The organism is uncultured Haliea sp. (assembly GCF_963973825.1).
Taxonomy (GTDB): Bacteria; Pseudomonadota; Gammaproteobacteria; order Pseudomonadales; family Halieaceae; genus Haliea.
Map to the genome: position 1 here is coordinate 115,344 of NZ_CAXBAE010000005.1, position 57,521 is coordinate 172,864.

A 57,521-nucleotide genomic window follows, 5' to 3' on the forward strand; every position below is an offset into this window, starting at 1 on the left:
CTCGGCCACGGTCTCCGCCAGGCTGCCACGCTGCAGGATTGCGAGGATTTTGTCGGCGTAGGCTGGGTCTGTCGCATAGCCCGCCGCCTGCAGTTCGCGCAGGTAGGCCTCGGGCTCGGCGGCGCTGGCCAGTGCCTCCTGATAGCGCGGGGCACCGCGAATGAGGTCGACATAGTCGGCAAATGACTCCGCCGTGCTGCCGTACACGCGGAAAGACGCGCGCTCCAGCCGCGCCGCTGCGCCGTCGTACTCCACGGTTTGCACCGTGGTGGTGGGGCCCTGCCAGCCGCGCCCGGCCTTGATATTGAACAGGTTGTGGCTGCTGCCGGCAGCCGCGGGCAGCGCGCGCTGGCCCCAGCCGGTTTCCAGCGCCGCCTGCGCAATCAGCACCGCCGGGTCCACGCCGAGCTCGGCAGCGGCGGGCACCGCCTGCGGCCACAGTTCGCGGACGAAGTCCTCGGGGGCGGTGGGCGGTGCCGGCGGCCGGCCGGCGGCGGCCAGCGGCGGCTGTGCGGCGGGCGCTGTGGTGCCAGCCTCCAGCGTTGGGGCACCGGCTGCTGCGGGGGCCCGGCTGTAGCGTGCCGGGGGCAGCAGCGTTGACGCCTGCCCGCCCTGTGGCGGCAGTAGGGGCTGGGCCGTCTCCGCGGGCGCAGCGTCGCTCACCGCGCCCGCCGCCTGCAGCTGCTCCACCAGCACCTGCGCCAGGCCCAGTCCGCCGTGGTCCGCAAGGTCCACGGACAACTGCTGGTCAAACATCTGCTGCCAGTTTTTCAGCTGATTGCTGTTGAACAGACCGCCCTCCGGCGTGGCATCGCGCATGGCTTTCAGCATCTGCTGCACGAAAATCGCTTCAAACTGCGCGGCAACCGGCTCCGCTGCGGCGGCCGCATCCTGCCGGGCATCGCGCCGCAGTGCGGCGAGGCCGCTGAAGTCGTGGTAAAGAGATGCCTGTGCCGCCTGCATGACTCGCCCCTAGATCACAATCAACTGGGCGCGCAGGGCGCCCGCCTGCTGCAGCGCCTCGAGGATCGCTATCAGGTCCCCGGGGGCGGCGCCCACGCCGTTTACCGCCGCCACCAGCTCCTGCAGGGTGATGCCCGCATCCAGCAGGAACATGCGCGCGTTTTCCTGCTCCGCCACCACTTCGGAATCGGGGGTGACCACGGTCTCGCCGCCCGCGAAGGCACCGGGCTGGCTCACGTTGATGTCTTCGGAGACGGTCACCACCAGGTTGCCGTGTGCCACCGCCGCGGTTTCCACGCGCACGTCGCTGCCGATGACGATGGTGCCGCTGCGCGAGTTGACCACCACCCGCGCCGGTGCCGACGCCGGGTCGACCTGCAGGTTTTCGACGATGGAGACAAAGGCAACGCGGTCCGCCAGGTCGGCCGGCGCCTGCACCTCGATGGACACGGCGTCAATCGGCTGCGCCGTGCCCACGCCGAGTGCGGCGTTGATGGAACCCGCGACCCGCTGTGCGGTGGTGAAGTCCGGCGCATTGAGGTTCATGATCAGGGTCGGCGCGGTGGCGAAGGGACTGTCCACCGTGCGCTCCACCGTCGCGCCGTTGGGAATGCGACCGGAGCTGGTGGCGTTGACCGTCACCCGGGAGCCGTCCGCGCCCTCGGCGCCAAAGCCACTGACCAGCAGCGAACCCTGTGCCAGGGCGTAGGTTTCACCGTTGGCGGCTTTCAGCGGCGTCATCAACAGGGTACCGCCGCGCAGGCTCTTGGCGTTGCCCAGCGAGGAGACCGTCACGTCGATGGTCTGCCCCGGCTTGGCGAAGGCCGGCAGGTCCGCGTGCACCATGACCGCGGCGACGTTGGTCAGCTGCGGGTTGACGTTGGCGGGGATGTTCACCCCCAGCTGTGCCAGCATGCTCTTCAGGCTCTGGATGGTGAACGGCGCCTGAATGGTCTGGTCACCGCTGCCGTCGAGGCCCACCACCAGGCCGTAGCCGATCAACTGGTTGCTGCGCACGCCGTTGACGCTGGCGATATCCTTGATGCGTTCGGCGCTGGCCTGTGAGGACAGCAGCAACACCAGCAACAGCGGGCAGAGACGGGACCAGAGTAGGGTTAGCATCAGCGTGCCTCAGAAGGGAACCAGGGGGCTCATGAAGAACCGGGTCAACCACCCGGGCGTGTTGGCTTCCTGACCGACGCCGGTGCCGCTGTAGGAAATGCGCGCGTCGGCAATCAGGGTGGAGGAAATGGTGTTGGTGGGGCTTAAGTCCTCCGGGCGGATAATACCGCGCAGGCGGATGTACTCATCCCCCTGGTTGATATTGATCCACTTCTCGCCCTGGATATACAGATTGCCGTTGGGCAGCACCTGCGCTACCTGCACCGCGATGGAGCCGCGCAGGCTGTTGCTCTGGCCCAGGGCAGCCTCACCGGAGAAGGCGCTGGCACCGTTGATATCCACCCCGAGGTTGTAGCGGCCGTTGACGGTGACCGGCTGGCCGAACACGGTGGGGCTGGTCAGGTTGATCTCGCTGCTCTTGTCCAGCTCGGTGTCGCTGCTCTTGCTGCCGGTGGTGGCCTCCACCAGTACCACGCTGACAATATCGCCCACCTGCACCGCGCGCGTGTCGCTGAACAGCGACATCGCCTGCGAGGACACGTACACACCGCCATTGGTGGGCGGTTTCGGCAACAGGGAATAATCGATGGGATCCACCGGCCCGTACAGCTCGTGGCTCTTCTCGGGCACACCGCCGCAGCCCGACAGAAGAACCAGGCCGGCCGCGAGCATCACAGGTTTCAGGGAAGCGCGCACGATCACTCCTTACAGGTTGTTGGAGACGAACTGGAGCATCTGGTCAGCGGTGGAGATGGCCTTGGAGTTCATCTCGTAGGCGCGCTGGGTTTCGATCATGTTCACCAGCTCCTCCACCACATTCACGTTGGAGCTTTCCACGTAGCCCTGCACCACCGTGCCCAGGCCGTTGATCCCCGGGTTGCCCGGCTGCGGCGCACCGCTGGCGCCGGATTCCACCAACAGGTTCTCGCCGCGCGCCTGCAGGCCGGCCGGGTTGATGAAGTCGGTGAGCTGGATATTGCCCACCTGGCTCACCGCGGCGCTGCCCGGCACCGTGACCGATACCGTGCCATCGCCACCGATGCTGATGGAAGTCGCGTTCTGGGGGATGGTGATGGGCGGCTGCAGCTGGTAGCCGGCAGAGGTCACCACAATGCCCTGGTCGTTGATCTGCAGGGAGCCGTCACGGGTGTACGCCTGGGTGCCGTCCGGCAGCAGGATCTCGAAGAAGCCGCGGCCCTGGATGGCGAGGTCCAGCGAGTTGTCGGTCTTGGTCAGGTTGCCCTGGGTAAACAGCTTTTCGGTCGCCACCACCCGGGTGCCGGTGCCGATCTGCAGGCCCGAGGGCAGCAGCGTGTCCTGGGAGGACTGGGCGCCCACCTGACGCACATTCTGGTACACCAGGTCTTCAAAAATCGCGCGACTGCGCTTGAAGCCCGTCGTGCCGACGTTGGCCAGGTTGTTGGCAATGGTCGACATGCGCGTCTGCTGCGCGTCGAGGCCGGTCTTGGAAATCCACAGTGACTGTGACATGGCCTGAATTCCTTATTCGAGTCGCATTAATTGGGTTGACGCCGTATCCAGCTCCTGGGCGGTGGACATCATGCGCACGTGCATTTCGTACTGTCGTGCCAGCTCGATCATGTGCACCATCGCGGACACCGGATTGACATTGCTGGATTCCAGCATGCCCGAGGCCAGCCGCACTTCGGCGGCGGGGGCCGAGGCCAGGCCGTCTCCAGCGCGCAGCAAACCGTCCGGGCCCTTGTCGATCTGATCGGCCGGCGGGTTGACCAGCTTGATGCGGTCCAGCACCGCCACGGCATTGATCTGTTCGCCCAGCGGCACGATCGACACGGTACCGTCGGAGCCCACGGTGAGCGAGCTGAACGGCGGCAGGGCAATCGGCCCGCGTTCACCGAGTACCGGCTGTCCGCCACCGTTGACCAGCTGGCCGAACTCATCCACCCGCAGGTCGCCGCGCCGCGTGAGGGCTTCCGTGCCGTCCGGCGCCTGCACCGCGATCCAGCCCTCGCCGACCAGCGCGACATCGAGATCGCGACCGGTCTGCTCCAGGCTGCCGGGCGCCAGGTCGGTGCCCTTGTGCTTCTCGATCGTGTACACGCGGCTGGCAGCACCCACGCCGTCGAGGTAGCGGCTTTCCGCGCTCACCAGGTCCGCCTTGAACCCGGGCGTCGCGGCGTTGGCCAGGTTGTGGCTGTTGGCGGCCTGCGCCAGCATCATTTCCTGGGCGCCGGAGGCGGCGATGTAGACGAAGTGATCCATCAGCTACGCTCGGCGCCGATCAACGCAGGTTGATCACGGTCTGGGTGACCGCGTCTTCCGCCTGAATCACCTGCGCATTGGCCTGGAAGTTGCGCTGGGCAATGATCAGGTCAACGAGCTGCGCGGTAATCTCCACGTTGGACTCCTCCAGTGCCGCCGACTGGATAACCCCGAGCCCCGAGGTGCCGGGGGCGCCGACGTTGGAGGGACCGGAAGCAAAGGTCTCCACCCAGTTGGTGTCGCCGATGGGCTGCAGGCCATTGGGGTTGTTGAAGTTGGCCAGCGCAATCTGCGCCAGGGCGCGCGACTCACCGTTGGTGAAGCGGGCGAAGGCGATACCGGTGGAGTCAATCTCCAGCCCGCGCAGCTGGCCCGCGGCAAAGCCGTCCTGGATCACGCTGCTCACGGCAAAGGGTGTGCCGAACTGCGTGGTATCAGAGAGGGACACGGTGATGTCCTGCGGGTCGGCGCCGGTGCCCACACCCGCCGCGTTCAGGGGCTGCCAACCGGTGATGTTCACTTCCACCGGCAGCGTCAGCGGGTCGAACTGGCCGTTGGACTGGAAGGTCAGCGTGTCCGGCCCGGAAGTGGTCACGCCGTCTACCAGTGAGTGTACTTCCCACTGGTTAGGTGTGGCGGTCTTGACGAAATACAGGCTCAACACGTGGGGGTTCCCGAGGCCGTCATACACCGTGGTCGAGGTGGTGGCGTTGAAGGAGCTGGGGTCCGGCGAGGTGGGCGGCAGGGCGAAGGCGTCGAAGGGGCCACCAAACGGTACGTTGGGCGGCACTTCGCGCGAGTCGAGGTTGGAGGTCAGGTCAACAAGGCCCGTGGGGTTGGGGTCCAGCAGCGAGGTGTCGATCTGGATGTCGCCCAGCTGGCCGGTCACGTCACCCACCGAGTTCACCTGGAAACCCTGCAGGCGGGAACCCGCGTTGCTGACGACGAAGCCCTCGCGATCCACCTTGAAGTTGCCCGCGCGGGTGTATTGCAGCGCGCCGTCGACGCTGAGCTGGAAGAAACCGCCGCCGCTGATGGCGAGGTCCAGGGCGTTGTCGGTGAAGCTGATGTTGCCCTGGCCGAACTCCTGCGTCACCGCCGACAGGCTCACCCCCTTGCCGATGGCATTGCCCCCGGCACCGAGCAGGCTGGTGGCGAAGACATCGGCGAACTCTGCGCGCGACGTCTTGTAGCCCACCGTGGAGGCGTTGGCGATATTGTTACTGATGACATTGAGGTCTGCACTTGCAGCGTTAATGCCCGAAATTGCGGTATCAAAGGCCATTGTCTCTCTCCTGGCTCAACAAACGGTGTCGCGCGGTCCCGGCGGGCCCGACGCTGTTACAAAATACTCTTGATCGTATTCATGCCCACGGTCTGGCCATTGGCCAGGTTGAGGGCCACATCACCGGTGCCGGCAGCGATGGCCACCGACTCCACGCGCTGGTGGGCGTAAACCGGCACCGTGGTGGACACGCCGCCGACCAGGGCTTCCACCGAGACGCGATACTGGCCGGCCTCCAGCTGTGCCCCGCTGCCATCACGGCCGTCCCACTGCACGCGGAAATCCGAGCTCACACCGGGCGGCAGCGCCGCGCTGTAGACCAGGCGCCCACTCATATCCTGGATGAACAGGGTTGCCGAGGTGGCGTTGCCGGTGAAGGCCACCGTGGCATCCAGCGCCAGCGCGGGGTCGTCGCCCTCCTCCGCAGTGCCTTCCACGGGCCGCAACAGGCCGACGTTGCCTTCGGTGACCACATCGCGGCCCACCAGGTTGGCCGCCTGCAGGGCCTGGCTACCGGTCAGCGCCGAGGCCAGGCCACCGAAACCGGTGTTCAGCTCCTGAATACCCGACACCGTGCCAAACTGTGCGAGCTGGCCCATGAAATCCATGTTGTCCAGCGGCTTGGTGGGATCCTGGTTTTTCAGCTGGGCGACCATGAGGGTCAGGAACGCTTCGGAGCCCATGTCCTCAACGGAATTGGCCTGTCGCGGTGCCGCTTCCGGTTGCGGAAACAGCTCATTGATGCCGGCGAGCGTGGTCATCGGTGTTGTCCTCGTTGATTATCGGCCCAGCGTGATGGTGCGCTGGATAAGCTGTTTGGCGGTGTTCATGGCCTCGATGCTGCTCTGGTAGGAGCGCGAAGCCGATATCATGTTGGCCATTTCATCCACCGGATTGATATTGGAACGGTAGATGTAGCCCTCCTCATTGGCCAGCGGGTGGGATGGCGAAAACTCCTGCCGCGGGGGCAGCTGCGACTCAACGATCTCCGCAACGCGTACGCCGGCGGCACCCTCGGCGTCACCGAGGCCGTCCTGCAGCAGGGTTTCAAACACGGGATAGCGCGCTTGATACGCCCCCTCCGGCGTGCTGCTGACCACCTGTGAATTGGCCAGATTGCTGGAAATCGTGTTGAGGCGCACGCTCTGCGCTTCCAGGGCCGAGGCCGATACCGCCATGATGTTGAACAGGCTCATGCTCATTCGCCCCGTATCGCGCGCTGGGTGGACTTGATGCGGCTGTCCAGAATCGTCAGGCTGGCCTGGTAGCGAATGGCGTTGTCCATGAACTCCGCATGCTCGCGCTGGGCCTCTACGGTATTGCCGTCCAGCGCTGGCTGGCTGGGTACGCGGTACAGCAGGGGCTGTTCATTCGCCGCCCCCATGCCGCCGTTGGCATCCAGATGACTGGCATGCGTGCGCCGCAGCCCGCCAGCGGTCGCCGCCTGCATGGCGGCGGCAAAGTCGATGTCACGGGCCTTGTAGCCGGGGGTGTCCTGGTTCGCCAGGTTTGCCGCTATCAACTCCAGGCGCTGGGCACGCAGCGCCATCGCCTGTCCACTCGTTCCAAAAACCCGGTCAGTAAAACTCATGTCGGTCGCTCCTTCTCGCTGCCTACTCACAGCACGCACGGGAAACCTAATCAGGAACCGTGCCAACCGTAAAATAGTGTTTTATTACAATGGGTTAAGGAATTTCTGAGCGGATTTCAGGGGGCGACCGGAAGCCCGATTGCCGCTCCGGCGGCAAGAATTGCCGCCCCACCACACGGCGGCCGCGTTATCCGCGACTGGCATGGTTCCTGCTTCGAAACACCTTGACGACCTGTTTGGGAGGCTTCATGTCAATTTTCCGGCGCACCGGGTTGCGCCTGCTGCTCCTGGCCCTGCACCTGCCGGCGATCTTCGCCGCGGGCGCGCGGGCCGAGATACTCCATCCGCTGGAGGACGTGGTGGCGGCCGCCAGCGCCGAGGCAACCGCGGCGGCACGGGCGCAGGGCTACACTGACCTTGAGGTGAGTGCACGCCCCCTGGACTCCCGGCTGCGCCTGCAGGCCTGCGGTGAACCGCTGGAGACATTCAGCAACGCCAACGCGAGCGTACTGGGACCGGTGAGTGTCGGGGTGCGCTGTGCGCAGCCCAGTGCCTGGACGCTGTATGTGCGCCTGGACGTCAGCACCCGCGGCACTCTCCCCGTACTGACTGACAACCTGCCCCGCGGCAGCATCATCAGCGAACGTGACCTCACCCTGGTGGAACGCACCATAACCAGTGCCACCGATGCGGTGATCATGGACCCGCAGCAGGCCATCGGCATGGAGCTTATCCGGCCGGCCAGCGCGGGTTCCCCGCTGCGGCATAGCCAGCTGCGCCCACCGCAGCTGATCTCCCGCGGCCAGACCGTCACCCTGATCGCCGGGGGCGAGGGCCTGCAGGTCACCATGCAGGGACGCGCCATGGCCAACGCCGCGGCGGGTGACCGCCTGCTGGTCACCAACCTTGCCTCCGGGCGCCGGGTCGAGGGCATCGTCAACGCCGACGGCAGTGTGCGCATACCATGAACACGGCGCGGCGATGCTTGTGCTAAACTTTTCCGTCCGGCTGCCGCTAACCTGCTTGAGGCACCCTTACGTGCCAGCCATTCACTGACTGCGTGAACCGACATGGACCCAATTGACAACAATGCCAACATCAAACCGTCGCGTACCGGCGGGGATGCACGCACCAGCACGGTGGACCAGGCCGGACGCAGTAGCCAGGCCAGTGCCGGCAAGCCGGTGGTGGAGGCAGATGCGGTCACCATCACGCGCATGGCGGAAGACATGCTGCAACTGGAAACACAGTTGGCCAGCGTGCCCGATGCCAATATGGAGCGCGTGGAGCAGCTGCGCGCTGCGATCAGCGATGGCAGCTACCGGGTCGACCTGGAGCGGATTGTGAGCAACCTGCTGCAGGCCGAACAGGATCTGTCCTGAACGTGACGCCCGGTGAACAACTGGCGCTGGCCCTGCGCGCCGAAATCACCGCCCTGGAAACCGTACTCGCCCAACTCGACGCTGAACAGCAGGCACTGCGTGCCGGTGATGCCCAACGCATTGAAGCCTGCACCCGCGCCAAAGACGCCGCCTTGAAGCAGCTCGCCGGCCTGCAGCAACAGCGCCCAACCGCCGCAGCTGATGCCACATTGTCCAGCCAGATCAGCGTGCTCGACAATGCCATCGAAAACCGCGAGTTGCAGGCCCGGTTGATTGCGCTGGGTGAACGCTGCGCCGAGCTCAACGCCAGCAATGGCGTACTCATCGGGCGCCTGACCGAACACACCCGCAGCGCGCTGCGTGTGCTGCGCCAGCAGGACGGCGACCCCCGGCTATACTCGGGTACCGGAGCCGCCGACAGCGCGAGTGACAGCCAGAGCCTCGGCAAGGCCTGAAGCAGCGGGCCTGCAAACGTCAAATTATTGACTCCGGGCCGGCGGTGTTTTGCCGCTCCCCGAGTGATCCGTGGTTTTTTGCCCTGCATCGTGCAAATATTGTCGCCTAACTTCGCAAATTTTCGCCTATCTACACCTAATTTCCATTTAAACTGGTTGGCACGCCCTTTGCTTTAACAAGCTCGATGGACCTTCACTCGAGCATCGATGCCATGACCGACAGATCACCCTTCACCCTCGTCAGTGACCGCGCTGCCAACCTGGCGCCGTCCGTTGCCGCAACCGTGGCATCACCGCTGGGTGAACGCGATGCAGCCGACCAGCTGCTGGGACTGTTTGATCTGCTGCTCGGTGAAGCTGACCAGAACGTACTGCTGGAGCGATTCCACAACTGGGCAAATCGCTGCGGGCTGGCCGACAGCGTCGGCTTCACTGACGCCGATGACGAGCTGGCGGTTGTCCTGGGTGAACAACGCCATCATCGCGCGCTTTATCAACTGGATATCGATGGCAGCACACTGGGAGCGGTGACCCTGTCCCGCCGCCAGCGCTACAGCGAGCCTGAGCTGACGCTGCTGGAACGGGCCCTGGGCGGCCTGGCGCGTGCCCTGCGACTCGCCCGGCAACTGGCCAGGGCGCAGACTACCGCCATGCACGACGGGCTCACCGGCCTGCTCAACCGCCGCGCCATGGATGAGCGCCTGACCCAGGAGCTGCTGCTGTCCAAACGCCACAGCAGCGCGCTGTCGCTGATGATCATCGACATCGACCACTTCAAGGACATCAATGACCAGTTGGGTCACCTGGTGGGGGATGAGGTGCTGCGTCGCCTGGCCCAGGCCTTCCGCGCCTGCGTGCGCGAGTCGGACCTGCTGTTTCGCCTCGGCGGCGACGAATTCGCCATCCTGCTGCCCCGCACCGGACTCAGCGGCGCGGCAGATGTGGCGCGCAAGATCCGCGAAACCGTCGAGCACGTCACCGTGGAACTGGCCGCCAAGGCGGGTGGGGTATTGCCTCGCGTGAGCATCGGCGTGGCCGACCTGCTTCCCGGCGATGATGACAAGGCGCTGCTGCAGCGCGCGGACACCCACCTCTACCACGCCAAGGCACAGGGCCGGGGGCGCGTGTGCATCAGCGTCTGAGCGGACGTCGGCGCAGTCGCCGGGCCACGGCCGGCTCCGGCAACCTCTGGCTGCGCAGTGATCTGCGCGCCCCCGCCGCACCGCAGCCGCAGGGGCGGCGCGAGCCCGGTAGATTCACGCGCCCCCCCGTACGCAGCTGGATGACCTGGACGCTGTTTGGTGCCCTGCTGGTCACCACCGCCGCCGCGGGCCACGGCTTCCTGGCGACAGAACCGGTGGTGCCGTCGGTGGCGCGCACCGTGGCGCCCATCGGCGAGACAGCGCAGGTCCCGTTACCGCAGTCGATCGCCAACACGGCAAGTACACTACCTGCGCTGTACGCGCTTGAGGACACCCAGCAGCAGTTGATTACACAAGTCGAGGAGATCCAGGCAGCAAACCGCGCGCTGCTCAGCCGACTCGAATCACTGCAGGCGGCGCTGGCACCGGAAAACCCCGATACCGCTGCCCGCTAGTTCGGGTCACTGCGCCCCACCCAGAGACGCCCGAGACCATAGCGGTCCTCCAATACTGCGGCTAGGGCCCGCGCCTGCTGCTGGGACTCCAGCCCCACAATCCGCACCCGGAAGAGATCCTGACCGGAGACGGTTGCCGCCTGGATCACGACCGAGCCCTGATCGACCTGCAACCGCCCTGCCCAGCGCTCGGCAATACTGCGCTGCACGTAGGATCCGAAATTCACGAACCAGTCACCGTTCACCGCAGGTGTGGCGGACTCTGGAGATGCATCCTGTGGGGGTGCCGCGCTCTCCGGCACCGGCGGGGGCACCGCGGCCGGGGCAGGTGCCGCGGCCGCACCCTCCGCCTCCGCCAGAGGCTGTGCCAGGCCAGCCTCCAGCTGCTCAATCATTGCCGACAGCTCGCGGTTTTCAGCCCGCAGCTGGCTGAGGTCGCGCTCCAGCCGGGCGTTGCCCTCTGCCACATCACGGGCGAGACGCTCCTGCAGCAGCAGGTCCTCCCGCGACACCACGTCCGCGCGCCGCTGCTCAAGCGCCATGAATTCGGCCCTCAGCGCCTCGCGCTCCTGCACCAGATAGCCGTAGACGACGGCGCCGATCACGAGCGTGGCGGCAAACAGCGCCCAGGACAGTGTCCGCGGACTCGGTACGCGGCGCGGCGCGGCCACGAAGGGCTCGGGTTCCGGCTCGGGTTCCGGCTCGGGTTCCGGTTCGGGTTCGGGTTCGGGTTCGGGTTCGGGTTCGGGTTCGGGTTCGGGTTCCGGTTCCGGCGCGGGTTCGGGTTCCGGTTCGGGCTGGGGCGGGGGCTGTATCACCCAGGTGTCGGGGTCGTAGCCGCGCTCCGCGGCCTCGATGGCGGATACAGGCGCTTTGCGCGAACGGGGCTCCCAGTCGCGGTCAACCAGCGAGGCGGGAACAAGGTCGTCGTCCCGGTCGACATAGCTGCCGCCGGCTGCGAACTTCGACCATTTATTGCCGCTTCCCGCCACCCCGCATCCTCATCACGGTATCCTGCGGCCTAGGAGACACTATCCGGCACGTCGGCGCAATGCTCAGTCCGGGGCATGGGCGCCGCGGGGGCGCCCGGCACGCGGCACTTGAGGGTTAGAAGAATTTACGCAGGGTGATACCCACCGTACGCGGCTGGTTGTTGCGGTAGGCCAACCGGGCGCGCCCGCCGCGTTCGCGGTCAAAGGACAACTGGGCGTTCTCATCGGTGACGTTATTCACGTAAAACACCGCCTCGAAGGTTTCCCAGACAATCCCCGCACTGAGATTGAGCTGCTCGTAGGCGTCCAGTTCCAGGTCAACCGCCGTCACCTCGTTACCCGTTGCACCACCGAATGGCAGACCGGAGACAAAGTTCCCTGCGCCGTCCACCTGGTCACTGGGTTGGGTGAAGCGATCACCCACGTGCTGCAGCACCGCGGACACATACATTTCATCCGAACCGAAGGCCTCGACCGGGAACGTATACGTCGCTGACGCCGACACCTGGATTTCCGGCACCGAGGCCAGGCGGTTGCCGTCCTCGACACCACCCAGCACATTCCCTGCGCTGTCAACAACGGTGGAGTCGAACTCGGCCTCCAGTATGCTGCCCGAGAGCGTCAGCATCAGCAGCTCCATGGGATAGGCCACCAGCTCCCACTCCACGCCCAGGGTGTGCGCTTCCGGCACGTTGAAGCTGATGCGCGACGAGCAGGAGCCGGCATCCAGGGTCACCTGCAGGTCCTCGATATCGGTGTAGAACAGCGCGGCATTGAAACGCACTTTCTCGAATTCACTCTTGAACCCCAACTCGTAGTTCCAGAGCGTCTCATCCTCATAGGACTGGAAGCTGCCGAAGGTCTGCAGGTCGCCAGCATCGCACAGGGGCACGTTCAGGGGATCGTTGACCCCACCCAGCCGGAAGCCCTGTGATGCCTGTGCATTCACGGTCATTTCGTCGCTGACATCGTAGCTGACCATGACGCGGGGATTGAAGCCGTCGGAAGACGTGGCGTCCACCTGATCGTCACCATTGGAGAACAGCCCCCCCGTGGTGAAGCGGCGCTCTTCCTCGAAGTCGTAGTAACGCCCGCCGAGGGTCAGGCTGAGGCGATCGGTAACGTCGAAGCTGGCCTCACCAAACAGCGCGGTCTGCTCGATATCGTAGGGCAGATCGGAATTGTACGGCGAATCGGGTCCGTAGCCGTTGCTGACCGCTGCGGCTGTGCCGGCACCCAGCACCTGATCAGTCACCGCATCGTAACCCGGGGTCGGCAAACGCTGCGCGTAGGTGCGCTCGACGTCGGAATAGAAACCGCCGAACACCCAGTTGAAGGGGCCATCGCTGTTCGAGGCGAAACGCAGCTCATGGGTGACCTGCTGTAAATCGGTGGTGTCGCGCAGGTTGGAAGGCAACAGTACTGCGGGCTCGGGGAAGCCCAGGTCTACCGACACCGAGCCGGACAGCGCGCTCGCGTCCCGACTCGCGAGAATCTCACGGTCGACATAGCTGCCGGCGTAGGTGACGTCCACCGCATCGAGACTCCAGTTGATTACCAGGTCGGCAATCATGGTCTCGTCCTCGAAGGCTTCATCGAGGCGCAGGAACTGCTGGCGCTCGCCGAGCTGCACCGGCGGACGTGTGGTGGTGTAGGGGTTCGCAAACAGGTTGTACACCTCCTCGCGATTGAAGCCGTCGGTCTCGATTTTCTGGAACACAACCCGCGGCGTGATGGTGAGGTTGTCGGTGGGCTGCAGAGCCAGGGCGATGCGGCCACCGTAGCGGCCACCGCCGTTGACGTCCTCTGTGACCGCACCACCCTCACGCAGGGCATCGATCCAACCGCCGTATTCTGTGCCGTAACCCACCACCCGCAGCGCGGCGCGGTCATTCATGGGGATATTGATCATGCCTTTGACATGACCGCCCATGTCGCCGTCTTCCACGGTATTGAGATTGGCTTCCACCGAGCCTTCCAGTGTTTCAAAGTCCGGCTGATTGGTGATGAAACGGATGGTGCCGCCCACGGATCCCGAGCCAAACAGCGTGCCCTGCGGGCCGCGCAGCGTTTCCACGCGATTGAGGTCGTACAGGTCGAGGTCGGGTGTAAACAGCGAGAGCGAGATCACGGTCTCGTCGAGGTAGACCCCCACCTGCTCCTTGACACCGGGCTGGTCGCGCACCACCTGCCCCGCCGATACCCCGCGAATGGAGACCTGGCTCTGGCCCGGCCCCAGGTTCTGGATGGCCAGGCCGGCCACGTTACGCGACAGGTCTTCCAGTGAGGTTGCTCCCAGGCGCCGAATATCGGCTTCTGACTGGGCGTTGATCGAGAATGGCAGATCCTGTGCCGAGGCCTGACGCTTGGTGGCGGTGACTACCACTTCTTCCAGCTGTGCAACAGCGGTCAGGGGCAGCGCGCCCGCCAGGGCGGTTGCAAGGACGGTTTTGCGGAAAGAGGGCATAGCGTGCTTCCTTCATTTTTACGGGTATGCGCCAAGTCTAGCCGCTGACCCGCAAAGTTGAAGGCGAGTGGAGTGTAACAATTTCACGTAATTTTCATTGAGGTCCTCAGTCTGCGGGTCGCGACGCGCCGATCAGCTCCGGAATGGTCGCCTCACGGCGCCCCTGGCGAGCCAGGTCGTCGGCGATGGCCTGCAGCGAGGCTCCGGGTTGCGGTGTGACGCCCTCGGGGCGCAGTGGCTCGCCGCATTCGCTGCAGGCCAGCAGGGGGCGGGTGACCTTGCCGCAGCTGCGATGCACATAGGCCAGTGGCACCCCCTCCTCCCCCGCCATCCAGTCATCCCCCCAACGGGCCAGGCTCATCAGCACGGGATACAGACCGAGACCCTTGCGGGTGAGGCGGTATTCGTGGCGCAGGGGGCGCTCGTTGTAGGGCACCTTGACCAGAACGCCCTGCTCCACCAGTTTACCCAGGCGTTCTGACAACCGGTGTCGCGTGATACCGAGGTTCTGCTGGAACTGCTCGAAGCGTCGCGTGCCCAGAAACGCATCTCGCAGGATGAGCAGCGTCCAGCGCTCACCCACCACTGACAGCGCACGCGCCACCGAACACAACTGCTGGTCAATCTCGGTCCAACGCATTCCCCTTTCCCCCCTGCCTGCCCTGCAGTTATGATCCAGCCAACCAGCGGTGAGCATAAACGACCGCCCCGCGAACGCCAATGAGGATATCCCATGACACAGGGCATCGGTGGTTCAGACGCCACCCAGGAACTTGCACGCCTGCAGGACATGAGCGCAGCGGCCGAACCCATCCAGGATGCAGAATTTGCCGCCCGCTTGCAGCGCGCGCAGCAGCTGATGCAGGCGGCCGGGCTGGACGCGCTCTACCTGAATGCGGGCACCAACCTGCTGTACTTTACCGGCACGCGCTGGTCACCCAGCGAGCGCATGGTCGGGGCGCTGATCCCGGCACAGGGCGCGCCACGCTATATCGCACCCGCCTTTGAATTGGGCACACTGCAGGGCTTCCTGCGGGTACCCGGTGACGTGCACTGCTGGGAAGAACACGAAAGCCCCTACCGACTCTGCGCACAGTTGCTGGCCGACCTGCAGGTGAAGACGCTGGGGATGGATGAATCGGCGCCGTTCTTCATCGCCGATGGCCTGCACCAGGCCGCACCTGCCTGTCGCATCCAGAGTGCGACGCCGGTCACTGCAGGCTGCCGCATGCAGAAGTCGCCGGCCGAGCTGGCGCTGATGCAGCGCGCCAAGGACATGACCCTGGAAGTCCACCGCGCAGTCGCCCGTATCCTGCGCCCCGGCATCACCACCGGCGAGGTAACCGGCTTCATCCACGAAGCGCATCAACGGGTAGGGGCTCCGGCGGGGTCGTATTTCTGCATTGTGCTGTTCGGCGCGGATAGCGCGTTCCCCCACGGCGTTGCCCAACCCAAGGCTCTCGAAACGGGGGATATGGTGCTGATCGACACGGGCTGCCAGTTGCACGGCTACATCTCCGATATCACCCGCAGCTACGTGTTTGGCGAACCCAGCGCGCAGCAGCGCGACATCTGGAACCTGGAAAAGGCGGCACAGCAGGCGGCCTTTGAGGCAGCCCGCATCGGCGCAACCTGCGGCGGCGTGGATGACGCAGCGCGCGCCGTGCTGGCAGCGGGAGGCCTGGGACCGGATTACCAATTACCCGGCCTGCCACACCGCACCGGTCACGGCATCGGCCTCGACATTCACGAGTGGCCCTACCTGGTGCGCGGTAACAGCACGGCGCTGGCGGCGGGCATGTGTTTCAGCAATGAGCCCATGATCTGCGTGCCGGGGGCGTTTGGGGTGCGTCTTGAAGATCACTTCTACATGACGGAAAACGGGCCGCGCTGGTTCACCCAGCCGGCCCGTTCCGTGGACGACCCTTTCGGGTCGTGAGCGTCGTCGGCCCGTCGATCAGCCGAACTGGTTCATGGTGTTGTCCTTGCCGCCCGCCTTCAGTGCGGCTTCACCGGCAAAGTATTCCTTGTGGTCATCACCCATGTTGGAGCCGGCCATGTCCTGGTGCTTGACGCAGGCGATACCCTGACGGATCTCCTTGCGCTGCACGCCCTGCACGTAGGCCAGCATGCCTTCCTCACCGAAGTAGCCCTTGGCCAGGTTGTCGGTAGACAGCGCGGCCGTATGGTAGGTGGGCAGCGTGATGAGGTGGTGGAAGATGCCTGCTTCACGCGCCGCATCGGCCTGGAAGGTCTGGATGCGACGATCTGCCTCGACGCCCAGTTCCGTGGCGTCGTAGTCCGCGCTCATCAACTTGTCGCGGTCGTAGGCTGAGACATCCTTGCCCTCTGCCGTCCAGGCGTCGAACACCTGCTGGCGGAAGTTCAGGGTCCAGTTGAACGAAGGCGAATTGTTGTAGACCAGCTTGGCGTTGGGGATGACCTTGCGGATCTCGTCAACCATGGCACCAATCTGCCCGACGTGGGGCTTTTCGGTCTCGATCCAGAGCAGGTCGGCGCCGTTCTGCAGGCTGGTAATGCAGTCCAGTACACAGCGCGCCTCGCCGGTGCCGTCCTTGAAACGGTACAGACCGTTGGGCAGACGTACCGGACGCACCAGTTTGCCGTCCTGCTTGATGATGACATCGCCTTCACGCACGTCGTCTGCGCTCTCTACCACGTCGGTCTGCAGGAACGCATTGTACTTGTGGGCGAGGTCACCCGGGTCACGGGACACAGGGATCTTCTGGGTCAGGCCGGCACCCAGTGAGTCGGTGCGAGCCACGATCACACCATCGTCCACACCGAGCTCGAGGAAGGCGTAACGCACAGCGTTGATCTTGGCGAGGAAGTCCTCGTGGGGCACGGTCACCTTGCCGTCCTGGTGACCACACTGCTTGGCGTCCGACACCTGGTTTTCGATCTGGATCGCACAGGCGCCGGCCTCGATCATGCGCTTGGCCAGCAGATAGGTGGCCTCTTCGTTGCCGAAGCCGGCGTCGATATCGGCGATAATCGGAACCACGTGGGTCTCGTAGTTGTCGATGGCCTGGACCAGCGCCTTCTCGCGCACCTGGTCGCCGGCCGCACGTGCCGCGTCCAGGTCATGGTACAGGTGGCCCAGTTCGCGGGCATCGGCCTGGCGCAGGAAGGTGTACAGCTCCTCAATCAAGGCCGGCACCGAGGTTTTCTCGTGCATGGACTGGTCGGGCAGCGGGCCGAACTCGCTGCGCAGGGCCGCAATCATCCAGCCTGACAGGTAGAGGTAACGCTTCTTGGTGGTGCCGTGGTGCTTCTTGATGGCAATCAGCTTCTGTTGACCGATGAAACCGTGCCAGCAGCCCAGCGACTGGGTGTACTGGCTGCTGTCCGCATCGTACTCGGCCATGTCGCGGCGCATGATGCCTGCCGTGTAGCGCGCGATATCCAGGCCGGTACGGAACCGGTTCTGGTGCTTCATGCGCGCGGCGTATTCAGGGTGGATATTGTCCCAGGTGCCACCCTGCGCAGCGCGCAGTGCGGCAAAGGATTCGACGTCTTTCAGGTAGTCTGACATGGCGGGCCTCTGTGTTGCGAAGTGGGTACGGGGGGCATCTTAGCCAGAGGCCGGTCATAATTGAAATAAATAGAAAGTATTTTTACTATTCGTTATGTGAATTAACAGTCGATTCACAGCTCCCAGCGGTTGCGTCGCAACCAGACACAGCCCCATAGCAATCCGGCGGTGACGCACAAGCCGGCGAGCATCGCCAGCAACCCACCGCCCTGCCAGGGAAGTCCCTGCAGGAACAGCCCTCCGCTGGCGCCGTCTGGCGTGAGGCTCGGCATACGGCCCCAGACGGACTCGATGAAGGTCTGTGAGCCGAGCAGCACCGCCTCCAGGGCGGCAAGCACCACCAGTGGCGTCACCGCGAGCAGGGTCGGAGAGCGGCGCGCCCCGGCAGACGCCAACATCAGCCAGGCGTACAGCGGAAGCGCCCACAGCGCATTGGCCAACCAGCCGCCCACCTGGTCCAGCAGCCAGTGCGCGATCTGCACATTGGCCAGCACCAGACCCAGCGCATCGACCTGCACACGGGAGGACAGCACCAGGGCGACCAGCAGCATGGCCCACTGGGTGAGCACCGAGGCGACAAGAAACAGCGCCGGCGCCACCAGCAGGGCCACAGACAGCTTGGCCAGCACCTCCTCCCACGCGGAAACCGGCATGGACTTCCAGAACAGGATGCTGCGGTCCTTGCGATCCACATACAGGCAGCCCTGCAGGTAGTTCGCCGTCACCAGCAGCAACACCAGCAGCATGATGCCGTGGATGCCGTAGAGCAGCGGGTGCAGGCTGGTGACCGGTCCGCTGGATTCACCGCTGTCCTGATCGGGCGCAGCGGATTCGTAGGGCCGGAAGCGCCAGTCGGATGCGAAGGACCAGAGCGACTCGTCAGCCAGTTCCGGCGCCGCTTCCACCTGGTAATCGCGACGCAGCGGTTCCAGCCCACCCGCAAGCGACTCGGTGCTCTCGGTAACAATCTCCGCCACCCGGTTACCGTCCTCGTCCACGGTCATGCGCAGGTTTACGCTCAACCCGTCTTCATCCTGCGCCTGTGAAATCACATCCAGCACAATCTCGCCCAGGTTGCTGAACTGGTTGGCGACAAACAGCCCGGCCAGCATCAACAGCGTCAGCAGCACGGCCACTGCAAACGGTGTCCATACCAGTGACACCCGGTACTCGCGCAACTCGCGCCTGACCAGCGAGCGCCAGCGCTGGCTTCTGCTATCAGTCATGCCCATTGTCCTCACCCACCTTTGCCACAAACAGGTCTGCCAATGCTGGCGTACACAGCTCACCAAGGGGTGCCAGCAGTTCCCGGTTCACATCCTCATAGATCAGCGCACGCCCTCCCAACAGAGGCCGCTGCCCCAGGTGCGGTATCGCCGCCGCCCGCGTGGCGGCCTCCCCCACCGCCCGCAGTTCCACATAGCGCTGTTCCAGCGCCAGCATGGAGTCGCAGAGCAGCGTGCGGCCGCGGTTCATGAACATGGCATGGGTGAGAATGTGCTCCACCTCCTCCACCTGATGCGTCGAAATGATGATGGTGCGCTCTTCATCGAAGTAGTCGTTCAGTAGCTGCTCGAAGAACTGCTTGCGAAACAGGATATCGAGGCCCAGGGTCGGCTCGTCGAGAATCAACAGCCGCGCGTCAATCGCCATGACCAGCGCCAGGTGCAGCTGTACCGTCATACCCTTGGACAGTTCTCCGATGCGCCGCTGCAGGCCGACCTCGGTGCGCGCCAACAGCCGCTCGGCATGCGCACGGCTGAAGCGCGGGTGCACACCCTCGGTGTAGTCCAGCAGTTCCCGTACCCGCATCCAGCGCGGCAGCACAGCGGTATCGGCGATGAAGCACACATCCTGCATCAGCCTCGCCTGCTCGCGTCGCGGGTCGAGACCGAGCACCGACAGCTCGCCCTCGCAGCGGGTGAGCCCCAGCAGGGAGCGCAGCAGGGTGGTTTTCCCGGCCCCGTTCGGCCCGATAAGACCCAACACCGAGCCCGCCTCCAACTGCAGGTCAACGCCCGCGACGGCCTGCTGCTCACCATACCGGCGCTGCAGCCCGCGCGCTTCAACAACAGCTGTCATTCTATGTCCCCCTCCTGCAGCAGGCGTTGCGTCACCTGCTGCATGTCCAAGCCCAGGTTGCGTACCCGCTCGGCAAATGCCGGCAGCTCCCTGGCAAAAAAGTGCGCCTGTTCATCGGCGGTCAGCGTCGCCCTGGCACCCAGCGTGACGTACATGCCCAGCCCCCGGCGCTTCTCCAACAACCCTGTTTCCACCAGCTCCTGATAGGCGCGTGCCACCGTGAGGTGGTTGATGCGGTAGTCGCTGGCCACCTGGCGAACCGAGGGCACTGCCGCGCCCTCGGCGAAGGAACCATCCATGATGCGCTCCACTACGAGGTCTCGCAGCTGCCGGTAGATGGGTTGTTCATCGTGCCACTGCACGCGGCTATTCCCGCTTTAACTCGCCGGAGCCGATCACGTTCTCATCGACATCCGGCGTGCCGGCATAGTGAATGTCCCCACTCCCCATGATGGTCGCGTTGAGGCGCGCACTGGGCCCGAGTCGAACACCGCCGGAACCAATCACACTGACTTCCACGTCGCTGGACCCAAGCCCTGAGAAATCGACATCCCCCGAGCCTACCACGGTGACGGAGAGCGCTGTCGTGCGCCCCTCCCCTGTTGCGGCGATGTCGCCAGCGCCGTTGACAACCGCCTCGATTGACTCGGCCTGGAGGGGCCCCAGAAAGATATCCCCTGCCCCGGAGAGCCGCAGCTGCAAGGTCTGCAGGGCGGCCTCTGCCAGCTGTACGTCGCCATCCCCGCGCATGAACACCTCTGCGCTGCCGCCGCGCAGCGCGAACAGATGCACGTCGCCCGCGCCATCCACCCGCAACTTGAAATCGTCGACGCGCAATGCGCGCACGAACACGTCACCCGACCCGGCCACCCGCAGGGACTCCAGCACGGGCAGGGTCAGCTTGAATTGCACGCCCCGGACCGTCTGCTCACTGTCCGCAGGAACGCCCAGAATCAGCGTCTGGCCCCGCACGTGGAAAGGTTCGGGGCGCAAACGGGCCGGTGCACCCCGCACCAGCAGTTCGGTGGAACTGCCCTGGCTGATCTCCACATCAGCCTGCCCCTGCACCTCCACCTGGAGAATATCCAGGCCGGTGATGCGCAGCACATCCGGATCTTCGCCGGCACTGCCCAGCGCCGGAAAACCGAGCAGCAGAGAGATTGCGAGCACAGCATGCCGCGCCAGTGCAGCGGGTAGCGTGCTCACCCGGTGGTTGAGAGCGGAAAACACGGTAAGCATGGCGCCTGCCTCATCGATATGGTGTTATATATAACTATAACACTAAGGCCACAGAGTGCAACACCTTTGACATGACGCCGCTTTTCGCGCGTGGCCAGCGAACAATCAGGGGGATCAGTCTGGCGGCAGGCCCTGCTGCATGTTGGCGGCAATTGACGCCGCGACACGCTTGGCGCGCTCCGCGCCCGGGCCAGAAAAACCGGCATCAACCGTTGCCGTGAACAGGGCCAGCCACCGTTGGAAATCGGTGGATTGCAGCGGCTGCCGGGCGTGCAGGCGACGGTGGATGGCCATGGTGTGACGGCGGTAGGCGCGTTCGCCCAGCAGCAGTTTGCACCAGTAATCCTTGATGTGGGGCAGGTGGACGTCGAGCTCAATCTGGGCGACATCGAGAAAAATCGGCGCCAGCACGGGGTCTGCGAGCACCTGCGCGTAGAACTGGTCTACGAACCGTTCGATGTTGGCGCGGCTGTCCAGATCCGGTTTCGCCATGGCCTCCGCGTCAGCGCTTCTTCTTTCGGTCGTTCTTTTTCACATGCGCCATCAGGCGCCGTTTGCGCTGCACCTGGCGCTGCGTCAGCTGGTTGCGCTTATCGGCAAAGGGGTTGTCACCGGTGCGGAACTCGATACGCACCGGCGTACCGCTGAGCTTCAGCTCTCGGCGGAACACGTTTTCCAGATAGCGCTGGTAACTGTTGGGAACATTGCCGGTCTGGTTGCCGTGAATGACGATCAATGGCGGATTCTGGCCGCCGGGGTGGGCGTAGCGCAATTTGATACGGCGCCCGTTAACCATCGGTGGAGCGTGATCAAACACCGCCCCTTCCAGAATCCGCGTGAGCTGGTTGGTACTCAGCTTGCGGGTAGCCGAGGCGTGTGCTCCAAGAATGGACTTGTACAGGTGCCCAACCCCGGTGCCGTGCAGCGCGGAAATAAAGTGCGTGTCCGCGTAATCCGCAAAGATCAGGCGACGACTGAGCTCATTGCGGATCCAGTCGCGCTGGTGGGTCTCAATGCCGTCCCACTTGTTGACCGCCAGCACCAGGCCGCGGCCCGCTTCGATACAGTGCCCCAGCAGGTGCAGGTCCTGGTCGACAATGCCCTCGTGGGCATCCATCACCAGCAGAACCACATGCGCGTCGTCAATGGCCTTGAGGGTCTTCACGATGGAGAATTTCTCCACCGTTTCGCGCACGTTCTTGCGCCGGCGCACACCGGCGGTATCAATCAGGGTATAGCGCTGGCCGTCGCGCTCGTAATCGATATAGACGCTGTCGCGGGTGGTACCGGGCTGGTCGTAAACCACCACCCGTTCCTCACCGAGCAACCGATTGACCAGCGTCGACTTACCGACGTTGGGTCGCCCCACTATGGCGACGCGGATACTGTCGCGGCGATCCACCGCTGCCGCGTCCTCGGCCTCGTCCTCGGGAAAGGTGGCCAGGACATCGTCGATCATCTGCCGCACGCCGCGGCCGTGGGTCGCTGCAATGCCATGCAGGTGCTCTACACCCAAGGCGTAGAAATCGCCGAGCACGACATCTTCATTCAGGCCATCAATTTTATTCACCACCACGTGAAAGGCCTTGTTGCGCTGTCGCAGGTGGCGGGCCAGAGCCTGATCCGCAGGGTTCAGGCCGTCGCGAGCGCTGACCAGAAACAGCACGGCATCGGCTTCCTCGATGGCGAGCAGAGACTGCCCGGCCATCTGCGCCTCAATGCCCATTTCATCACCGCTGATACCACCGGTATCAATCACGATGAAGGGCCGCGAGCCGATGCGCGCTTCCCCGTATTTGCGATCCCGGGTGAGGCCGGCAAGGTCGGCGACCAGCGCATCGCGACTGCGGGTAAGCTGGTTGAACAGCGTCGACTTGCCCACATTGGGACGGCCGACCAGGGCAATTACCGGGATCATGGTGGCTACCTGGAGGTGGTGCTGAGTTCGTAAGCCTGCAGCTTGCCACTGTTGCCGAACACATAGAGCACGTTGCCGTCGCTCAGCATGTCGGCGCGAACGCCATCGCTGTCGGGCCGGAAACGGCCCACAATACTGCCATCCACTTGCGACAGCAGATGCACATACCCTTCAAAATCCGCGACCGCCAGGTAGCTGCTCACCGGCGTGGGACGACCCAGCCCGCGCCAACCCAGGGCATCCTGGGTCCAGCGCTGGCCCTGCCCCGTGCGCAGGAAGGCGATGACGGTGCCGTCTTCGTCCGAGACGTAGACGTTGCCAAAACCCTGCGACACACCGGAGACCGACGACACGGGCCGCTCCCAGAGCTTGCGACCGCTGTTGGTGTCGATGGAGACGACAAAACCCTGGTAACTTGCCGCAAACAGTTCGTTGCCCAGCATGGCCATAGTGCCGTCGACATCGACGATGCGCTCGATTTCGGAGCGACCCTGGGGAATCGCCACGCGAGCCTCCCACTCCATCGCACCGGTCGCCGCATCAAAGCCCACCACGCGTCCGTTGGAAAAGCTCGCGATGACCCGGTTACCCTGCAGGATCGGTGTACTGGTGCCGCGAATGGTCAACACCGGCATATTGCTGTCGTAGGTCCAGAGTCGCTCACCGCTGGCGAAATCCAGGCCGTGCAGCTTGCCGTCATAGGTCTGCGCGACCACGACCTTGCCGTTGCCCTGCGGCGGCGCCAACACCTCGCCGGTCACCGCGGCGCGCCAGAGAATCTCACCGCTGCCGGCATCCAGCCGCATGACAAACCCGTCGCTGGCACCGAGGAACAGGCTGTCGCCATACAGGCCAACGCCGCCAGAGATCGGCAGCTCGAGGTCTACGTCCCAGATACGACGGCCACTGCTGACCTCCAACGCCTTGACCTCCCCGTCCGCCGAGGCAGCGTAAATGCGCCCGTCGCCCATCACCGGTTCTATGCGGTACAGGCCCTCGCCCTGGCCATCACCGACACCGGTGGACCAGAGGCGTTTGGCTTTCACGGTCTGCTCAATTTTCTCCAACTCCACTGGCTGGCGGGGGTCCTCATCGTCATCAATTTCGAACCAGCCCTTGATGGTGCTGCAACCGCCGAGAGCGAATACGCAGAGCAGCAGGACGCTCCAGCGGGTCACGGTAGCCCTCATGCGTCATCTCCCGCACTGGCGGCGGTCAGGCTTTGCAGCTTCGCTGCCAGCGTCTCCAGATTGAGCTGGGCGGGGTAGGCCTGCACCAGTGCCTGGGCCTCGCGGTAGGCGGCCAAAGCCTCCTCCGGACGCCCTGCAGCAGCCAATACATCGCCTCGCGCCATCGCCGCGGCGGCCTGGTACTTGCCGGTAGATTCCGGAGTGAGCAGTGCCAGCGCCTGCTCGACGTTACCCCCTGCCGCAAGCACACGCGCCAGGCGCAGCTGCGCGACCGCTGCCGTCTCGCTGCCGCTGTCGGCCTTGCCCAACACCCAGCGCAAATCCGCTTCAGCGGCTTCCAGGTCACCGGCGAGCACCGCCACACGGGCCTGATGCAGTGCCGCGAACTGCGCGTAGGTGGTGCCCGCGTAATCACTGCGCAGCTGGGCCGCGAGCCGCTCCACCGGCGCGGCGGTGACCACACCTTCCTGCGCCATGGCCGCGGCTTCCAGCATTTGTTGATAGAGGTCCGAGGCACTGTCCATGCGCTGAGCGTCATACCGCTGCCAGCCCTGCCAGCCGAAGGTAGCCGCCAGCACCAGCACAATGGTCACCAGGGTAGACCGGCCGTTTTCATCCCACCAGCGGCGCAGCGCTTCTACCTGTTCTTCTTCCGTACGATACGATTCCACGATCTAGTTCCCTTGGGTTGTGGTGTCAGGGGTTCGCCTGCGTTGCAGGAACGCGGCAACCTCGGCCAGTGGCAGCGTTACCTGCTCTTCGCCCTGTTCGCGCAGCGGTTTGACAGTGACACTCGCGCTGGCCACCTCGTCGTCACCCCAGATCAGCGCCCAGCGAGCGCCGCTCTTGTCTGCTTTTTTCATCTGGCTGCGGAAACTGCCGCCGCCAGCGTGTTGCACGATGCGCAGGCCCGGCAGAGCGCTGCGCAGGCTCTCCAGTGCAGCGAAGGCGGCACATTCCGCGCTGCCACCGGAATTGACCACATACACATCGGCGGGGGCCGCGGGCAACGGTGCCGCCTGCAGCGCCTCGAGCATGAGCACGAGGCGCTCCTTGCCCATGGCAAACCCGATGCCGGGTACCGGCTTGCCGCCCAGCTGCTGCACCAGACCATCGTAGCGCCCGCCGGCGCACACGGTGCCCTGCGCGCCCAGCCGGTCCGTCACCCATTCGAACACTGTCTTGTTGTAGTAGTCCAGCCCGCGCACCAATGCCGTGTTGATGACATAGGGGACGGAGGCTGCATCCAGCAATTCACACACGCGGGCGAAATCGGCCCTGGACTCCTCATCCAGATAATCCGAGAGCAGCGGCGCCTGCTGCAACACAGCGCGGGTCCCCGGGTCCTTGCTGTCCAGGATACGCAGTGGATTGGTGTGCAGCCGGCGCTGGCTGTCCTCGTCCAGGGCATCCAGGTGCCCGGACAGGTAATTCACCAGCGCGGCGCGATACGCCTGCCGGTCACTGACGCTGCCGATGGAGTTCAGCTGCAACGCCACATCCCCGTCGATACCCAGTTCCCGCCACAGTCGCGCGGTCATCAGTATCAGCTCCGCGTCGATCTCCGGCGTGGCGACGCCGAACACTTCGACACCGATCTGGTGAAACTGGCGCTGGCGCCCCTTCTGGGGGCGCTCGTAGCGAAACATCGGCCCGCTGTACCAGAGCCGCTGCACCGTACCCAGCAGACTGTGCTGGATGGCGGCGCGCACACACCCTGCGGTCCCTTCAGGTCGCAGTGTCAGGCTCTCGCCATTGCGGTCGTCAAAGCTGTACATTTCTTTTTCGACAATGTCGGTTACTTCGCCGATGGAGCGCCGGAACAGCGCGGTCTGTTCGACGATGGGCAGGCGGATTTCGCCATAGCCATAGCTCGCCAGCACCTCGGCCACGGTGCGCTCCAGGTACTGCCAGCGGTCACTTTCATCCGGGAGAATGTCGTTCATCCCCCGGATGGCTCGAATCGTTGTCACCTCTACTCCTGCACTTTCACTGTTTGGAACGCGCGATCAACTGCGCGTCCGCGGCAGCGCGCTGCGCTTCCAGCGCGGTCGCGCGCTGGCGAATCACCTGCTCGAGGTGATCCACAAAGTCCTGGTTGCTCACCTTGTGGTCGGGCTTGCCGTCGATGTAGATCAGATTGTTGGGGCTGGCCCCGGTCAGGCCCACATCCGCTTCGCGCGCCTCACCCGGACCGTTGACGATGCAGCCGATCACGGCGACGTCCATGGGCGTACGGATATCCTCGAGGCGCTGCTCCAGCGTGTTCATGGTGGCAATGACGTCAAAGTTCTGTCTCGAGCAGCTGGGGCAGGCGATGAAGTTGATGCCGTTCGCGCGCAACTTGAGGCTCTTCAGAATCTCGAAGCCGACCTTGACCTCTTCCACCGGGTCGGCGGCCAGGGAAACGCGAATGGTGTCGCCAATGCCGTCCATCAGCAGCATGCCCAGACCCACGGCTGACTTCACCGTACCACCGCGCAGGCCGCCCGCTTCGGTAATGCCCAGGTGCAGGGGCTGATCGATCTGTTTTGCCAGCAGGCGGTAGGCGGCCACCGCCATGAACACCTCGGACGCCTTGACGCTCACCTTGAAGTCCGGGTAGTTGAAGCGGTCGAGTATATCGACATGGTGCAGGGCAGACTCCACCAGCGCTTCCGCCGTGGGCTCACCGTACTTGCGTTGCAATTCCTTGCCCAGCGAGCCGGCATTCACCCCGATACGAATCGGTATGCCCTTGTCACGTGCACAGTCAATTACCGCACGTACCTTCTTGTCACTGCCGATATTGCCCGGGTTGATGCGCAGGCAGTCTACACCGTACTCCGCGACTTTCAGGGCAATCTTGTGATCGAAATGGATATCCGCCACCAGCGGGATATCGACCCGGGCACGAATCGCGCGGAAGGCCTCGGCGGCATCCATGCTCGGCACCGAGACGCGCACAATGTCGGCACCGGCGTCCTGGATCGCCTTGACCTGCGCGACCGTGGCCTCGACGTCACAGGTCTCGGTATTGGTCATACTCTGCACGCTGATCGGCGCATCGCCGCCGACGGGCACCGAGCCCACCATGATCTGGCGGCTGACCCGCCGTGTGATGGGAGAGGGTTTATGCATCACTCATCCTCCAGACAGGCGGTGGGAAGCGGCCTCGCCAACCTGCACCCACCACAACCCCAAAACCAGCAGCGCCAACACAGCAAGACCCAGGACAATACCCAGCCCTGTGCGCTGCAGCGGCCGCAAGCGGCGCGGCCCAGCATCCGCTCCCGTCGCCGCCGCCTCGGGCCGTCGCTGGTCAAACCCTGCCAGTACCTCAGCCTCGTTAAGGCCCAACAACCGTGCATAGGCGCTGATGTATCCCCGGGCAAACGCCGGTCGGCGCAAACGATCGTAGGCATCGCGCTCCAGCAGGCCAACCACCTCGGGCAGCCAGTGCAGCCTCGCGGCCACCTCGGCGGACGACCAGCCGCGGGCCTGCCGCGCCGCCTGCAGCAGCGCACCGGGCGCGACCGTCACCGGTGCCGGCTCAAGGATTTCCTTACTGCCCACTGTTCAGGGTCCGCTGGTATTCCTGGTACTCGGACGACTTCGGGTACAGGCTGCTCAGGGCAAGGGCGTAGCTGCTCTCGCCGTCCTTGTCACCCGTGGCCCGCGCAAGCCGCACACCCAGCCACAGGCCGCGCGGGCTCTGTGGGCGCACCGCCGTACGATAGGTACCGTAGTAACGTTCCGCCGCGCGATAGTCGCCATCCTCGTACTTGAGGATCGCCAGTTCGAGCAGTGCGATCGTATTGACGCGATCCATGGACAGCGCGCGACTGAAGGACTCTTCCGCCTCCACACGCTTGTCCAGTTGCAGCTGGCAAAGACCAAGGTTCACGAACGCCAGGGGCCGGGCGCTGTACAGGGTGTCCTTGACCACATACTTGAGCTGCCGCTCCGCATCGGCGTAGCGCTGCTCGGAAAACAGGAAGGCCGCATAGTTGTTGCGGGCCCGCGAGAAATCACGCTGCAGGCGAATCGCCTTCTCGAAACTCTCCTCCGCCAGCTCTTTCTCGCCCGTGCTCTGGTACACCAGCGCAAATGCCTCGTGCACCTCGGCATTGCGGTCGTCGATCTTGACGGCCTGGGACAGGTTGCGCTTGGCATTTTCCCAGTCGCCTTCGCCGATGTACTGGCGTGCCAGTGAGACCCGGCGCTCGAGTGCGTCCTCGGGCGACGGCGGGTTGGTATACACGCTGTCGGTGGTGGTGACGCAGCCCGCCAGGAACACGGCGGCCAACACGGCGGCCAGTACACCGTTGAGACGCAATGCACCGCAAATACGCTTTGTTTCACTCGTCATCGTGCCTGAACCTCCGCGGCCTGCCCGGCCGCCCGGTAGCGCTCGCTGCGCCGGGTGCGATCCACAACCTGCCCGACCAACTGGCCGCAGGCCGCTGCAATATCATCACCGCGGGTGGTGCGCACCGTGACAATGAAACCCGCGTCCACCAGCACCTGCCAGAAACGTGACACCGCGTTGCCGCTGGGTCGCTGGTAATCCGACTGGGGAAAGCTGTTGAACGGAATCAGGTTGATCTTGCAGGGGAAATCCCGCAGCAGCACGGCCAGATCTCGGGCCTGGTCGACGTGATCGTTCACCCCTGCGATCAGGGTGTACTCAACCGTCACCACACGCTTGCTGTCGGCCTGCGCGTCGATGTAGGCACGAGCGCTGCGCAACAGCTCGGCAATCGGGTACTTGCGGTTGATCGGCACCAGCTGGTTGCGCAGTGCATCGTCCGGGGCGTGCAGCGAGATGGCCAGCGACGCCTCGCTGACCCGCGCCAGACGATCCAGCGCCGGCACCACGCCGGATGTGCTCAGTGTTACCCGACGCTTGGAAATTCCGTAGCCGAGATCCGACATCATCAGGTCCATCGCCGCGACGACATTGTCGAAATTAAGCAGGGGTTCGCCCATGCCCATCATCACGACGTTGGTGACCACGCGCCGGTTACCGGCCTGAAAGGCATCGTAGGACTTGATGGCCAACCACACCTGGCCGATGATCTCGGCCGCCGTGAGGTCGCGCTCGAAGCCCTGCTTGCCGGTGGAGCAGAAACTGCAGTCCAGGCTGCAGCCCACCTGCGATGACACGCAGAGGGTCGCCCGGCCCGCCTCGGGGATCAACACGGCCTCCACCAGGCCGCCGCCACTCACCCTGATCGCCCACTTGCGGGTGCCATCAGCAGAATCGTGCTGGCTGACGATCTCCGGTGGGCGCACCTCGGCAACGCGCTGCAGCTTTTCGCGCAGCGCCTTGCCCAGGTTGGACATCGCACCGATGTCGGTCACACCCGCGTGATGCATCCACTTCATCACCTGCTGCGCACGGAACTTCTTCTCCCCGAGGTCGAGGAAAAACTGCTCCAGCTGCGGCTGCGTCATGCCCAGCAGGTTGACCCTGGAGGACACTTCGGAGGAGGCAATGACGGTCGCGTTCATGGGGATCTACCCTGTCTCGCCTCAGCCGCGATCGCAGAGGTCGCTGGCGGCGAAGAAATAGGCAATTTCGCGCTCGGCTGAGGCCGGTGAGTCGGACCCGTGCACCGCGTTGGCATCAATCGACTCGGCGAAATCGGCCCGGATGGTGCCCGGATCGGCGTCCTTGGGGTTCGTGGCACCCATCAACTCGCGGTTGCGGGCGATGGCGTTCTCACCCTCGAGCACCTGCACCATCACGGGACCAGAGGTCATGAATTCGATCAATGCCGGGAAAAAGGGACGCTCGCGGTGCTCCGCATAGAAACCCCCGGCGACGTCTTCACTCAGGCGCAGCATTCTGGCCGCGACCACCCGCAGGCCTGCGGATTCGAACCGTGAATAGATCTGCCCAATTACATTTTTTGCCACCGCATCGGGCTTCACAATAGACAAGGTACGCTCAACAGCCATCTGACTCTCTCCAAAGATTCCAGAAAATGATTCGGGGGCGCGTGCCCCAAGGTTAAAACCGAGCAATTATACGGGCTTTACGCCCCGGTTTCACGCGCTAAACGCGCTGGCGCAGGCTACCGATAACGTCCTGCAGGTGAGCGATGGCGCGCTCGACGTCATCCTCGGTGGTAAAGCGGCCGCAGCACAGCCGCAGGGTGCTGTGCGCCAGTGCCTCGGGCACACCGATGGCCCGCAGCACGTACGACGGCTCGACACTCTCGGAGTTGCAGGCCGAACCGCTGGACAAGGCCAGCTGGCGCAGCCCCATCAGCAGCGTTTCGCCCTCGACCCCCTCGACACTGACATTCAGGGCGCCGGGGAGTCGCTGGTCGGGATGCCCGTTGAGCCGCACGCCCCCGATCGCCGCCAGGCCACGCCACAGGCGCTCGCGCAGAGCCAGCAGCCGCGCGCTTCCCGACTCCAGCTCCTCCCGCGCCAGCCGGGCTGCCTCGCCCATGCCGACAATCTGGTGGGTGGCCAGGGTGCCCGAGCGCATGCCGCGCTCGTGCCCACCCCCGTGTATCTGGGCCTGAATCTGCACCCGCGGCTCCCGCCTGACATAGAGCGCGCCAATGCCCTTGGGGCCATAGAACTTGTGCGCCGAGATGGACAGCAGATCGACCGGCAGCTGCGCCAGGTCCACCGGAATCTTGCCCACACTCTGCGCCGCATCGACATGGAACAGGGCACCACAGGCGCGTACCCGGGCGCCGATCGCGGCAATATCATTCACCGTGCCCAGCTCATTATTGGCGTGCATGATGCTCACCATGAAGGTGTCGGGACGCAGCGCAGCGGCGACGCTGTCGGGGCTGGTGAGGCCATCAGCGCCGGGCGTCAGCCAGGTGACGTCCCAGCCCTGCTGCTCCAGCCAGGCACAGGTGTCGATAACCGCCTTGTGTTCGATGCGCGAGGTCACCAGGTGACGCCGCCCGGTGGCGAGTGCGGCGGCGCCCTTGATGGCCAGGTTGTCGGACTCCGTCGCACCCGAGGTCCAGACCAGCTCCCTGGGGTCGGCGTTGATCAGGTCCGCAAGCTCGCGACGCGCCTGCTCCACCGCCTGCTCGGCACGCCAGCCGTAGACGTGTGATCGCGACGCCGGGTTACCGAAATTACCGTCAAGCGTGAGGCAGCCAGCCATCGCCTCGGCGACCCGGGGATCTACCGGCGTCGAGGCCAGATAATCGAAATAGAGGGGTGCTTGCATGCTTACCTACCGGCAGACGCCGACATCACAGCTCCCGCAGTGCGACCAGGCTCTCCGGATTGATGCGTGTGCGTGCATCCTGCCGCGAGGAGATATGGCGCACCTCCCGGCGCTCCACCAGCGTCGCAAGGCTGATCTGGCTGAGGAAACCGTGGATCTGGTCGCTCAGGTCCTGCCAGAGGTGGTGCGTCAGGCAGACTTCGCCTTTCTGGCAGTCGGCCTTGCCGCCGCACCCTGTGGCGTCCACCGCCTCGTCCACAGCATCAATGATCTGGGCCACGTAGATCGCGTCGCTGTCACGCCCCAGGCGATAGCCGCCACCGGGGCCGCGCACGCTACTCACCAGTTCACGCCGGCGCAACCGCGCGAACAATTGTTCCAGATATGACAGCGAAATCGCCTGGCGACCGGAAATCTCCGCGAGGCTCACCGGCCCGTGTTGCCCGTGCAGGGCCAGGTCCAGCATCGCCGTCACTGCATAGCGTCCCTTGGTTGTCAGCCGCATGACCGTACCCGTTGGCGTAAAGCCCGAGTATGCAATAGCCGACCAAATTGATCAACTTTTGCGCGGGGGGGGATTTTCGGGCTCTGGCAGGAATTTCTGCGTCTCGGTGAGGATGCCGCGGAGGATATTCAGCTCCATCTCGTCCAGTCGCACCCGCCCGTACAGCCGCCGCAGGCGCACCATCAACTGCCGCGGCGCCGCGGGGTCGAGAAAACCGATGCCCACCAGGGTTTCCTCGAGGTGCTCATAAAAACGCTCCATATTCTCCGCCGTGCTGAAGGGCGCGTCCCACTGGTCGTCAGCGGCCGCCGGCAGGCTGCCCGCGAGATGCAGCATGCGCAGTTCATAGCAGACGATCTGCACCGCCATGGCGAGGTTCAGCGAACTGTAGGCGGGGTCCGATGGGATATGCAGGTGCAGGTTGCAGCGCTGGAGCTCTTCATTGGTCAGGCCACGGTCCTCGCGGCCAAACAGCAGCGCGACCTGTTCATTGCCGGCACGGGCGGCCACTTCCTCGGCGCAGCGCCGCGGGTCCAGCAGGGGCCAGGGGATGCGCCGTTCGCGCGCGCTGGTACCCACAACGAACTGGCAATCGGCGATGGCCTCATCCAGTGTCTCGGAGACCACGGCCGCTTCCAGCACATCCAGCGCACCGGCTGCACGCCAGGTGGCCTGCTCATCGGGATACTGGCGCGGCTCCACCAGCACCAGACGGGAGAGCCCCATATTCTTCATGGCCCGGGCGACACCGCCGATATTGCCCGGATGCGAGGTATTCACCAGCACGATACGAATATTGTCGAGATTCATGGCCCTGTCATGCGCACGCGCGCTGCCTGCAAAAGGGCGGAAGTGTAGCAGATTGCCGGTAGGATCAGGCCCTGATGTGCTGTTATAATCGCGCGCCCCAAAACTCGCCCACCCAGGACACCGCTATGGAACCGATGGTCACAATCGCGCTGCGCGCCGCGCGCAAAGCCGGCGAACAGATCGTCCGTGCCTCCGATGAGCTCGAGCGGATCGACGTGCAGGAAAAGAACGTCAACGATTTCGTCTCAGACGTCGACCGCAATGCCGAGCGCGAAATCATCTATCACCTGCGCAAAGCGTACCCGGACCACGCCATTCTGGGGGAGGAAAGCGGCTTGAGCGGCGATGAAAATGCCGAGTATCGCTGGGTCATCGACCCGCTGGACGGCACGACCAACTTCCTCCGTGGCATACCTCACTACGCGGTCTCCATTGCCTGCCTGTACCGCGGCAAACTGGAACACGCCGTGGTGCTCGACCCGGTGCGTCGCGAGGAGTTCACCGCGTCACGGGGTCGTGGCGCGCAGCTGAATGGACGCCGTATCCGCGTCAGCAAACGCACGTCGCTGGACGGTGCGTTGCTGGGCACCGGCATCCCCTTCAAGGATCACTGTGACGAGCAGCTCGACGCCTACAGCAAGACGTTGGCAACCCTCGCGGGCCAGTGTGCCGGCATCCGGCGCGCGGGCGCAGCGTCGCTGGATCTGGCCTATGTCGCCGCGGGCCGTCTGGATGCGTTCTGGGAGATCGGGCTGGCACCCTGGGATATGGCGGCGGGCGCCCTGCTGGTGCGTGAAGCCGGCGGTCTGGTTGCCGACATCAACGCCTCGGACAACTACCTGGAATCGGGCAGTATCGTGTGCGGCAACCCGAAGTGCTTCAAGGCCGTGCTGCAGGCGACCAAGCCCCTGTTGGGCAAGTAAGAGGAACGCGGCGCCCGGGCCTGTTCGGTCAGGGCACCAGTTCGTCCTGCTCCGCACCTTCCTTCACCGGCAACATCAGGTCTTCCTTGCTGACGCCCATCAGTACCAGCACCGTGGCCGCTACGTAGATGGAGGAATAGGTGCCGATCACCACGCCCATCAGCAGGGCGATGGCGAAGCCTTTGATCATCTCGCCACCCAGCAACGCCAGGCAGACCAGCACCAGCAACGTGGTCAAGGACGTGACCAGGGTGCGGCCCAGGGTTTCCGACAGGGATATGTTGATCACTTCCAGCGGGTCGGACTTGCGCAGTTTGCGGAAGTTTTCCCGAATGCGGTCGGACACCACGATGGTGTCGTTCAGCGAGTAGCCAATCACCGCCAGCAACGCCGCCAGTACCGTGAGGTCGAACTCCAGGCCGATGATGGAGAAAAAGCCGAGCGTGATAATGACGTCGTGCACCAGCGCTGCAACAGCACCCACGGCAAACTTGAACTGGAAGCGGAAGCCGATGTAGAGCATCACCATACCCAGCGCCATCAGCATGGCCAGCCCACCCTGCTCGCGCAGTTCATCGCCCACCTGGGGACCGACGAACTCAATGCGCCGCAGTTCCACCGTGCCCTCGAAGGAGTCCTCCAGCAGACGCACCAGGGCCGTGCCCTCGGTGTCGGCATGCCCCTGGGGAAGCCGAATCAGCACGTCCCGGTCGGTGCCGAAGCTGACCACGATGGCCCCGGCGTAGCCGCCGGCATCCAGTGTCGAGCGGATCGCCTTCAGATCCGCGGATTCACTGTAATGCACCTCCACCAGGGTGCCGCCGGTGAAGTCCAGGCCCCAGCTCAGCTGTCGGGTCGACAGGCTGAAAATGGCGGCGACCAGCAGTACGGCAGACAGCGCAATGGCGAGTTTCCGCTGGCCCATGAAGTTGATGACTTTCATACTCACACTCCCCCGATGGACAGGGTTCTCACCTTGCGACCACCGTAGTACAGGTTCACCAGCGCCCGCGTACCGACAATGGCCGTAAACATCGATGTGACAATACCCACCGACAGCGTGACCGCGAAGCCTTTCACCGGCCCGGTACCCACAGCGTAGAGAATCACCGCGACAATCAGGGTGGTGATGTTGGCGTCGAGAATGGTCGACAGCGCCGCGTCGTACCCCGAATGAATTGCCATCTGGGGACTTCGCCCGTCGCGCAATTCCTCACGGATGCGGGAGAAAATCAGCACGTTGGCGTCCACCGCCATACCGACGGTGAGCACGATACCCGCAATACCAGGCAGTGTCAGCGTCGCACCAATCAGCGACATGAAGGCGACCAGCAACACCAGGTTGGCCGCCAGCGCCACGACCGCAATCACGCCGAAGACGCGGTAATAGAGAATCATGAACAGCACGACCAGCGCGAGACCGAACTGCACGGATTTCACCCCGAGGCGAATATTTTCTGCCCCCAGTGACGGCCCGACGGTGCGCTCTTCCACAAAGGAGATGGGCGCCGCCAGTGCCCCGGCGCGCAGCATCAGGGCCAGCTCAGAGGCTTCCAGCGGGCTGTCCAGCCCGGTGATCTGGAACTGGGCACCCAGTGCCGACTGGATGACCGGCGCGGTCAGCAGTTTGCGTTCGTCGTAGGGAATCTGGATCGCTTTCTCACTGCCGTCTTCCTGCAGCTCGTAGCGGGTACGGAATTTGCGCTCGATGAACAGAACGCCCATGCGCCGCTTGACGTTATTGCGCGTCGCCCGCGACATGAGGGTGCCGCCCTCCCCGTCCAGACTGATCTGTACGTTGGGGCGGCCGTTCTCGTCGAAACTGGCCTGGGCATTCGCCACGCGCTCACCGGTAATGATGATGTCGCGCTCCAGCCACTCAAAGGAGCCGGCGCGGTCTTCGCTGCGGTACTCGAAGCGCTGCTTTTCCGACTCCGGGGCATCCAGGTTCGCTACGAGGCGGAACTCGAGGTTCGCCACCGTGCCCAGAATCCGCTTCGCTTCCGCGGTATCCTGGATGCCGGGCAGCTCCACCACAATACGGCTCTGGCCCTGGCGCTGCACCAGCGGCTCCGACACACCCAGCTCGTTGACCCGGTTCCGCAGCGTTGTCAGGTTCTGCGATACCGCATAATTGGCAATTTCCGTGCGCATCTGCTCGGTCATGGAGGCGGTAATGGTCCAGTTGTCACCGTCTCCACCGCGCTCCAGTGTCAACTCCGGGTGATTGTCGGCAATCAGGGTGCGGGCCGCTTCGCGGTCCGCCTCGCTGCGCAGGCGCGCCGTGACCGACAGATCGCCCTCGCGTCCGACGATGCCCCGAATCCGCTCATCACGCAGGGCGCGACGAATGGCCGTCTCGTAAAACTCCTGACGCCGCTCCATGGCGGCATCGACATCCACCTCAAGCTTGAAATGCACGCCGCCGCTCAGGTCCAGGCCCAGCTTCATGGGCTGCCCACCCAGGTCACTGAGCCACGCGGGGGTGGTGGGCGCCAGGTTCAGGGCCACAATAAAGCCATCCCCCAGGGCGCGCTGCACCCTGGCCTGCGCCACAAGTTGCTGCTCGGCGTCGCGCAGCCGCACCAGTGCATTGCGGCCGCCCGGGTCTATCACCTCGCCAAAGTGCTCAATGCCGGCTTCCTCCAGCGCGCTGGTCGCGCGGCTGAGGGTGCGCTCATCAATGACCTGGGCACTGCTTTCGCCGGTGATCTGCAGCGCCGGGTCTGGCGCGTACAGGTTGGGGGCGGCGTAAAACAATCCCGTCGCCAACACCGCGAGCACCAACAGGTATTTCCACAAGGGGTACTTATTCAACATAATCAGGCTCTAACAGGCTACCGGGCCTCGGCGAACGCACCGCATGGGGCAGATCGCCGGGAATGGAAAGTCGGTCATTATAAGGAATCAAGGGGGGGTCACAAGGGGCGGCGTCAGCCGACCCAGTGGCGGGCATTGCGAAACAGCCGCAGCCAGGGCGCGTCCTCGCCCCAGTCAGCCGGCGCCCAGGAATGCTGCACACTGCGGTACACCCGCTCCGGATGCGGCATCATGATGGTGGCGCGCCCATCCAGGCTGGACAGGCCTGCGATGCCCAGCGGTGAACCGTTGGGGTTGGCGGGATAGCGCTCTGCCACCGAGAGGTCATTCTCCAGGTAGCGCAGGGCAATGCTGCCCTCCGCCTCACACTGCTCCGCGCCGCCCGTCTGCGCGAACTGCGCCCGCCCCTCACCGTGTGCGACCGCAATCGGCAGGTGCGAGCCGGCCATGCCCGCGAGCAGCACCGACGGGCTCTGTTCCACCCGCACCAACGCCAGTCGCGCCTCAAACTGTTCCGACCGGTTGCGCACGAAGCGCGGCCAATGCGCCGCACCCGGAATCAACTCGGCCAGCGTGGACACCATCTGGCAGCCATTGCAGACACCGAGAGTGAAACTGTCCTCGCGGGCGAAGAAGTTCGCAAACTGGTCGCGCAGCGCGTTGTTGAACAGAATGCTTTTCGCCCAGCCGGCACCCGCGCCGAGCACGTCACCGTAGGAAAAACCGCCGCAGGCCGCGAGCCCCTTGAATCCGGCGAGTTCGCGGGCACCGCTGAGCAGATCGCTCATGTGCACGTCCACGGGCGTAAACCCCGCGCGGTGAAAGGCGGCGGCCATTTCGACATGCCCGTTGACACCCTGCTCACGCAGGATCGCCACCCGCGGACGCACACCGCGATTGATATAAGGCGCCACGATGTCTTCGGCGGGGTCGAAGGTGGCATGGGCGGACAAGCCGGGATCCGGCAGGGAGACCCGCTGATACTCTTCCTCGGCGCACTCCGGGTTGTCACGCAGACGGGCAATCTCAAAGCTGGTGCGCGCCCACAGCGCCTGCAGGCGGCTGCGCTGCTCGTCCAGCACAACATCGCCGGCGGAGCGAATCACCACCCGCTCACCGGGAATTGCCCGGCCCAGCGGACACAGGCAATCCGCGAGGCCCAGCGCTGCTGCGCGCTCGCGCAGGTCGGGTACATCGGCGGCGGCAACCTGCAACACCGCACCCACTTCCTCGGCGAACAGTTGTTGCAGCGGGCTGCCGGCGAGGAATGCGAGATCGATTTCCAGGCCGCAACGTCCGGCAAAAGCCATTTCCAGCAGCGTGGTCAGCAGGCCACCATCCGAGCGGTCGTGATAGGCCAGCAGCCTGCCGCTTTGCAGGAACGCCTGCACCAGCGTAAAGAACGACGCCAGATCCGCCGGCCGGTCAAGGTCCGGCACCTCGTGCCCCAGCTGCCCGTACACCTGTGCCAGCGCAGAGCCGCCCAGGCGACCGGCGCCGCGGCCCAGGTCCAGCAGCCAGAGCTCCGCATCGGCAGTGGTCGACAGCTCGGGGGTGACCGCCAGGCGCACATCGCTTACCGGTGCAAACGCGGATACCACCAGGGATACCGGCGCGGTGACGGCGCGCTGCTCGCCCTCCGCCTGCCAGGTGGTGCGCATGGACATGGAATCCTTGCCGACCGGAATGGTAATCCCGAGTGCCGGGCACAACTCCATTCCCACCGCGCGCACCGTGTCAAACAGCACTTCGTCCTCACGGCCGTGACCCGCCGCGCACATCCAGTTGGCGGACAGGCGAATATCCGCCAGCGCGGCCACCGGAGCGGCGCACAGGTTGGTGACCGCTTCCGCAATGGCCATGCGCCCGGAGGCCGGGCCATCCACCAGCGCCAACGGGCTGCGCTCACCCATCGCCATGGCTTCTCCAGCCACGCTGTCATAGGACACGGTGGTCACCGCGCAGTCCGCCACCGGCACCTGCCAGGGGCCGACCATCTGGTCGCGTGCGACCATGCCGGTGACGGTGCGGTCACCGATGGTAATCAGAAACTGTTTGCTGGCTACCGCCGGCAGCTGCAACACGCGTTCCACGGCTTCCAGCAGCGGCATTTCCAGGTTCAGCGCGGGCAGCGACAGCGGCTGACGGGTCACGTCACGCTGCATCTTGGGGGGTTTGCCGAACAGGACAGACATGGGCAGGTCCACCGGCGCATTGCCGAAGTGACTGTCCTCGAGGGTCAGGTGCTGCTCCGCCGTGGCCTCGCCAACCACCGCAAAGGGACAGCGCTCTCGCCGGCAGATCGCCTCGAAGCGCTGCAGGTGCTCGGGCTCGACGGCGAGTACATAGCGCTCCTGGGATTCGTTGCACCAGATTTCCAGGGGGGCCATACCGGGTTCGTCATTGGGCACGTCGCGCAGGGCAAAACGTCCGCCGCGCCCGCCATCCTTGACCAGTTCGGGCAGCGCGTTGGACAGGCCGCCGGCACCGACATCGTGGATAAAGGCGATCGGGTTGTCGCGGCCCAACTGCCAGCAACGGTCGATCACCTCCTGACAGCGTCGCTCCATCTCGGGATTCTGGCGCTGCACCGAGGCGAAATCGAGGTCCTCGGCGCTGGCGCCGCTGGCCATGGAGGAGGCCGCGCCGCCACCCAGGCCAATGAGCATTGCCGGGCCGCCCAACACGATCAGGTGCGCGCCCGGCGCGAAAGCGCCCTTCTCGACATGCTCCTCGCGAATATTGCCGTAACCGCCGGCGATCATGATCGGTTTGTGGTAGCCCCGACGTTCCATGCCGGACACGCCGGGAACATCCAGCTCAAAGCTGCGGAAATAGCCGCAGAGATTGGGTCGGCCGAACTCGTTGTTGAACGCCGCGCCGCCGATCGGCCCCTCCAGCATGATGTCCAGGGCCGAGACGATGCGCGCAGGCTTGCCGTAGTCCGATTCCCAGGGCTGCGGGTAGCCGGGAATCTGCAGGTTGGATACCGAAAAGCCGGTGAGACCCACCTTGGGCTTGGAGCCACGCCCCACCGCGCCCTCGTCACGGATCTCACCGCCGGCACCGGTGCCAGCGCCGGGAAACGGCGCAATGGCCGTGGGGTGGTTGTGCGTTTCCACTTTCATCAGCAGGTGAATCGGCTCCTGGGAGAAGCCGTACTCTGCCGTCTGCGGATCCGGGTAGAAGCGGCCGGCGCGATGTCCGGCCACCACGGCCGCGTTATCGGAATACGCCGACAGCACACCTTCACCGCCGCAGGCATAGGTGTTGCGAATCATGCCGAACAGGGAGTGCGCCTGATCCACACCGTCGATGGTCCAGCTGGCGTTGAAGATCTTGTGACGACAGTGCTCGGAGTTGGCCTGCGCGAACATCATGAGTTCGACATCACTGGGGTTGCGACCCAGCCCGGTAAACGCCTGCACCAGATAATCGATTTCGTCATCGGCGAGGGCAAGGCCGAGGCTGGCATCCGCTGCCTCCAGCGCGGCGCGGCCGCCCTGCAGGATATCAATCGTCGCAAGCGCGGCGGGGGGCTGCTCGCGAAACAGCGCGCTGGCCGCTTCCAGGGTGGGCAGTACGCTTTCGGTCATGCGATCGTGCAGCAGGGAGGCCACAGCACGGCGGGCCTCCGCGGGGAGCGATGCCGGCACCGCAAGATACCAGGCCACACCCCGCTCCACCCGACGCACCTCGGCAAAGCCGCAGTTGTGGACGATGTCGGTTGCCTTGCTGGACCACGGCGAGATCGTGCCCGGACGGGGCACCACCAGCAGCAACGTCCCCTGGACCGGCGCCGCAGCCCCGGGGCCATCGCCGAGTAACTGGCCTAGCTGCGCCTGGCGCGCGGCGGTGAGTTCACCCGCGGTCTGCACGAAGTGCACAAATTCGCAGTGCTCAAGGTGGATGGCGGGGTCGATGGCGGCGAGTTTCTGGGTCAGCTTGTCCCGGCGAAAAGGAGACAGGGCCGATGTTCCACGCAAAATCAGCATGCTGGGGCGGGCTCCAGGAGCGGCTTTCTGAAAGCCCGCCATTGTACGGGATAGAGCCGCAGGGAGTCACCGCCAATCGGCGGGCAAATTCACTCCCTGCGCGGGCGGCAGACCCTCCTAGACGAAGAAGTCCGTGCTCTCGGCGCCCAGCAGCACGGCGCCCAGGTTCCGGCCAAATGCCGTGGGGTTGTTCGCCACGTGGGCGCGGGCAGTGTGGATATCCAGGAAGCGCTGCTGGATTTCACTGCCAAGAAACACGGAGCTGCCGCCGGCCGAGGAGAACAGGCTGTCAATCACCGCCATGCAGCGCTCGATCACCAGTGACGCCTGGTAGCGGTACTTGATCCGCTCCAGCACAGGCACTTCTTCTCCGGCGCTGACCTGGGCCATCATGCGGTCGAAATTCCGGAACAGAATGGCCTCCATCTCGTCGATGCTGGTGATGGCCGCGGCAATGCGCTCCTGGGTACCGGTATCGCCGGCCAGTTTGGTCACGTCGCCGCTGGCCTTGCCCACGACCATCTGGCGGTAGAGGTCCAGGGCGTCGCGGGCGGCACCGATCGCGGGTGTGGAGACGACACGTACGAACAGCTGCGCCCAGGGCAGACGGTACAGCGGCGCACTGTCGGCGGTGACGCCGGGGTTGGTGCCGCGGAAACCGTCCTCCGCCTTGTGCGTGCGGTACTCCGGCACAAACACATCTTCCACAATGATGTCCTTGGAGCCGGTTCCCTGCAGACCCATCACGTGCCAGGTGTCCTCGATGCGATAGTCGCTACGCGGGATAAGGAAGGTGCGGAAGCCGCCGTCCGGGGCAATGCCGCCCAGCAATGCCCAGGTGCAATGATCGCTGCCGCTGCTCCAACCCCAGCGTCCGCTGAAGCGGAACCCGCCCTCCACGGCGGTCACCTTGCCCATCGGGGCATAAGCCGATGAAGCGCGCACATGCACATCCTCGCCCCAGACATCGGTCTGGGCCCGCTCGTCCATCAACGCAATCTGGAACGCGTGCACGGCGACGATACCCGCAGCCCAGGCGGTGGACATGCAGTTTTCAGCAATGGCGAGGTGCATGCGGAAGAAGTCCTGCGGATCCACCTCGTGACCGCCCCACTTGCGGGGTTGCAGAGCCAGAAAGAACCCTGCATCCCGCAGGGCATCGATATTTTCCTGCGGCACCATGCGGCTTTCACGCGCCAGTGGCGCGTTCTTGCGCAGCATGTCCCCCAGCGCAAGCACACGGTCGTAAATGTCCTGGGCGCGCAGCGGCGGGCGGTGGGTTAACGGCGTAGCGGGCAGCGTCATGAGCCTTTCTCCGGATTATTCGACTTTCACATAGACTACCCTGAAGTGACGTGGTTCAAATACCCTGAATGAGTGATAAACCCGCGAGACCCTGACGGAACCTGCGCATGTCCATGGTTTGTAAAGCTTACCAACGCTGTTCGGCCACCCCGCAGGGCGCTAGAATCCGCGCATGACCCTGCAAAGATCACTGTGGTTGCTGGCTTTCGCCACCGCTGTCCTGCTCTCCGGCTGCTCGCGTGACGATGCGCTGCAGCAGGTGCTCGCGGATGGCGAACTGGTGGTCGTCAGCCGGAACAGTCCCACCACCTTCTACCTCGACAAGAACGGCGCCGCGGGCTTCGAGCACGATCTGGCCCAGCTGTTCGCGGAGGAACTGGGCGTGACCCTGCAGATGGACACCGCCTACAGCCTGGGCGGCATTTTTCGCCGCCTGCAACGGCGGGAGGCGCACTTTGCGGCGGCGGGCCTGAGTCTCACTCAAGCGCGCAGCGCGATGTTCAACCACTCCACGCCCTACGCCAGTCTGGTGCCCCGCGTCATCTATCGCACGGGCAGGCGCAAACCCTCGGGACTGGACGACATCGAAGACCTGCACCTGGTGGTGCTGGCGGGAAGCAGCCACGAACAGACGCTGCAGGAACTCAAGTCAGCCGCCTGGCCGGAGCTGAGCTGGGAAGCCGTGCGCGGCGCCGATACGATGGAGTTGCTGGAACGAGTAGACAGCGGCGACGCAGACATTGCAGTCATCGACTCAAACGAGTTCCGCATGCAACAGAGCCTGTATTCCCGCCTCGACGTCGCCTTCAACCTGGGCAGTGAGCAGGATATGGTGTGGTACTTCCCCCCCGGTGACGAGTACACCGCACTGATTGAACGCGCCGATACATTTCTCAGCGCGCTGCAAGAGGACGGCCGTCTGGAACAGCTGCGAGAGCAGCACTTCGGACACAACACCGTGCTGTCGCGCGTGGGATCGCACGTCTTTGCCCGCAATATCCGCAGCAAGCTGCCTGCGTACAGCAAGCTTATTCGCCAGGTCGCGGAAGAGTACAAGCTGGACTGGCACCTGCTGGCCGCCATCGCCTACCAGGAGTCCCACTGGGACCCGGAAGCCACCTCCCCCACGGGGGTGCGCGGTATGATGATGCTCACCGGGCCCACGGCGCGGGAAATGGGCGTCAAGGACCGGCTGGACCCCCTGCAGAGCCTGCGCGGGGGAGCCCGCTACCTGAAGAATATACGCAGGCGCCTGCCAGCGGACATCGACGAGCCGGACCGGACCTGGCTCGCGCTGGCTGCTTACAATATCGGGCTGGCACACCTCGAAGATGCCAGGGTGCTGACCGAGCAACGGGGCGGCGACCCCCACCTGTGGAGCGACGTCATGGAAACGCTGCCTCTACTGCAGAAAAGAGAGCACTACCGCAATACGCGCTACGGCTATGCGCGGGGCAGGGAGGCGGCGAATTTCGTGCAGAACATTCGTCACTACTACAGCATTCTGCAGTGGAAGGACATGTCAGCCAATCAGCCGGGCCAACCCCTGAACCCGATGCAGTTCCTCCCGGCGGCGCTGCAAGGGGAACGCTTCCTCGCGCTATGAACGGCGGGCGCGAAAAAACGCCTGCAAACGCTCACTGGACGCCTCGGCCAACACCCCCTCCTCCCAGCGCACCGTGTGGTTGTACCAGGGCGATTCCAGCAACGCACACTGACTGCAGACGACGCCGGCGCGCGGCTCGCGGGCCGCAAAGACCAGCAGGGCGATGCGCGCATGTACCAGTGCGCCCGCACACATACTGCAGGGTTCCAGGGTGACGTAGAGCGTTGCACCGGGCAAACGGTAATTGCCCTCCGCGCGTGCCGCATCGCGCAAGGCCACGATTTCCGCGTGGGCGGTCGGGTCCGCATCGCTGATGACCCGGTTCCAGCCCTGTCCCAGCAGCTGCCCGTCGCGCACCACCAGGGCACCCACAGGCACCTCGCCCTGGGATGCCGCGCGATCCGCCAGCGCCAGGGCCTGCTCCATCCAGCGGCGGTGCTCACTCATCTGCAACAGCCTGTGCATCCAGCAGCCGGTAGCTGCCGTCTGCCTCCACGGCCAGTGCCGCGGGCGGCAGCCCTGACAGGCGGCGCTGGTGCATCGCGGCATAGGCTGTCTCGAGATTGCGCGCCATTGCGCGACCGTCGAACAGCGGGCTGCTGAGCCGCTGCTCGGCCAGGCGCTCACGCAGGGACGCCAGTGCAGCAGGATCCGTCGCCAAAGCGCGTGCACGCTGTTCATAGGCATGCTCCGTGGTGACTATCAGCTCGGGCAGACCCAGCGCGTGCAGCAGGCTTGCTGCGACCCGCCCGGCGAATGCCTCTCCCATCACTGTCAGCAGCGGCAGACCCGCCCACAGCGCGTCGCTGGCCGTGGTGTGCGCATTGCAGGGCCATGTGTCGAGAAACAGGTCCGCTGCGCGGTGACGCGCCAGATGTTCGGCCGCCCCGACACGCGGGGCGAATACCAGGCGCTGGGGTTCTACACCGTGACCCAGCGCCGCCTCGCACAGCCGCGCCGAGGCGTCCTTGCTGTCTTCCAGCAGCCAGAGCACACTGCCCTCCACGGCCTGCAGCAGCCGCATCCAGCAGGCGAAGGTTTCAGGCAGGATCTTGTAGCTGTTATTGAAGCAGCAGAACACGAAAGCCCTCTCCGGCAAGCCCAGCGCAGCGCGACTCACGGGCTCCACCGCAGGTGCGCGGCGCGAGTCGTTGGCCTGGTAGCACCCCGGCAGGTAGACCAGCTGTTCGCTGTAGTGCCCGCGTTGCGCGGGGGGAACAACTACCGTATCGGCAATCAGGTAATCGTGATAATCCGTGGCCATCGTGCCCGGATAGCCGAGGTAGCTCACCTGCACCGGGGCACAGCCCGCCGCGAACAGGCCCGGTCGCGAGTCGCGCGTGTAGCCTTTCAGATCAACGGCAATATCGACACCCAGTTCACGCGACAGTGCGGCCACCTGCTGGTCGGTCATGGTGTTCACATCGATAAACCGGTGAAACGCGGCGGCAAGTCGCGCGCTGGCAGCGTCCTCCGCCGCGGGACCAAACCCGAAGCCATAACACTGCACACGCGCATCGCTGTGGGACTCGAGCGCCTCCAGCAGCAGGTGCGTTGTCGCATGCTCACGAAAATCAGCCGAGTAGTACGCCACCTTGATCGGTGCAGCCGGCGCGGAAGCCGGAAACGCATCTGGCGCTGCGGCGCGTGGATAGCGCGCCTGCGCATAGCGGGCAGCGGCCTGCCGCTGCAGCGCAGGTGAATCCAGCAGGGCCAGCACCGGGAAGGGTGGTGCAATCGCCTCACCCGCCGCGATGCCCTGCTGCAGGCGTGCAGTATCCGCCGTAAGGCCGGACCAGTCGCAGACCTTCATGCGCGTGTGCAACCACGTGCCAAACAGGAAGGGGTATCCCGGGCGCAGCTCGAGGGCCCGCTGGTAGCTCTCTGCCGCAGGTACCAGCGTCTGCAGGTCGGCAAGCGCCTTGCCACGGTTGCACCAGGCCTGGCTGTGCCGCGCATCCAGGGCGAGTGCCCGGTCAAAGCTCGCCAGGGCATCCGCCGGGCGGCCAAGATCCAGCAGCGCGTTACCCCGGTTGTACCAGGCATCCGCGTAATCGGCCTTGCAGGCGAGAGCGCGGTCATAACTGTCCAGTGCCGCCGACACGCGGCGCAGGTCCAGCAGCGCATTGCCGCGGTTGCTCCAGGCCTGTGCATAATCGGGTTTCAGCGCCACCGCCCGATCGAAACAGGCGAGGGCGGGCTCCAGCTGGCCGGCAGCAAGCAGCGCATTGCCCAGGTTGAAATGGGCGGGCCCCACGCTGCCGTCGATTTTGATCGCTGCCTGCAGCCACTGTATGCCTCGCTCGGTATCGCCCAGCTGCAGCGCCGCCACACCGCGCAGGTGAAGGCTGTCGAAATGCCGCGGACGCACCGCCAGCACTTCGGCGTACAGCGCGCTGGCACGAGCGGGGTGTCCACTCTGGTGCAGCGCGACCGCTTCGCGATAGCGTGCCTGGAGTGCCGGTGGCAGGGCTCCTTTCGATGGCTTACGGCTCAAGATGGATGTCCTGCTGTGCAACACCGCGGCGCCGGAAATCCACCATGGTCGTGTAGGCCCGTTCCAGCTGGCGGGCAAAACCCTGTGCATCAAACAGGGATGAGCTGGCACGTGCCGCTGCAAGCTGCGCGCGCAGGTGGGCTCGGCGCTGCGGATCCCGAGACAGCGCAATGGCAGTCTGCACGTAGTCGGCGAGGTTGTGGGTCACCAGTTCGGGCAACTCCACCGCGTGCAGCAGGCTGGCTGCAACCCGGCTGGCAAATCCCTGCCCGGCCAGGGTCAGGACCGGCAGCCCTGCCCAGAGTGCGTCGCTGGCGGTGGTGTGCGCGTTGCAGGGAAACGTATCGAGAAACAGATCAGCGCAAGCGTGCCGGGCCAGGTGTTCGGCCAGGGGTACACGCGGCGCAAACACCAGACGTTCCGGTTCCAGCCCGGCACGCCCGGCTTCACGACGCAGGTTCGCCATGGCGTCGGGATGCCCCTCCAGCAGCCAGAGTACGCTGTTCGGCACTGCCTGCAGAATCTCCATCCAGGCGCGAAACACCTCCGGCGTCAGCTTGAACAGCGTATTGAAAGCGGCAAACACCAGCGCGTCTTCCGGCAACCCCAACGTCGCTCGCGCCGGCGCCTGCCGCGGGATCGGCCGCTGGCTGTCGTTGCACTGGTAACTGCCGGGCATGAACACAATGTGTTCGGGGTAATGCGCGCGTTGCTCGGCGGGAATCAACACGGGATCCGCGACCAGGTAGTCAATGTGGGGACAGGCCAGGGTGCCCGGGTAGCCCAGGTAACTGACCTGTATCGGAGCCGCACCCCAGGCGAAAATATCCATACGCTGGTCCCGGGTGTAGCCCTTGAGGTCAATCGCCACATCGATACCCAGCTCGCGGGATCGCTGTGCGACCGCCTCATCACCCAGCTCGCGCACATCCAGAAACTGGTCGAATGCGGCTTCGAGCCGGGTGCGCATCGCGTCCTGCACCGGCGGTCCGTAGGAAAACGCAATCAGCTCGAAACGCTCGCGGTCGTGCCGCTCGAAGAGCTCGGCAATCAGGTAGGCCGTCGCGTGCGCGTGAAAATCGGCAGAGAAATAACCCAGTCGAATACGCTCACCCAGGGCCGGCGGCGGCGCATACTCAGGTTGCGGTCGTTGACGAACGCGCTGCGCGCACCACCGACCGGCAAGTTGGGACTGCAGCGCTGGATCGTCGGTCAGCGTCAACAGCGGGAACGGGGCGGTGCAGAGCACGCCGCGCTGCAGGTCCTGCAACAGTTCACTGATCTCGGTGTCAATGCCCTCCCAATCACACAGGCTCAGGCGGGCGTGCAGCACGGCGCCGCGCAGGTAGGCAAATTCGGCAGCCGCAGTGCTGGCGGCCAGCGCCTGGCGGTAGTCTGCAATGGCCGCGGAGAACTCGCCGTTTTCCTGATGCAGGTGTCCGCGATTGGCGTGCGCCAGCGCCAGGCCGGGCTGAAATGCCAGCGCCCGACTGTAGCTGGCCTCCGCTGCCGCGGTGTCCCCCAGGTCATGCTGTATATTGCCGCGATGACACCAGGCACTGGCGGAAGCCGGGTTCAGCAGCAGAGCCTGTTCCAGAGCAGCCAGCGCCTCCTCGCCGCGGCCCAGCGCGCGCAGCGCCGCGGCCTGCCCCACCCGAATATCCGCATCGCGGGGCGCCAGGCGCGCGGCGTACTCAAACCCGACGAGCGCCTCGCGGTGACGCCCCAGCTTCTGCAGCGCGCTGGCGCGGTTGAATACGGCCTCCGCAAAGTCAGGCTTGAGCCTGAGCGCGGTGTCGTAGCCCGCCACGGCCGCCTCCCATTGCCCGAGGTGCTGCAGTGCATTGGCGCGATTGGAGTAAAACGCGGGATTGCCGGGACTCAGCGCAATGGCCCGGTCTATCTGCCGCACCGCATCCTCGGCGCGCCCGCACTGGAAGTCGATCAGGCCGAGCAAATGCAGGGCATGAGCGTGACGTGGGTGCTTGCGCAGAATCTGCCGGTAGCGCTTCTGCGCTTCCTGCAAATCGCCTGCCTGATGTACTGCGAGCGCTTGCTCGAAACGGGCATCCAGCTTGCCGCCGCTTCCCATAGATCTACTCGTTGCATGACCATGAGCGGCGCATTATGAACTGCCTGTGCGTTCGCCTCCAGTCCGATGCCTGCAAAGCCACTGCTCGGCGCGCCAGCGGCAGTCGACATCATCTTCTGTAGCAATTGTCTGCCCGCGGGCCGCATGCTAGGCTTCGAGCCTGACTTTGCGAGGATTCACCGCATGACCACCGATACAGGAAAACGACGTCTGTTGAAGGCGCTGGGTGTCGGCGTTGTCGGCGTTGGCATACAGACCGGTGCCATCCCCGCGTCCTGGGTGAAGCCCGTTATCGACTCCGTGGTCATGTCGGCCCACGCGCAGGTGACGCCGTCGCCAACGCCGTTTCCAACACCCTCGCCCTCACCGCTGCCTGTCCCCTCCCCGGTTGCGGTCGACGTAGCGCCCGCGGGTTTTGCTGCGGTCGTTGCCGGCTTGCTGGGCTACCTGGGCATCAAGCGGATGCAGCGCAACGCAGCGGAGAAGCGCCAAGCACCCCCGGGTGAGTGAAGCCTCTGCCGTCACACTGACGGCCGTTACGGCACTCCTTGATATCGGCCGAGGCAGCGCAGACACCGGCCTGGCGGCAGACCACCTGCGCAGCTTCGACAACTACCTCAAGCATTTCCGCACCCTGCTCGCTCTTGATCTGCCGCTGGTCATCTACACATCTCCGGACCTGGAGCCGGAGGTCTGGCGGCTGCGACGGCGGCACAACACTGAAGTGCGCACACTGACTGTGACTGCTATCGAGCAGGACTTCCCCGCCTACAATCGCATACAGCAGATCCGGCAGGATCCCGGGTGGCGAAGCCAGGCGAGCTGGCTCGCCGGCAGCCCGCAGGCCACGCTGCCCCACTACAACCCCCTCGTCATGAGCAAGCTCGGCCTGCTCGACGCGAGTGCGGAGGATAACCCGTTTCAAAGCGATGCCCTGGTCTGGCTGGATGCCGGTCTTGCACGCACCTGCGGCGCTGCCCTGGCGGATCCGGCATGGCCTTCGCTACTGGCAGCGCAGATCAAAACCTTCCTGCTCCTGAGCTTCCCCTACCTGGGCGGCAGCGAAATTCACGGCTTCGAGCGACCGGCAATGGCGCGCTGGTCGGGGGGAGAGCCTGTTCGCTGGGTGGCACGTGGAGGACTGTTTGGGGGCAGGCCTGCCGCGATACGGAAGGTATGCGCTGTCTATGATGCCTGCCTGGAGGCGACGCTCGCTGCCGGCCACATGGGCACTGAAGAGAGCATCCTGACCATAATCGCCCACCGGCACCCGGACCTGTTCCAGCGTGAGCCGTTGGCAGAGGACGGCTTGATTGCACCCTATCTGGAGCGTCTGGTGCAGGCATCGAAACCGACGCAGCGTGCAGCGGACGGCCGCGTTGGGACGATGCCAGCCGCAGCACCTCCCCCTCCGCTGCCCACTGCCGAACGTCCAGCTCTCAGTATTTACGTGCTCACCTTCAATTGCCCCGGGCAGCTGGCCCTGCTGCTGGCATCCTGGGCCGATGCCTTTCAGGCCGTGCATGCCCTGCAGCTGTACATCGTTGACCAGAGTACCGCTGCCGATTGCCAGCGGGATAATCAGGCAATCTGCCAGCGCTATGGCGGACGGTATCTGGCACCGGGCAACCTAGGCATTTGCGGCGGACGGCAATTCATTGCAGACCATTTCGCAGACAGTGGCGCGGCGTACATGCTGTTCCTGGAGGACGACATGCTGCATGCCACGCAAGACGGCACCTGTCGCAGCGGCTTTGCGCGACGCGTGGACCGCCTGCTGCCACGGGCACTGGCAATACTGGTGAGCAGGCAGCTGGATTTTCTCAAGCTCAGCTTCACGGAGTTTTACGGCAGCAATGACCAGCAGTGGGCCTGGCACAATGTGACGGAAGAGCGCAGGGCCCAACTGTGGCCGCAACACCCCAGGCGCACCGCTGGGCTGGCCCTTGAGCAGATACCGCCTGCCAACTTCAGCCAGCTGGGACAGCTGGAGGGGCTGCCCTATGCCCTGGGGGAAGTGTTCTATTGCAACTGGCCGCAGCTGGTCAGCCGGGCCGGGAATCGCCGGATGTTTCTCGACAGGCGCTGGCCTCAGCCCCACGAACAGTTCTGGATGGCGCATCTCTATGAGCGCGCCCGACGTGGAGAGCTGCGCGGTGGCGTACTGCTGGCCTCCCCCATCGAACATCGACGCGAGTTTCACTATGCAGCCGGAGACAGGCGCGAATCATGAACAGCCCCGATATTTTCATCAGCATTGCCGCGTACCGGGAATTCGACCTGCCAGCGACGCTTGCCAGCCTGCTGAGCATGGCGGACACGCCGTCTCGCCTGCGCGTCTGCGTTTACTGGCAACGCGCGCCGGAGGACTCCCTGGGTGACCTGGCTGACTCGCCCCAGTTGGAGATCCTCGACGTGCCGTATCAGCAGAGCCGCGGCGTCTGCTGGGCACGCAACCGCATTCAGCAGCAGTACCGCGGAGAGCGCTATTTCCTGCAACTGGACGGGCACCATCGATTTGCCCCGGGCTGGGACAGCGCCCTTGTCACTATGCTTGAGGGGCTGCGCGGCAGCGGTGTGCAGCGGCCGGTGCTGACGACCTACCTGCCCGCCTTCGACCCCGAGAATGACCCGGCGGCGCGCAGCCCGGAAATCTGGCTACTGGGAGCGGACCGCTTCGACGATTCCGGGGTGGTATTCATGCGGCCCTATATACCCGTGGAACCCCCCGAAGCGCCTGTCCCCACCCGTTTCTGGTCGGCCCATTTCAGTTTCAGCGACGGCGCCTTCGTGCACGACGTGCCGATTGATCCCAACGGCTATTTCCACGGCGAGGAAATCGGCACCTGCGTGCGCGCCTGGACCAGTGGCTATGATTTCTTCTGCCCGCACCGGACACTCGTCTGGCACGAATACTCGCGCAAGGGACGCCGCTGCCACTGGGACGATCACAGCGACTGGAGTGCACGCAACGAAGCGGCGCTGGCACGCTACCGGGCACTGGTCGGTGTAGATGGCGTGGCGCCCATCGACCTCGATGGCTATGGACTGGGCACTGCTCGTTCCCTGGCCGATTACGAGCAATTCGCGGGTCTCTGCTTTGCCGATCGGTACATCGCCCCGGAAACCCTCGCTCATGCGCCACCAACGCTCCCGGACTGCCTGCAGGACGCCGGCGCACGAAGCGGTGGCGTACTGCGCGCCACAGCAGACACACCGCGTATTCCGCAACGCGACCCACGCTGGTCCGAGGAGCAGCTCGAGGGCGAGTGGGTGCTGTACAACGAGGACACGACCCGCGCCTGCTACCTCAACGACAGCGCCGCATTGATCTGGCAACTTATCGACGGTGAGCGCAGCACAGGGGAGATTCGCGCGCTGCTTGAAGGGGCCTACGGCGAGGCGGTCGGAATCTACGAGGACCTGACGCTGGTGCTTTCGCAATTGCGCTCGCAAGGCGCCATCCGCTTTTGAACGCTGGACCCCGACTCCCTGCTCATCAGGCATCGGCAGCGCCAGACCGGTCAGGTGACGATCGCATCTTCGTGCAGATTGCGGCCTACCGTGACCCGGAGCTGCTGCCAACGCTGCGCGACTGTATCGCGCAGGCCGATGCGCCAGAGCGGCTTACGTTCGGCATCTGCTGGCAGCGCGCTACCGACGACAGCCTGCAGGAGTTTGCCGACCATCCCGCTGTTCGTGTGCTCTCGGTGCACTACAGCCAGAGCCGCGGAGCCTGCTGGGCGCGCAGCGAGACACAGGCCCTGTATCGAGGCGAAGCCTACACGCTGCAGATCGATTCGCATCATCGCTTCATTCGCGGCTGGGACACCGCATTGCGGGCCCTGCTGCAAGGCGCCCGCGAGCGGGGCAGCGACAAACCGCTGATCACCAGTTACGCGCCGGTCTATGAGCCCGGCAAACCCGTGGAGCCTGCTGCGCGTCCCCTGCGCCTGGTCTTCGACGGCTTCTCCGAGGGCGGCCCATTCCAGGTGATGCCGGTCGCCATGCAGGGGCGCCTGGACGGTGCAGCCCTGGAACCTGCACGGTTTCTGTCTGCGCACTTTCTATTCACACTGGGCGTTTTCTGCCGGGAAGTGCCCTACGACCCAAAGTTCTACTTTTTTGGCGAAGAGCCCGCGATGGCCCTGCGCGCCTTCACGCACGGCTACGACCTGTTCCACCCCCGCTGCCTGATCCTGTGGCACCACTACGGTCGCGAGCGGGCGCAGCGCCACTGGACAGATAACAAGCGCTGGTGGTTACGCAACGAGCGCAGCCTGCTGCGCTACCGCAAACTGGTGGCTGGTGACGCCGCAGCCGACACGCTGGGAGAGTTCGGGCTGGGCCGCACGCGCACGCTGGAGGCCTACGAGCGTTATGCCGGCCTGAGCCTGGCGGAGCGCCGCGTGAGCCCCCGCACCCTCCGCGGGGCACCACCGCCGCATCCGTGGCTGGCGCGCTGGGCGAGCAAAAAACTGCTCTGGGAACACAGTGCCGACCTGCAACTGACAAATCTGCCGGCAGGCTTCGGCCACCACCCGCAGGACAGCATACGCCTGACTGTGCGCTGCCCCCGGGGCCGGGTTCTGCAGCAGCGCGACCTCACGGGCGCGTCGCTGCGGGCGGCTCTCGCAGTTGGCAGCCACCGGCTGCGCCTGCACGCGCAGGGAACCCCGGCATCCTGGAGCCTGCGAACAGCCCGCGCTGGCGGCGAAGTCGTCACAGAGCAAACACACCCCTGGAGGGGTCTGTGAGGCGCGCGCCAGACCGCTGGAAGCCCGGCCAGATTTCTTTTCCGAATATAATTCGATATTATAGGCGGCATGACGTCGTCACTCCAGAAACCGACCCCGGGCCGCCGCGGCAGACCGCGCCGGCTGACCCTGGATGCCATTGTCGACACGGCCTGCGACCTGCCAGCAGGCAACCTCGACATGGCCAGCATCGCCAGCCGCCTCAAGGTGGGTGTCGCAACCCTCTACGGGTATGTGGAGGGGCGTGAGCACCTGCTGCGCCTGGTCGCCGAGCGCAAGGGCCAGCTGCAACCCATTGTCGACAACGGCCAGTCCTGGCAGGACATCCTGCGGGAACATGCCCGCAGTACCTGCCAGACCGCGCTCGACTGGCCAGAGCTGGTCAGCCAGATCATGCAGGGCGGCGTATTCGGCGACGTCGAGGCACAGTACCTGGAACAGCTGATTGCGCTGCTTGGCAGCCGCGGCTTCACCCCCGGCAGCGCGCTGGAGCTGTACTACGCGGTGAACCAACTGGTGTTGGGGGCGGCCGTTACCGGCAACTACCTGAAGGCGGTGACCGGCGACGGTGGGCACGCAGCGGTGCTCGGTCGCTTTGTACACAGTCAGCCGGAGGGCACCCTGCCACTGCTGCAACAGGCCCTTGCAGACAATCCGCAGCCCGCGGTGCTGGGCGATTTCAACGCGGCGCTGGAGCACCTGCTCGCCAGCTGCCAACCCGATAACCCAGGCAACTCGCCTACTGGACGGAGCAAGTGAGATGAACAACGGATTTCGACCGGCCCACAACAACGGCCCCCTGTGCTGCGTCATCGGTGCCGGCCCCAGTGGCCTGACCACGATCAAGCGCCTGAAAGAGGGCGACATCGCCTACGATTGCTTCGAGGCCTCGGACAATATCGGCGGCAACTGGTACTACCGGAATCCCAACGGGATGTCAGCCTGCTACCAGAGCCTGCACATCGATACCTCAAAGTTTCGCATGGGCATGCAGGAATACCCGGTGCCAGACAACTGGCCGGACTATCCGCATCACAGCGAGATCTTCGACTACCTCAACGACTACACCGACCACTTCGGCTTGCGCGACACGATCACGTTCAACACCCGGGTCGAACGCGCACACCGCGAGGAGAACGGCTTCTGGTCCGTGACCACCAGCGGTGGCGAGACCCGGCGCTACGACGTCCTGATTGTCGCCAACGGCCATCACTGGGATCCGCGCTGGCCGGAGCCGGCCTATCCCGGCGACTTCGCCGGCGAGCAGATTCACGCGCACAGCTACAACACGCCCTTTGACCCCATCGACATGCGGGACAAACGGGTACTGGTCGTGGGGTCCGGCAACTCAGCCATGGACATCGCGTCGGAACTGTCGATGCGCTTCATGGCCAGCACCCTGCACATCTCCATGCGGCGTGGGGTGTGGGTATTCCCGAAGTACATCAACGGCAAGCCCGGGGACAAGAACATGCTTCCGGCCTGGGTGCCGCGTAAAATCCAGCACTGGTTGATGAGCCGCGTCGTCAAGCAGCAGATCGGCAACCCCCGCGACTACGGCCTGCCCCAGCCGACCTACCAGCCCTGGGAGGCCCACGGCACAGTGTCCGGGGAGTTCCTGCAGCGTGCGGGCTCCGGGGATATCAAGGCGCGTCCCGGCATCGAGCGCGTGGACGGCCACACCGTGCACTTCACCGATGGCAGCAGCAGTGACTTTGACGTCATCGTCTGGTGTACCGGATACAAGATCAGCTTTCCCTTCTTCGACCAGCCGCAATTCACCGCGAGCAAGGACAATCAGCCACCGCGTCTGTTCAAACGCATGCTCATACCCGGCGTTCCCAACCTGATCTACATGGGCCTGGCGCAGTCCCTGCCCACCCTGGTCAACTTCGCCGAGCAACAGTCACGCTGGGTGGTGCCGTACCTGAATGGCGACTACGCCCCGCCCTCGGAAGCGGAGATGGAGGAGATGATTGCGGCCGATGAATCCTTCTATCTGCGGGACTACTATCCCAGCCCCAGGCACACCATCCAGCTGCACTTTGATCACTACGTGGGGCGCCTCGACAAGGAAATCGAAGCGGGGTTGAAGCGGCGTAGAAACGGGCAGCCTCCGGCGACGCTACCCGGCGACGCTGCGCAGAAGGCCGACGCCGCGTGAACAGCGTTACGCGCAGCGACCTGACATTCCGCAGCGGCGGCGATGAATGCGCTGCCTGGCTCTACCGCCCTGACACCCCGACCCCGGTGCCCGGCGTGGTCATGGCGCACGGCTTTACCGCCGTGCGCGACCAGCGCCTGGATGCCTACGCGCAGGTCTTCGCCGAGGCGGGCCTGGCCGTGCTGCTGTTCGACTACCGCCATTTCGGCGCCAGCGCCGGTGAGCCGCGGCAGCTGCTGAGCGTCAAGCACCAGTTGCAGGATTGGGAGGCCGCCATCGCCACCCTGCGCGCGCAACCGGGTGTCGATCCGCAGCGTATCGCATTGTGGGGCACATCGTTTGGCGGGGCGCACGTGCAGGCGGTGGCGGCGCGCGACCACGGGATTGCCGCCGTCGTGGCACAGATTCCGTTTTGCTGGGCCGAAAAGCCGCAGCAGAAAGTCCCTCTCGGGAAAACCCTCGGGCTGCTGTTTGCCGCGCTCAGGGACAGCCTGCATGGCGCCCTGGGGCTGCCTCCACACTACATCCAGGCTATTGGCGATCCGGATGACCATGCCGCCATGACGTCGCCGGGAGCAGCGGCCGGAATCGCCAGTATCACGCCCGCCGATTCCGGCTGGCGCAATCGTGTCGCGGCGCGTTTCGTGTTCCAGTTGGCGACCTACAAGCCCGGCCGGCAGGCGGGTGATATTCGCTGCCCCATTCACTACACGATTGCGGAACAGGATGCCTTCATCTCGCCCGCGACCATCCGCGAGGCTGCGTCACTGGCCGCGGACGCGGAAATCTCCAGCTACCCCTGCGGGCATTTCGGCGTCTATGTCGAGCCCCTGTTCAGCGCGGTCGCCCGCGATGAAACCGCTTTCCTGCTGCGGCATCTCACCGCCGATGCGGACTAAGGGGCTACAGGTCGTAGCCCCGTTCATCGTGCAGGACAAGGTCGAGGCCCACAGTTTCCTGTTCAGCATCAACCCTGAGGCCGATCAGGCGATCCACCAGCTTGAACAGGAGGTAGCTCACGATCGCCGTGTAGGCGAAGGTTGCCACCACACCCGTGGCCTGCACGGCAAGCTGCCCGCCTATTGAGCTGATGCCGTCGGAAAATCCATTGCCGCTGAACAAGCCCAGGTCGGGCGAGCAGAAAACACCCGCCAACAGGGTGCCGAGAATGCCGCCCACGCCGTGCACGGGAAAGACATCGAGGCTGTCGTCGATTTTCAGCCGGTTCTTCAGCGTGATTGTCGCGTAGTAACAGACAACCCCGGCGGTGAGGCCGATGACCACGGCCGCCGCCGGACCGACGGAACCCGACGCCGGGGTGATCGTACCGAGGCCGGCGACCATCCCCGTCACGATACCCAGCACCGATGGCTTGCCGTGACGGATCCATTCCATCGTCATCCAGGCCAGAGACCCACAGGCGGCCGACAGGTGCGTCACCAGCATCGCCATCGCGGCGCTGTTGTCTGCAGCCACCGCGGAGCCGGCATTGAAGCCAAACCAGCCCACCCAGAGCATACCCGCGCCCGTCACCGTCATGGTCAGGTTGTGTGGCGGCATGGCAACGCTGCCGAAACCGCGACGCGGACCCAGCATCAGCGCCGCGACCAGGGCCGCTACGGCGGCGGTGATGTGCACCACGGTACCACCGGCAAAGTCCTGCAGCCCCATGGCCCCGAGCCAACCGCCACCCCAGACCCAATGGCACACGGGCGCATACACCAGCAGCATCCAGGCTGCGCTGAACAGCAGCATGGCGGAAAACCGGATACGCTCGGCGAAAGCACCGACGATCAGCGCCGGTGTAATCACCGCAAAGGTCATCTGGAACATGACAAACAGCGATTCGGGAATGTCGCCGGCATTGCCATCCATGGCGATCCCGGCGAGAAAGAGGTTACCCAGGTCACCGATCCACGGACCCTGCTCGACCCCGGAAGAGCCGAACGCCAGGGAATACCCGGCGACAAACCAGAGCAGTGACATCAGTGCCGTCAGCGCAAAGCACTGCATCAACACGGAGAGCACGTTGCGCACCCGCACCAGTCCACCATAGAACAGTGACAGGCCCGGCAAAGTCATGAACAGCACCAGCGCCGTGGCGGTAAGCATCCAGGCGGTATTGGCACCGCTGGTGTCTGCCGCCATGGCGGCGTGTGCGGGAAACAGAAACAGGAAAAAGACGAACGGAAAACGTAGAACGGAACGCATCATAATTATTATCGCTTATGGGAGGGCAGCGGAATTATTACATATGGACATGCCCTGACAAAAGCGCCCCGTATTCGCCGCGCAACAACCGCGCCGGGACAGCGGCTCAGGCCGCGTCGAAGTACTCCCCCAGCGACCACATCGTGTCCTCGAAATCCGGACTGTGCACCACGCCCAGGTGTTCGCGCACTTCGTCCACTGTCCACTCAAACATATCCTCATAGCGCGGCATGAACAGCGGCGTGTTCAGTTGCTCGCCGATGCGATGGCCCTCCCCCAGGGCCTTGTACAGCGGGGGCAGCAGGTGCGGGTAATGGCAGCCGAAGCGGGACATCCCGGTAGCGACCAGCAGGGTGGAAACCACCGAGATATGTTCACCGAGTTCCTGGCCAAATGTTTTGAGCAGGTTTGTGGTGCGCGCGGCAATCAGCGCGAACTCGCCCAGGGGGTCGTAACGATAGCCCACCACCAGGTGCTCGATATCATGCGTCTGGCTGTGCCGGCGATGGAAATAATCGTAATCGGTGGCGGTGCTTTCAAAGGGCAGGAAATCGGCCT

At 64.7% G+C, this 57,521-nt stretch carries 54 protein-coding genes (2 of these 54 cut by a window edge); 15 read left to right on the top strand and 39 right to left on the bottom strand.

From position 1 onward, the window contains the following. The 9 genes in view from flgJ to flgB are tightly spaced (at most 56 nt apart) and all read right to left on the bottom strand, a layout consistent with a single transcriptional unit that may run on beyond the window. Window positions 1-963, bottom strand: the 5' portion of a protein-coding gene (gene flgJ / locus AACZ17_RS08125; protein ID WP_290745147.1) for a flagellar assembly peptidoglycan hydrolase FlgJ. Its footprint begins 60 nt before the window's first position; the window shows 963 of its 1,023 coding nt (coding positions 1-963); it begins with the start codon at window positions 961-963; the stop codon falls past the left edge of the window. A gap of 9 nt (window positions 964-972) precedes the next feature. Then, complete coding sequence (locus AACZ17_RS08130; protein WP_290745150.1) at window positions 973-2,085, bottom strand: flagellar basal body P-ring protein FlgI; 1,113 nt, start codon at window positions 2,083-2,085, stop codon at window positions 973-975. Between the two features lie 9 nt (window positions 2,086-2,094). After that, complete coding sequence (flgH, locus tag AACZ17_RS08135) at window positions 2,095-2,781, bottom strand: flagellar basal body L-ring protein FlgH (protein WP_290745153.1); 687 nt, start codon at window positions 2,779-2,781, stop codon at window positions 2,095-2,097. 9 nt (window positions 2,782-2,790) lie between these two features. Then, window positions 2,791-3,576, bottom strand: coding sequence for a flagellar basal-body rod protein FlgG (gene flgG / locus AACZ17_RS08140; RefSeq protein WP_290745156.1), 786 nt, complete (start codon window positions 3,574-3,576; stop codon window positions 2,791-2,793). Window positions 3,577-3,588: 12 nt separating this feature from the next. Then, entirely contained in the window at window positions 3,589-4,329 is a 741-nt protein-coding gene (gene flgF / locus AACZ17_RS08145; RefSeq protein ID WP_290745161.1) for a flagellar basal-body rod protein FlgF, read from the bottom strand. A gap of 19 nt (window positions 4,330-4,348) precedes the next feature. Further along, window positions 4,349-5,614 carry a flagellar hook protein FlgE gene (flgE, locus tag AACZ17_RS08150; protein ID WP_290745164.1) on the bottom strand — a complete coding sequence of 422 codons (1,266 nt, stop codon included), beginning with the start codon at window positions 5,612-5,614 and terminating at the stop codon, window positions 4,349-4,351. Between the two features lie 56 nt (window positions 5,615-5,670). Next, entirely contained in the window at window positions 5,671-6,375 is a 705-nt protein-coding gene (locus tag AACZ17_RS08155; RefSeq protein ID WP_290745167.1) for a flagellar hook capping FlgD N-terminal domain-containing protein, read from the bottom strand. Window positions 6,376-6,393: 18 nt separating this feature from the next. Then, window positions 6,394-6,810: a flagellar basal body rod protein FlgC gene (gene flgC, locus AACZ17_RS08160; RefSeq protein WP_290745168.1), complete on the bottom strand. Its 417-nt coding sequence runs from the start codon at window positions 6,808-6,810 to the stop codon at window positions 6,394-6,396. Window positions 6,811-6,812: 2 nt separating this feature from the next. Next, window positions 6,813-7,205 carry a flagellar basal body rod protein FlgB gene (flgB, locus tag AACZ17_RS08165; protein ID WP_290745170.1) on the bottom strand — a complete coding sequence of 131 codons (393 nt, stop codon included), beginning with the start codon at window positions 7,203-7,205 and terminating at the stop codon, window positions 6,813-6,815. 248 nt (window positions 7,206-7,453) lie between these two features. Here flgB and flgA point away from each other — a divergent pair, with 248 nt between their 5' ends. The 5 genes from flgA (at window position 7,454) to AACZ17_RS08190 (ending at window position 10,639) form a co-directional block, all read left to right on the top strand. Beyond that, window positions 7,454-8,173 (top strand): flagellar basal body P-ring formation chaperone FlgA, encoded by a 720-nt coding sequence (gene flgA / locus AACZ17_RS08170; protein WP_290745173.1) that lies wholly within the window; start codon window positions 7,454-7,456, stop codon window positions 8,171-8,173. 102 nt (window positions 8,174-8,275) lie between these two features. Further along, on the top strand, window positions 8,276-8,587 hold the full coding sequence (gene flgM, locus AACZ17_RS08175) for a flagellar biosynthesis anti-sigma factor FlgM (protein ID WP_290745175.1): 312 nt from the start codon (window positions 8,276-8,278) through the stop codon (window positions 8,585-8,587). A 2-nt stretch (window positions 8,588-8,589) separates the two neighbouring features. Beyond that, entirely contained in the window at window positions 8,590-9,042 is a 453-nt protein-coding gene (locus tag AACZ17_RS08180; RefSeq protein WP_290745178.1) for a flagellar protein FlgN, read from the top strand. Window positions 9,043-9,254: 212 nt separating this feature from the next. After that, on the top strand, window positions 9,255-10,184 hold the full coding sequence (locus AACZ17_RS08185; protein ID WP_290745181.1) for a GGDEF domain-containing protein: 930 nt from the start codon (window positions 9,255-9,257) through the stop codon (window positions 10,182-10,184). Next, on the top strand, window positions 10,169-10,639 hold the full coding sequence (locus AACZ17_RS08190) for a hypothetical protein (RefSeq protein ID WP_290745184.1): 471 nt from the start codon (window positions 10,169-10,171) through the stop codon (window positions 10,637-10,639). The genes AACZ17_RS08185 and AACZ17_RS08190 overlap by 16 nt, the downstream gene beginning before the upstream one ends. Here AACZ17_RS08190 and AACZ17_RS08195 read toward each other — a convergent pair. The 3 genes from AACZ17_RS08195 to AACZ17_RS08205 form a co-directional block, all read right to left on the bottom strand. Continuing rightward, window positions 10,636-11,631 carry an SPOR domain-containing protein gene (locus AACZ17_RS08195; RefSeq protein WP_339638076.1) on the bottom strand — a complete coding sequence of 332 codons (996 nt, stop codon included), beginning with the start codon at window positions 11,629-11,631 and terminating at the stop codon, window positions 10,636-10,638. The genes AACZ17_RS08190 and AACZ17_RS08195 overlap by 4 nt on opposite strands. A 115-nt stretch (window positions 11,632-11,746) precedes the next feature. Beyond that, window positions 11,747-14,098, bottom strand: a complete 2,352-nt coding sequence (locus AACZ17_RS08200; RefSeq protein WP_290745426.1) for a TonB-dependent receptor — start codon at window positions 14,096-14,098, stop codon at window positions 11,747-11,749. 106 nt (window positions 14,099-14,204) lie between these two features. Next, the gene (locus AACZ17_RS08205) at window positions 14,205-14,738 is read right to left on the bottom strand and encodes a helix-turn-helix domain-containing protein (RefSeq protein ID WP_290745424.1); all 534 of its coding nucleotides are present in this window, start codon (window positions 14,736-14,738) and stop codon (window positions 14,205-14,207) included. Between the two features lie 93 nt (window positions 14,739-14,831). On the opposite strand from AACZ17_RS08205, the gene AACZ17_RS08210 reads away from it, so the two are divergent. Beyond that, on the top strand, window positions 14,832-16,037 hold the full coding sequence (locus AACZ17_RS08210) for a Xaa-Pro peptidase family protein (protein ID WP_290745422.1): 1,206 nt from the start codon (window positions 14,832-14,834) through the stop codon (window positions 16,035-16,037). Window positions 16,038-16,055: 18 nt separating this feature from the next. Here AACZ17_RS08210 and AACZ17_RS08215 read toward each other — a convergent pair whose 3' ends face one another. From AACZ17_RS08215 to trmJ, 18 genes are all read right to left on the bottom strand, one after another. Then, window positions 16,056-17,654, bottom strand: a complete 1,599-nt coding sequence (locus tag AACZ17_RS08215; RefSeq protein ID WP_290745419.1) for an isocitrate lyase — start codon at window positions 17,652-17,654, stop codon at window positions 16,056-16,058. A gap of 113 nt (window positions 17,655-17,767) precedes the next feature. Then, window positions 17,768-18,880 (bottom strand): hypothetical protein, encoded by a 1,113-nt coding sequence (locus AACZ17_RS08220; protein WP_290745416.1) that lies wholly within the window; start codon window positions 18,878-18,880, stop codon window positions 17,768-17,770. Next, window positions 18,873-19,736, bottom strand: a complete 864-nt coding sequence (locus AACZ17_RS08225; protein WP_290745413.1) for an ABC transporter ATP-binding protein — start codon at window positions 19,734-19,736, stop codon at window positions 18,873-18,875. The genes AACZ17_RS08220 and AACZ17_RS08225 overlap by 8 nt, the downstream gene beginning before the upstream one ends. After that, window positions 19,733-20,098: a GntR family transcriptional regulator gene (locus tag AACZ17_RS08230; RefSeq protein WP_290745410.1), complete on the bottom strand. Its 366-nt coding sequence runs from the start codon at window positions 20,096-20,098 to the stop codon at window positions 19,733-19,735. Before AACZ17_RS08230 ends, AACZ17_RS08225 begins: the two co-directional genes overlap by 4 nt. A gap of 4 nt (window positions 20,099-20,102) precedes the next feature. Then, window positions 20,103-20,975 carry a DUF2807 domain-containing protein gene (locus AACZ17_RS08235; protein ID WP_290745407.1) on the bottom strand — a complete coding sequence of 291 codons (873 nt, stop codon included), beginning with the start codon at window positions 20,973-20,975 and terminating at the stop codon, window positions 20,103-20,105. 114 nt (window positions 20,976-21,089) lie between these two features. After that, complete coding sequence (locus tag AACZ17_RS08240; RefSeq protein ID WP_290745404.1) at window positions 21,090-21,467, bottom strand: group III truncated hemoglobin; 378 nt, start codon at window positions 21,465-21,467, stop codon at window positions 21,090-21,092. A 10-nt stretch (window positions 21,468-21,477) separates the two neighbouring features. Beyond that, window positions 21,478-22,893 carry a ribosome biogenesis GTPase Der gene (gene der, locus AACZ17_RS08245; protein WP_290745401.1) on the bottom strand — a complete coding sequence of 472 codons (1,416 nt, stop codon included), beginning with the start codon at window positions 22,891-22,893 and terminating at the stop codon, window positions 21,478-21,480. A gap of 5 nt (window positions 22,894-22,898) precedes the next feature. Continuing rightward, entirely contained in the window at window positions 22,899-24,083 is a 1,185-nt protein-coding gene (gene bamB, locus AACZ17_RS08250) for an outer membrane protein assembly factor BamB (protein WP_290745399.1), read from the bottom strand. Beyond that, complete coding sequence (locus tag AACZ17_RS08255) at window positions 24,080-24,754, bottom strand: tetratricopeptide repeat protein (protein ID WP_290745396.1); 675 nt, start codon at window positions 24,752-24,754, stop codon at window positions 24,080-24,082. The genes bamB and AACZ17_RS08255 overlap by 4 nt, the downstream gene beginning before the upstream one ends. A gap of 3 nt (window positions 24,755-24,757) precedes the next feature. Further along, window positions 24,758-26,056 (bottom strand): histidine--tRNA ligase, encoded by a 1,299-nt coding sequence (gene hisS / locus AACZ17_RS08260; RefSeq protein ID WP_290745393.1) that lies wholly within the window; start codon window positions 26,054-26,056, stop codon window positions 24,758-24,760. 16 nt (window positions 26,057-26,072) lie between these two features. Further along, the gene (gene ispG / locus AACZ17_RS08265; protein ID WP_290745390.1) at window positions 26,073-27,203 is read right to left on the bottom strand and encodes a flavodoxin-dependent (E)-4-hydroxy-3-methylbut-2-enyl-diphosphate synthase; all 1,131 of its coding nucleotides are present in this window, start codon (window positions 27,201-27,203) and stop codon (window positions 26,073-26,075) included. 3 nt (window positions 27,204-27,206) lie between these two features. Next, window positions 27,207-27,638 carry a helix-turn-helix transcriptional regulator gene (locus AACZ17_RS08270; protein ID WP_290745387.1) on the bottom strand — a complete coding sequence of 144 codons (432 nt, stop codon included), beginning with the start codon at window positions 27,636-27,638 and terminating at the stop codon, window positions 27,207-27,209. Continuing rightward, window positions 27,628-28,434 (bottom strand): type IV pilus biogenesis/stability protein PilW, encoded by an 807-nt coding sequence (pilW, locus tag AACZ17_RS08275; RefSeq protein WP_290745384.1) that lies wholly within the window; start codon window positions 28,432-28,434, stop codon window positions 27,628-27,630. Before pilW ends, AACZ17_RS08270 begins: the two co-directional genes overlap by 11 nt. Next, complete coding sequence (rlmN, locus tag AACZ17_RS08280) at window positions 28,431-29,579, bottom strand: 23S rRNA (adenine(2503)-C(2))-methyltransferase RlmN (RefSeq protein WP_290745382.1); 1,149 nt, start codon at window positions 29,577-29,579, stop codon at window positions 28,431-28,433. Before rlmN ends, pilW begins: the two co-directional genes overlap by 4 nt. A gap of 21 nt (window positions 29,580-29,600) precedes the next feature. Next, complete coding sequence (ndk, locus tag AACZ17_RS08285; protein WP_290745379.1) at window positions 29,601-30,029, bottom strand: nucleoside-diphosphate kinase; 429 nt, start codon at window positions 30,027-30,029, stop codon at window positions 29,601-29,603. A gap of 97 nt (window positions 30,030-30,126) precedes the next feature. Beyond that, complete coding sequence (locus AACZ17_RS08290) at window positions 30,127-31,278, bottom strand: IscS subfamily cysteine desulfurase (protein WP_290745376.1); 1,152 nt, start codon at window positions 31,276-31,278, stop codon at window positions 30,127-30,129. Window positions 31,279-31,303: 25 nt separating this feature from the next. Further along, window positions 31,304-31,783, bottom strand: coding sequence for a Fe-S cluster assembly transcriptional regulator IscR (gene iscR, locus AACZ17_RS08295; RefSeq protein ID WP_290745372.1), 480 nt, complete (start codon window positions 31,781-31,783; stop codon window positions 31,304-31,306). A 51-nt stretch (window positions 31,784-31,834) separates the two neighbouring features. Further along, window positions 31,835-32,593 (bottom strand): tRNA (cytosine(32)/uridine(32)-2'-O)-methyltransferase TrmJ, encoded by a 759-nt coding sequence (gene trmJ / locus AACZ17_RS08300; RefSeq protein WP_290745369.1) that lies wholly within the window; start codon window positions 32,591-32,593, stop codon window positions 31,835-31,837. A gap of 125 nt (window positions 32,594-32,718) precedes the next feature. On the opposite strand from trmJ, the gene AACZ17_RS08305 reads away from it, so the two are divergent. Beyond that, window positions 32,719-33,516 (top strand): inositol monophosphatase family protein, encoded by a 798-nt coding sequence (locus AACZ17_RS08305; RefSeq protein ID WP_290745366.1) that lies wholly within the window; start codon window positions 32,719-32,721, stop codon window positions 33,514-33,516. Between the two features lie 28 nt (window positions 33,517-33,544). On the opposite strand, the gene secF is transcribed toward AACZ17_RS08305, so the two are convergent. From secF to AACZ17_RS08325, 4 genes are all read right to left on the bottom strand, one after another. Beyond that, window positions 33,545-34,459, bottom strand: a complete 915-nt coding sequence (gene secF / locus AACZ17_RS08310; protein WP_290745363.1) for a protein translocase subunit SecF — start codon at window positions 34,457-34,459, stop codon at window positions 33,545-33,547. A gap of 2 nt (window positions 34,460-34,461) precedes the next feature. Further along, window positions 34,462-36,336, bottom strand: coding sequence for a protein translocase subunit SecD (secD, locus tag AACZ17_RS08315; RefSeq protein ID WP_290745360.1), 1,875 nt, complete (start codon window positions 36,334-36,336; stop codon window positions 34,462-34,464). Between the two features lie 113 nt (window positions 36,337-36,449). Next, a complete protein-coding gene (gene purL, locus AACZ17_RS08320; protein WP_290745357.1) occupies window positions 36,450-40,331 on the bottom strand; it encodes a phosphoribosylformylglycinamidine synthase in 3,882 nt (1,293 codons plus the stop codon). Between the two features lie 117 nt (window positions 40,332-40,448). Then, complete coding sequence (locus tag AACZ17_RS08325) at window positions 40,449-41,636, bottom strand: flavin-dependent monooxygenase (protein ID WP_290745354.1); 1,188 nt, start codon at window positions 41,634-41,636, stop codon at window positions 40,449-40,451. Between the two features lie 172 nt (window positions 41,637-41,808). On the opposite strand from AACZ17_RS08325, the gene mltF reads away from it, so the two are divergent. Beyond that, on the top strand, window positions 41,809-43,242 hold the full coding sequence (gene mltF, locus AACZ17_RS08330) for a membrane-bound lytic murein transglycosylase MltF (protein WP_290745352.1): 1,434 nt from the start codon (window positions 41,809-41,811) through the stop codon (window positions 43,240-43,242). On the opposite strand, the gene tadA is transcribed toward mltF, so the two are convergent. From tadA to AACZ17_RS08345, 3 genes are read right to left on the bottom strand one after another with little or no spacing between them, the layout of a single operon-like run. Continuing rightward, entirely contained in the window at window positions 43,237-43,689 is a 453-nt protein-coding gene (gene tadA, locus AACZ17_RS08335) for a tRNA adenosine(34) deaminase TadA (protein ID WP_290745348.1), read from the bottom strand. The two genes, mltF and tadA, sit on opposite strands and share 6 nt — an antisense overlap. Further along, window positions 43,682-45,739 (bottom strand): tetratricopeptide repeat protein, encoded by a 2,058-nt coding sequence (locus AACZ17_RS08340; RefSeq protein WP_290745346.1) that lies wholly within the window; start codon window positions 45,737-45,739, stop codon window positions 43,682-43,684. The genes tadA and AACZ17_RS08340 overlap by 8 nt, the downstream gene beginning before the upstream one ends. Next, window positions 45,729-47,831 (bottom strand): tetratricopeptide repeat protein, encoded by a 2,103-nt coding sequence (locus AACZ17_RS08345; RefSeq protein ID WP_290745343.1) that lies wholly within the window; start codon window positions 47,829-47,831, stop codon window positions 45,729-45,731. The genes AACZ17_RS08340 and AACZ17_RS08345 overlap by 11 nt, the downstream gene beginning before the upstream one ends. 183 nt (window positions 47,832-48,014) lie before the next feature. On the opposite strand from AACZ17_RS08345, the gene AACZ17_RS08350 reads away from it, so the two are divergent. The 7 genes from AACZ17_RS08350 (at window position 48,015) to AACZ17_RS08380 (ending at window position 55,651) form a co-directional block, all read left to right on the top strand. Further along, a complete protein-coding gene (locus AACZ17_RS08350) occupies window positions 48,015-48,341 on the top strand; it encodes a hypothetical protein (protein WP_290745340.1) in 327 nt (108 codons plus the stop codon). Continuing rightward, window positions 48,334-50,064, top strand: coding sequence for a WlaTC/HtrL family glycosyltransferase (locus AACZ17_RS08355; protein ID WP_290745337.1), 1,731 nt, complete (start codon window positions 48,334-48,336; stop codon window positions 50,062-50,064). Before AACZ17_RS08350 ends, AACZ17_RS08355 begins: the two co-directional genes overlap by 8 nt. Next, a complete protein-coding gene (locus AACZ17_RS08360; protein ID WP_290745334.1) occupies window positions 50,061-51,305 on the top strand; it encodes a PqqD family peptide modification chaperone in 1,245 nt (414 codons plus the stop codon). The genes AACZ17_RS08355 and AACZ17_RS08360 overlap by 4 nt, the downstream gene beginning before the upstream one ends. After that, the gene (locus tag AACZ17_RS08365) at window positions 51,302-52,588 is read left to right on the top strand and encodes a GlcNAc-transferase family protein (protein ID WP_290745331.1); all 1,287 of its coding nucleotides are present in this window, start codon (window positions 51,302-51,304) and stop codon (window positions 52,586-52,588) included. Before AACZ17_RS08360 ends, AACZ17_RS08365 begins: the two co-directional genes overlap by 4 nt. A gap of 69 nt (window positions 52,589-52,657) precedes the next feature. Continuing rightward, a complete protein-coding gene (locus AACZ17_RS08370; protein WP_290745329.1) occupies window positions 52,658-53,347 on the top strand; it encodes a TetR/AcrR family transcriptional regulator C-terminal domain-containing protein in 690 nt (229 codons plus the stop codon). A gap of 1 nt (window position 53,348) precedes the next feature. After that, window positions 53,349-54,752: an NAD(P)-binding domain-containing protein gene (locus tag AACZ17_RS08375; protein ID WP_290745326.1), complete on the top strand. Its 1,404-nt coding sequence runs from the start codon at window positions 53,349-53,351 to the stop codon at window positions 54,750-54,752. Next, window positions 54,749-55,651, top strand: coding sequence for an alpha/beta hydrolase (locus tag AACZ17_RS08380; RefSeq protein WP_290745323.1), 903 nt, complete (start codon window positions 54,749-54,751; stop codon window positions 55,649-55,651). The genes AACZ17_RS08375 and AACZ17_RS08380 overlap by 4 nt, the downstream gene beginning before the upstream one ends. Before the next feature lie 4 nt (window positions 55,652-55,655). On the opposite strand, the gene AACZ17_RS08385 is transcribed toward AACZ17_RS08380, so the two are convergent. Then, the gene (locus tag AACZ17_RS08385; protein WP_290745433.1) at window positions 55,656-56,900 is read right to left on the bottom strand and encodes an ammonium transporter; all 1,245 of its coding nucleotides are present in this window, start codon (window positions 56,898-56,900) and stop codon (window positions 55,656-55,658) included. Between the two features lie 169 nt (window positions 56,901-57,069). Further along, window positions 57,070-57,521: the 3' portion of a Coq4 family protein gene (locus AACZ17_RS08390; protein ID WP_290745320.1), read on the bottom strand. 382 nt of this gene lie beyond the right edge of the window; only the last 452 of its 834 coding nucleotides appear in the window; its start codon lies beyond the right edge, outside the window — the gene reads right to left on this strand; it ends in the stop codon at window positions 57,070-57,072.

Coding starts and splice junctions, on each gene's coding strand:
- mltF (WP_290745352.1), top strand. CDS start 41,809: ATGACCCTGCAAAGATCACTGTGGTTGCTGGCTTTCGCCACCGCTGTC.
- secF (WP_290745363.1), bottom strand. CDS start 34,459: ATGAAAGTCATCAACTTCATGGGCCAGCGGAAACTCGCCATTGCGCTG.
- AACZ17_RS08385 (WP_290745433.1), bottom strand. CDS start 56,900: ATGGCGGCAGACACCAGCGGTGCCAATACCGCCTGGATGCTTACCGCC.
- bamB (WP_290745399.1), bottom strand. CDS start 24,083: ATGAGGGCTACCGTGACCCGCTGGAGCGTCCTGCTGCTCTGCGTATTC.
- ndk (WP_290745379.1), bottom strand. CDS start 30,029: ATGGCTGTTGAGCGTACCTTGTCTATTGTGAAGCCCGATGCGGTGGCA.
- purL (WP_290745357.1), bottom strand. CDS start 40,331: ATGCTGATTTTGCGTGGAACATCGGCCCTGTCTCCTTTTCGCCGGGAC.
- AACZ17_RS08210 (WP_290745422.1), top strand. CDS start 14,832: ATGACACAGGGCATCGGTGGTTCAGACGCCACCCAGGAACTTGCACGC.
- AACZ17_RS08325 (WP_290745354.1), bottom strand. CDS start 41,636: ATGACGCTGCCCGCTACGCCGTTAACCCACCGCCCGCCGCTGCGCGCC.
- tadA (WP_290745348.1), bottom strand. CDS start 43,689: ATGAGTGAGCACCGCCGCTGGATGGAGCAGGCCCTGGCGCTGGCGGAT.
- AACZ17_RS08235 (WP_290745407.1), bottom strand. CDS start 20,975: ATGCTTACCGTGTTTTCCGCTCTCAACCACCGGGTGAGCACGCTACCC.
- AACZ17_RS08290 (WP_290745376.1), bottom strand. CDS start 31,278: ATGCAAGCACCCCTCTATTTCGATTATCTGGCCTCGACGCCGGTAGAT.
- AACZ17_RS08155 (WP_290745167.1), bottom strand. CDS start 6,375: ATGACCACGCTCGCCGGCATCAATGAGCTGTTTCCGCAACCGGAAGCG.
- der (WP_290745401.1), bottom strand. CDS start 22,893: ATGATCCCGGTAATTGCCCTGGTCGGCCGTCCCAATGTGGGCAAGTCG.
- AACZ17_RS08215 (WP_290745419.1), bottom strand. CDS start 17,654: ATGTCAGACTACCTGAAAGACGTCGAATCCTTTGCCGCACTGCGCGCT.
- AACZ17_RS08370 (WP_290745329.1), top strand. CDS start 52,658: ATGACGTCGTCACTCCAGAAACCGACCCCGGGCCGCCGCGGCAGACCG.
- AACZ17_RS08205 (WP_290745424.1), bottom strand. CDS start 14,738: ATGCGTTGGACCGAGATTGACCAGCAGTTGTGTTCGGTGGCGCGTGCG.
- ispG (WP_290745390.1), bottom strand. CDS start 27,203: ATGCATAAACCCTCTCCCATCACACGGCGGGTCAGCCGCCAGATCATG.
- flgB (WP_290745170.1), bottom strand. CDS start 7,205: ATGAGTTTTACTGACCGGGTTTTTGGAACGAGTGGACAGGCGATGGCG.
- trmJ (WP_290745369.1), bottom strand. CDS start 32,593: ATGAATCTCGACAATATTCGTATCGTGCTGGTGAATACCTCGCATCCG.
- flgE (WP_290745164.1), bottom strand. CDS start 5,614: ATGGCCTTTGATACCGCAATTTCGGGCATTAACGCTGCAAGTGCAGAC.
- AACZ17_RS08130 (WP_290745150.1), bottom strand. CDS start 2,085: ATGCTAACCCTACTCTGGTCCCGTCTCTGCCCGCTGTTGCTGGTGTTG.
- flgC (WP_290745168.1), bottom strand. CDS start 6,810: ATGAGCCTGTTCAACATCATGGCGGTATCGGCCTCGGCCCTGGAAGCG.
- AACZ17_RS08200 (WP_290745426.1), bottom strand. CDS start 14,098: ATGCCCTCTTTCCGCAAAACCGTCCTTGCAACCGCCCTGGCGGGCGCG.
- flgA (WP_290745173.1), top strand. CDS start 7,454: ATGTCAATTTTCCGGCGCACCGGGTTGCGCCTGCTGCTCCTGGCCCTG.
- AACZ17_RS08375 (WP_290745326.1), top strand. CDS start 53,349: ATGAACAACGGATTTCGACCGGCCCACAACAACGGCCCCCTGTGCTGC.
- flgM (WP_290745175.1), top strand. CDS start 8,276: ATGGACCCAATTGACAACAATGCCAACATCAAACCGTCGCGTACCGGC.
- flgF (WP_290745161.1), bottom strand. CDS start 4,329: ATGGATCACTTCGTCTACATCGCCGCCTCCGGCGCCCAGGAAATGATG.
- AACZ17_RS08185 (WP_290745181.1), top strand. CDS start 9,255: ATGACCGACAGATCACCCTTCACCCTCGTCAGTGACCGCGCTGCCAAC.
- AACZ17_RS08305 (WP_290745366.1), top strand. CDS start 32,719: ATGGAACCGATGGTCACAATCGCGCTGCGCGCCGCGCGCAAAGCCGGC.
- AACZ17_RS08350 (WP_290745340.1), top strand. CDS start 48,015: ATGACCACCGATACAGGAAAACGACGTCTGTTGAAGGCGCTGGGTGTC.
- iscR (WP_290745372.1), bottom strand. CDS start 31,783: ATGCGGCTGACAACCAAGGGACGCTATGCAGTGACGGCGATGCTGGAC.
- AACZ17_RS08345 (WP_290745343.1), bottom strand. CDS start 47,831: ATGGGAAGCGGCGGCAAGCTGGATGCCCGTTTCGAGCAAGCGCTCGCA.
- pilW (WP_290745384.1), bottom strand. CDS start 28,434: ATGACGAGTGAAACAAAGCGTATTTGCGGTGCATTGCGTCTCAACGGT.
- AACZ17_RS08225 (WP_290745413.1), bottom strand. CDS start 19,736: ATGACAGCTGTTGTTGAAGCGCGCGGGCTGCAGCGCCGGTATGGTGAG.
- AACZ17_RS08360 (WP_290745334.1), top strand. CDS start 50,061: ATGAACAGCCCCGATATTTTCATCAGCATTGCCGCGTACCGGGAATTC.
- secD (WP_290745360.1), bottom strand. CDS start 36,336: ATGTTGAATAAGTACCCCTTGTGGAAATACCTGTTGGTGCTCGCGGTG.
- AACZ17_RS08220 (WP_290745416.1), bottom strand. CDS start 18,880: ATGACTGATAGCAGAAGCCAGCGCTGGCGCTCGCTGGTCAGGCGCGAG.
- flgG (WP_290745156.1), bottom strand. CDS start 3,576: ATGTCACAGTCACTGTGGATTTCCAAGACCGGCCTCGACGCGCAGCAG.
- AACZ17_RS08240 (WP_290745404.1), bottom strand. CDS start 21,467: ATGGCGAAACCGGATCTGGACAGCCGCGCCAACATCGAACGGTTCGTA.
- rlmN (WP_290745382.1), bottom strand. CDS start 29,579: ATGAACGCGACCGTCATTGCCTCCTCCGAAGTGTCCTCCAGGGTCAAC.